General features: G+C 30.5%; 65 protein-coding genes, 1 other RNA gene, 1 riboswitch and 1 other annotated feature (2 of these 68 cut by a window edge). Of the genes, 61 read left to right on the top strand and 5 right to left on the bottom strand.

Annotated features, from left to right (window positions below; translation table 11 throughout):
• From V6137_RS01530 to V6137_RS01370, 33 genes are all read left to right on the top strand, one after another.
• Positions 1-145 carry the 3' end of a hypothetical protein gene (locus V6137_RS01530; protein ID WP_425446110.1) on the top strand. Its footprint begins 326 nt before the window's first position, so 145 of the gene's 471 nt are visible here — the last part of the coding sequence; the start codon falls outside the window, past its left edge; the stop codon is at positions 143-145.
• 83 nt (positions 146-228) lie between these two features.
• Positions 229-507, top strand: a complete 279-nt coding sequence (gene yqfC, locus V6137_RS01525; protein WP_425446109.1) for a sporulation protein YqfC — start codon at positions 229-231, stop codon at positions 505-507.
• Positions 508-519: 12 nt separating this feature from the next.
• Positions 520-1,704 carry a sporulation protein YqfD gene (gene yqfD, locus V6137_RS01520; protein ID WP_425446108.1) on the top strand — a complete coding sequence of 395 codons (1,185 nt, stop codon included), beginning with the start codon at positions 520-522 and terminating at the stop codon, positions 1,702-1,704.
• A 17-nt stretch (positions 1,705-1,721) separates the two neighbouring features.
• Positions 1,722-2,720: a PhoH family protein gene (locus V6137_RS01515; protein ID WP_425446107.1), complete on the top strand. Its 999-nt coding sequence runs from the start codon at positions 1,722-1,724 to the stop codon at positions 2,718-2,720.
• 20 nt (positions 2,721-2,740) lie between these two features.
• On the top strand, positions 2,741-4,837 hold the full coding sequence (locus V6137_RS01510) for an HD family phosphohydrolase (protein WP_425446106.1): 2,097 nt from the start codon (positions 2,741-2,743) through the stop codon (positions 4,835-4,837).
• Entirely contained in the window at positions 4,838-5,293 is a 456-nt protein-coding gene (gene ybeY, locus V6137_RS01505) for an rRNA maturation RNase YbeY (RefSeq protein WP_425446105.1), read from the top strand.
• A gap of 2 nt (positions 5,294-5,295) precedes the next feature.
• Complete coding sequence (locus tag V6137_RS01500; protein ID WP_425446104.1) at positions 5,296-5,787, top strand: diacylglycerol kinase; 492 nt, start codon at positions 5,296-5,298, stop codon at positions 5,785-5,787.
• An 85-nt stretch (positions 5,788-5,872) separates the two neighbouring features.
• Positions 5,873-7,141, top strand: a complete 1,269-nt coding sequence (locus V6137_RS01495) for a hemolysin family protein (protein WP_425446103.1) — start codon at positions 5,873-5,875, stop codon at positions 7,139-7,141.
• A 48-nt stretch (positions 7,142-7,189) separates the two neighbouring features.
• The gene (locus V6137_RS01490) at positions 7,190-8,308 is read left to right on the top strand and encodes a DUF3048 domain-containing protein (RefSeq protein WP_425446102.1); all 1,119 of its coding nucleotides are present in this window, start codon (positions 7,190-7,192) and stop codon (positions 8,306-8,308) included.
• Positions 8,309-8,324: 16 nt separating this feature from the next.
• Positions 8,325-8,723 carry a cytidine deaminase gene (locus V6137_RS01485; RefSeq protein WP_425446101.1) on the top strand — a complete coding sequence of 133 codons (399 nt, stop codon included), beginning with the start codon at positions 8,325-8,327 and terminating at the stop codon, positions 8,721-8,723.
• A 31-nt stretch (positions 8,724-8,754) separates the two neighbouring features.
• Positions 8,755-9,642, top strand: a complete 888-nt coding sequence (era, locus tag V6137_RS01480; protein WP_425446100.1) for a GTPase Era — start codon at positions 8,755-8,757, stop codon at positions 9,640-9,642.
• A 113-nt stretch (positions 9,643-9,755) separates the two neighbouring features.
• Positions 9,756-9,899, top strand: a complete 144-nt coding sequence (locus V6137_RS01475) for a YqzL family protein (RefSeq protein ID WP_425446099.1) — start codon at positions 9,756-9,758, stop codon at positions 9,897-9,899.
• An 18-nt stretch (positions 9,900-9,917) separates the two neighbouring features.
• Positions 9,918-10,667, top strand: a complete 750-nt coding sequence (recO, locus tag V6137_RS01470) for a DNA repair protein RecO (protein WP_425446098.1) — start codon at positions 9,918-9,920, stop codon at positions 10,665-10,667.
• Positions 10,668-10,681: 14 nt separating this feature from the next.
• Complete coding sequence (locus V6137_RS01465; RefSeq protein ID WP_425446097.1) at positions 10,682-11,155, top strand: DUF4342 domain-containing protein; 474 nt, start codon at positions 10,682-10,684, stop codon at positions 11,153-11,155.
• Between the two features lie 204 nt (positions 11,156-11,359).
• Positions 11,360-11,522 (top strand) — a binding site (T-box leader).
• 53 nt (positions 11,523-11,575) lie between these two features.
• On the top strand, positions 11,576-12,967 hold the full coding sequence (locus tag V6137_RS01460) for a glycine--tRNA ligase (RefSeq protein WP_425446096.1): 1,392 nt from the start codon (positions 11,576-11,578) through the stop codon (positions 12,965-12,967).
• A gap of 152 nt (positions 12,968-13,119) precedes the next feature.
• On the top strand, positions 13,120-13,758 hold the full coding sequence (ccpN, locus tag V6137_RS01455) for a transcriptional regulator CcpN (RefSeq protein ID WP_425446095.1): 639 nt from the start codon (positions 13,120-13,122) through the stop codon (positions 13,756-13,758).
• A 15-nt stretch (positions 13,759-13,773) separates the two neighbouring features.
• Positions 13,774-14,595: a pyruvate, water dikinase regulatory protein gene (locus V6137_RS01450; protein ID WP_425446094.1), complete on the top strand. Its 822-nt coding sequence runs from the start codon at positions 13,774-13,776 to the stop codon at positions 14,593-14,595.
• Between the two features lie 248 nt (positions 14,596-14,843).
• Positions 14,844-15,860 carry a deoxyguanosinetriphosphate triphosphohydrolase gene (locus tag V6137_RS01445; protein ID WP_425446093.1) on the top strand — a complete coding sequence of 339 codons (1,017 nt, stop codon included), beginning with the start codon at positions 14,844-14,846 and terminating at the stop codon, positions 15,858-15,860.
• A gap of 237 nt (positions 15,861-16,097) precedes the next feature.
• A complete protein-coding gene (locus V6137_RS01440; protein ID WP_425446092.1) occupies positions 16,098-16,538 on the top strand; it encodes a YaiI/YqxD family protein in 441 nt (146 codons plus the stop codon).
• Between the two features lie 45 nt (positions 16,539-16,583).
• Complete coding sequence (gene dnaG, locus V6137_RS01435; RefSeq protein ID WP_425446091.1) at positions 16,584-18,410, top strand: DNA primase; 1,827 nt, start codon at positions 16,584-16,586, stop codon at positions 18,408-18,410.
• A 24-nt stretch (positions 18,411-18,434) separates the two neighbouring features.
• Positions 18,435-19,535 (top strand): RNA polymerase sigma factor RpoD, encoded by a 1,101-nt coding sequence (rpoD, locus tag V6137_RS01430; RefSeq protein WP_425446090.1) that lies wholly within the window; start codon positions 18,435-18,437, stop codon positions 19,533-19,535.
• A 91-nt stretch (positions 19,536-19,626) separates the two neighbouring features.
• Entirely contained in the window at positions 19,627-20,340 is a 714-nt protein-coding gene (locus V6137_RS01425) for an HAD family hydrolase (RefSeq protein ID WP_425446089.1), read from the top strand.
• 19 nt (positions 20,341-20,359) lie between these two features.
• Positions 20,360-21,049 carry a tRNA (adenine(22)-N(1))-methyltransferase gene (locus V6137_RS01420; RefSeq protein ID WP_425446088.1) on the top strand — a complete coding sequence of 230 codons (690 nt, stop codon included), beginning with the start codon at positions 20,360-20,362 and terminating at the stop codon, positions 21,047-21,049.
• Positions 21,046-22,146 (top strand): Nif3-like dinuclear metal center hexameric protein, encoded by a 1,101-nt coding sequence (locus V6137_RS01415; protein WP_425446087.1) that lies wholly within the window; start codon positions 21,046-21,048, stop codon positions 22,144-22,146. The genes V6137_RS01420 and V6137_RS01415 overlap by 4 nt, the downstream gene beginning before the upstream one ends.
• A 54-nt stretch (positions 22,147-22,200) precedes the next feature.
• Positions 22,201-22,920: a zinc ribbon domain-containing protein gene (locus V6137_RS01410; protein WP_425446086.1), complete on the top strand. Its 720-nt coding sequence runs from the start codon at positions 22,201-22,203 to the stop codon at positions 22,918-22,920.
• 78 nt (positions 22,921-22,998) lie between these two features.
• Positions 22,999-23,338, top strand: an RNA gene (rnpB, locus tag V6137_RS01405) — RNase P RNA component class A.
• 269 nt (positions 23,339-23,607) lie between these two features.
• Complete coding sequence (locus V6137_RS01400; protein WP_425446085.1) at positions 23,608-23,817, top strand: hypothetical protein; 210 nt, start codon at positions 23,608-23,610, stop codon at positions 23,815-23,817.
• 275 nt (positions 23,818-24,092) lie between these two features.
• A riboswitch (cyclic di-GMP riboswitch) is annotated at positions 24,093-24,177 on the top strand.
• Between the two features lie 78 nt (positions 24,178-24,255).
• Positions 24,256-25,461: a diguanylate cyclase gene (locus V6137_RS01395; RefSeq protein ID WP_425446084.1), complete on the top strand. Its 1,206-nt coding sequence runs from the start codon at positions 24,256-24,258 to the stop codon at positions 25,459-25,461.
• 213 nt (positions 25,462-25,674) lie between these two features.
• Entirely contained in the window at positions 25,675-26,856 is a 1,182-nt protein-coding gene (locus V6137_RS01390; RefSeq protein WP_425446083.1) for a transglutaminase domain-containing protein, read from the top strand.
• A 9-nt stretch (positions 26,857-26,865) separates the two neighbouring features.
• Positions 26,866-27,045 carry a hypothetical protein gene (locus V6137_RS01385; protein ID WP_425446082.1) on the top strand — a complete coding sequence of 60 codons (180 nt, stop codon included), beginning with the start codon at positions 26,866-26,868 and terminating at the stop codon, positions 27,043-27,045.
• Positions 27,046-27,127: 82 nt separating this feature from the next.
• Entirely contained in the window at positions 27,128-27,976 is an 849-nt protein-coding gene (locus V6137_RS01380) for a bifunctional 5,10-methylenetetrahydrofolate dehydrogenase/5,10-methenyltetrahydrofolate cyclohydrolase (RefSeq protein WP_425446081.1), read from the top strand.
• 138 nt (positions 27,977-28,114) lie between these two features.
• Positions 28,115-28,600, top strand: a complete 486-nt coding sequence (locus tag V6137_RS01375) for a DNA-deoxyinosine glycosylase (RefSeq protein WP_425446080.1) — start codon at positions 28,115-28,117, stop codon at positions 28,598-28,600.
• 56 nt (positions 28,601-28,656) lie between these two features.
• Positions 28,657-29,541, top strand: coding sequence for an acetamidase/formamidase family protein (locus V6137_RS01370; RefSeq protein WP_425446079.1), 885 nt, complete (start codon positions 28,657-28,659; stop codon positions 29,539-29,541).
• A 199-nt stretch (positions 29,542-29,740) separates the two neighbouring features.
• Here V6137_RS01370 and V6137_RS01365 read toward each other — a convergent pair whose 3' ends face one another.
• A complete protein-coding gene (locus tag V6137_RS01365) occupies positions 29,741-30,643 on the bottom strand; it encodes a phosphoglycerate dehydrogenase (protein ID WP_425446078.1) in 903 nt (300 codons plus the stop codon).
• A gap of 524 nt (positions 30,644-31,167) precedes the next feature.
• Between V6137_RS01365 and spoIIAA the strand changes: the two genes are divergently transcribed.
• The 12 genes from spoIIAA (at position 31,168) to V6137_RS01305 (ending at position 38,097) form a co-directional block, all read left to right on the top strand.
• Positions 31,168-31,503, top strand: coding sequence for an anti-sigma F factor antagonist (spoIIAA, locus tag V6137_RS01360; protein WP_425446077.1), 336 nt, complete (start codon positions 31,168-31,170; stop codon positions 31,501-31,503).
• A gap of 14 nt (positions 31,504-31,517) precedes the next feature.
• Positions 31,518-31,955, top strand: a complete 438-nt coding sequence (spoIIAB, locus tag V6137_RS01355) for an anti-sigma F factor (protein ID WP_425446076.1) — start codon at positions 31,518-31,520, stop codon at positions 31,953-31,955.
• Positions 31,956-31,960: 5 nt separating this feature from the next.
• A complete protein-coding gene (sigF, locus tag V6137_RS01350) occupies positions 31,961-32,725 on the top strand; it encodes an RNA polymerase sporulation sigma factor SigF (protein ID WP_425446075.1) in 765 nt (254 codons plus the stop codon).
• Between the two features lie 88 nt (positions 32,726-32,813).
• A complete protein-coding gene (locus V6137_RS01345) occupies positions 32,814-32,990 on the top strand; it encodes a hypothetical protein (RefSeq protein ID WP_425446074.1) in 177 nt (58 codons plus the stop codon).
• Positions 32,968-33,600 (top strand): stage V sporulation protein AA, encoded by a 633-nt coding sequence (locus tag V6137_RS01340; protein ID WP_425446073.1) that lies wholly within the window; start codon positions 32,968-32,970, stop codon positions 33,598-33,600. The genes V6137_RS01345 and V6137_RS01340 overlap by 23 nt, the downstream gene beginning before the upstream one ends.
• Positions 33,601-33,614: 14 nt before the next feature.
• A complete protein-coding gene (locus V6137_RS01335) occupies positions 33,615-34,025 on the top strand; it encodes a stage V sporulation protein AB (protein ID WP_425446072.1) in 411 nt (136 codons plus the stop codon).
• Positions 34,026-34,055: 30 nt separating this feature from the next.
• Positions 34,056-34,199 carry a hypothetical protein gene (locus tag V6137_RS01330; protein WP_425446071.1) on the top strand — a complete coding sequence of 48 codons (144 nt, stop codon included), beginning with the start codon at positions 34,056-34,058 and terminating at the stop codon, positions 34,197-34,199.
• 16 nt (positions 34,200-34,215) lie between these two features.
• The gene (gene spoVAC, locus V6137_RS01325; protein WP_425446070.1) at positions 34,216-34,659 is read left to right on the top strand and encodes a stage V sporulation protein AC; all 444 of its coding nucleotides are present in this window, start codon (positions 34,216-34,218) and stop codon (positions 34,657-34,659) included.
• An 11-nt stretch (positions 34,660-34,670) separates the two neighbouring features.
• Positions 34,671-35,690 carry a stage V sporulation protein AD gene (gene spoVAD, locus V6137_RS01320; RefSeq protein ID WP_425446069.1) on the top strand — a complete coding sequence of 340 codons (1,020 nt, stop codon included), beginning with the start codon at positions 34,671-34,673 and terminating at the stop codon, positions 35,688-35,690.
• Positions 35,691-35,700: 10 nt separating this feature from the next.
• The gene (spoVAE, locus tag V6137_RS01315; protein ID WP_425446068.1) at positions 35,701-36,057 is read left to right on the top strand and encodes a stage V sporulation protein AE; all 357 of its coding nucleotides are present in this window, start codon (positions 35,701-35,703) and stop codon (positions 36,055-36,057) included.
• 11 nt (positions 36,058-36,068) lie between these two features.
• Positions 36,069-36,635 (top strand): stage V sporulation protein SpoVABEA, encoded by a 567-nt coding sequence (spoVAEA, locus tag V6137_RS01310; protein ID WP_425446067.1) that lies wholly within the window; start codon positions 36,069-36,071, stop codon positions 36,633-36,635.
• On the top strand, positions 36,625-38,097 hold the full coding sequence (locus V6137_RS01305; RefSeq protein ID WP_425446066.1) for a spore germination protein: 1,473 nt from the start codon (positions 36,625-36,627) through the stop codon (positions 38,095-38,097). Before spoVAEA ends, V6137_RS01305 begins: the two co-directional genes overlap by 11 nt.
• A 127-nt stretch (positions 38,098-38,224) precedes the next feature.
• On the opposite strand, the gene V6137_RS01300 is transcribed toward V6137_RS01305, so the two are convergent.
• Positions 38,225-41,290, bottom strand: a complete 3,066-nt coding sequence (locus V6137_RS01300) for a penicillin-binding protein 1A (protein ID WP_425446065.1) — start codon at positions 41,288-41,290, stop codon at positions 38,225-38,227.
• A 290-nt stretch (positions 41,291-41,580) separates the two neighbouring features.
• Between V6137_RS01300 and V6137_RS01295 the strand changes: the two genes are divergently transcribed.
• From V6137_RS01295 to V6137_RS01255, 9 genes are all read left to right on the top strand, one after another.
• Positions 41,581-41,871 (top strand): hypothetical protein, encoded by a 291-nt coding sequence (locus V6137_RS01295; RefSeq protein WP_425446064.1) that lies wholly within the window; start codon positions 41,581-41,583, stop codon positions 41,869-41,871.
• Positions 41,872-42,561: 690 nt separating this feature from the next.
• Positions 42,562-43,671: a M1 family aminopeptidase gene (locus V6137_RS01290; RefSeq protein WP_425446063.1), complete on the top strand. Its 1,110-nt coding sequence runs from the start codon at positions 42,562-42,564 to the stop codon at positions 43,669-43,671.
• 88 nt (positions 43,672-43,759) lie between these two features.
• On the top strand, positions 43,760-44,215 hold the full coding sequence (locus V6137_RS01285; protein ID WP_425446062.1) for an NUDIX domain-containing protein: 456 nt from the start codon (positions 43,760-43,762) through the stop codon (positions 44,213-44,215).
• 472 nt (positions 44,216-44,687) lie between these two features.
• Positions 44,688-46,475: a sensor histidine kinase gene (locus V6137_RS01280; RefSeq protein WP_425446061.1), complete on the top strand. Its 1,788-nt coding sequence runs from the start codon at positions 44,688-44,690 to the stop codon at positions 46,473-46,475.
• Positions 46,476-46,550: 75 nt separating this feature from the next.
• Complete coding sequence (locus V6137_RS01275) at positions 46,551-47,063, top strand: hypothetical protein (protein WP_425446060.1); 513 nt, start codon at positions 46,551-46,553, stop codon at positions 47,061-47,063.
• 400 nt (positions 47,064-47,463) lie between these two features.
• Complete coding sequence (locus tag V6137_RS01270) at positions 47,464-48,813, top strand: peptidoglycan DD-metalloendopeptidase family protein (protein WP_425446059.1); 1,350 nt, start codon at positions 47,464-47,466, stop codon at positions 48,811-48,813.
• Positions 48,814-48,891: 78 nt separating this feature from the next.
• Positions 48,892-49,551 (top strand): sporulation protein YunB, encoded by a 660-nt coding sequence (gene yunB / locus V6137_RS01265; RefSeq protein ID WP_425446058.1) that lies wholly within the window; start codon positions 48,892-48,894, stop codon positions 49,549-49,551.
• A gap of 66 nt (positions 49,552-49,617) precedes the next feature.
• Positions 49,618-50,901: a GTPase HflX gene (hflX, locus tag V6137_RS01260; protein WP_425446057.1), complete on the top strand. Its 1,284-nt coding sequence runs from the start codon at positions 49,618-49,620 to the stop codon at positions 50,899-50,901.
• Between the two features lie 13 nt (positions 50,902-50,914).
• Positions 50,915-51,574, top strand: coding sequence for a HEAT repeat domain-containing protein (locus tag V6137_RS01255; protein ID WP_425446056.1), 660 nt, complete (start codon positions 50,915-50,917; stop codon positions 51,572-51,574).
• Here V6137_RS01255 and V6137_RS01250 read toward each other — a convergent pair.
• Complete coding sequence (locus V6137_RS01250) at positions 51,571-52,029, bottom strand: DUF3189 family protein (protein ID WP_425446055.1); 459 nt, start codon at positions 52,027-52,029, stop codon at positions 51,571-51,573. The two genes, V6137_RS01255 and V6137_RS01250, sit on opposite strands and share 4 nt — an antisense overlap.
• Positions 52,030-52,237: 208 nt before the next feature.
• On the opposite strand from V6137_RS01250, the gene V6137_RS01245 reads away from it, so the two are divergent.
• From V6137_RS01245 to V6137_RS01230, 4 genes are all read left to right on the top strand, one after another.
• Positions 52,238-52,675 carry an NUDIX hydrolase gene (locus V6137_RS01245; RefSeq protein WP_425446054.1) on the top strand — a complete coding sequence of 146 codons (438 nt, stop codon included), beginning with the start codon at positions 52,238-52,240 and terminating at the stop codon, positions 52,673-52,675.
• A 401-nt stretch (positions 52,676-53,076) separates the two neighbouring features.
• Complete coding sequence (locus V6137_RS01240) at positions 53,077-53,724, top strand: YigZ family protein (protein WP_425446053.1); 648 nt, start codon at positions 53,077-53,079, stop codon at positions 53,722-53,724.
• Positions 53,725-53,867: 143 nt separating this feature from the next.
• Positions 53,868-54,104: a hypothetical protein gene (locus tag V6137_RS01235; protein WP_425446052.1), complete on the top strand. Its 237-nt coding sequence runs from the start codon at positions 53,868-53,870 to the stop codon at positions 54,102-54,104.
• 97 nt (positions 54,105-54,201) lie between these two features.
• Positions 54,202-54,600, top strand: a complete 399-nt coding sequence (locus V6137_RS01230; RefSeq protein ID WP_425446051.1) for a CoA-binding protein — start codon at positions 54,202-54,204, stop codon at positions 54,598-54,600.
• Positions 54,601-54,854: 254 nt separating this feature from the next.
• On the opposite strand, the gene V6137_RS01225 is transcribed toward V6137_RS01230, so the two are convergent.
• Together V6137_RS01225 and V6137_RS01220 are read right to left on the bottom strand one after the other, a co-directional pair.
• Positions 54,855-55,220, bottom strand: a complete 366-nt coding sequence (locus V6137_RS01225; RefSeq protein ID WP_425446050.1) for a sulfite exporter TauE/SafE family protein — start codon at positions 55,218-55,220, stop codon at positions 54,855-54,857.
• Positions 55,217-55,582, bottom strand: coding sequence for a sulfite exporter TauE/SafE family protein (locus V6137_RS01220; protein WP_425446049.1), 366 nt, complete (start codon positions 55,580-55,582; stop codon positions 55,217-55,219). Before V6137_RS01220 ends, V6137_RS01225 begins: the two co-directional genes overlap by 4 nt.
• A gap of 182 nt (positions 55,583-55,764) precedes the next feature.
• On the opposite strand from V6137_RS01220, the gene cysK reads away from it, so the two are divergent.
• The 3 genes from cysK to V6137_RS01205 form a co-directional block, all read left to right on the top strand.
• Positions 55,765-56,682, top strand: a complete 918-nt coding sequence (gene cysK / locus V6137_RS01215) for a cysteine synthase A (RefSeq protein WP_425446048.1) — start codon at positions 55,765-55,767, stop codon at positions 56,680-56,682.
• Positions 56,683-56,744: 62 nt separating this feature from the next.
• Entirely contained in the window at positions 56,745-57,464 is a 720-nt protein-coding gene (nadE, locus tag V6137_RS01210; protein ID WP_425446047.1) for an NAD(+) synthase, read from the top strand.
• Positions 57,465-57,642: 178 nt separating this feature from the next.
• Positions 57,643-57,671 carry the beginning of a YebC/PmpR family DNA-binding transcriptional regulator gene (locus V6137_RS01205; protein WP_425446046.1) on the top strand. Its footprint extends 715 nt past the window's final position, so the window shows 29 of its 744 coding nt (coding positions 1-29); it begins with the start codon at positions 57,643-57,645; the stop codon falls past the right edge of the window.

Genomic DNA, 57,671 nt, shown 5'->3' with positions numbered 1-57,671 from the left:
AGAACCAAATGAAGAGATAGTAGATATAATTAAAATTGGTGAAATAAATAATAACAGAGTTAATTATAAATTTGATAAGGATGACTTAATAAAAGGAATAGTGATGTCAGAAATTTTATCTAAACCTAAATCTTTAAGAAAATAGCATGGGAATTAATTCCCATGCTATTTTTATGTAATAGATAAATAAGTAAAAGCATAAAGTTTATATATAAAGGAGGGCTTTATGTGAGAAAAGGAATGGATGAAATAAAATCTAGTCTTTCGGAAATTTTCGATCTTCCCAAAGATATTGTTCTTGATTTACCAAGAATAACTATGTTGGGAAACCTACAAATATATATAGAGAATCATAAAGGAATTATAGAATATAATAAGCAACGAATACGTATAAACACTAATAATGGAGTTCTCAGAATAACAGGAAAAGATATGTTTATAAGGACTATTGTGACCGAGGAAGTAATAATTGTAGGGGAAATAGAAAATATTGAATTTACGGTTTAGGTGGTGAGGTAGTTGTTAATTATAAGAATATGGAATTATTTAAGGGGATATGTTATTATAAATGTGGAAGGACTCACTTTAGAAAAATTTATAAATCTATCTATATCAAAGGGAATATATTTATGGGATATAGTAAGGATTAATTATACTACAATAGAAGCTAAGGTGGGAATAAAAGAGTTTAAAAAGCTTAGAAGTGTAATGAAGAAAGTTAATTGTAAAGTCAACATAAAAGGAAAAAAGGGATATCCCTTTTTTTTACACAAATTAAAACTTAGAAAAATGTTGGCCTTTGGGGCATTGATAGCCATAGGTCTTATATTTTTTTTGACATCCTTTATTTGGTCTGTGGAAATTGAAGGTAATAAAAATGTTAGTAAAAATAAGATAATTGAATATTTAGAAAGTATAAATATAAAGTCAGGAATATCAAAACATAATATTGATACCAGTGAAGTTAAAAAGAAGTTGCTTACCGATATGGATAAATTTATATTTGCCAAAGTAGATATTAAGGGAACTAAGCTTATAATAGAAGTAAAGGAAAAGTCTAAACAACCAACAGCCTTTAGTGAAGGTGAGCCTTGTAATATTATATCAGATAGAAAGGCCGTTATAGAAAAGGTCATAGCAAGAAAAGGAAAAGCTGTAGTAGAAAAGGGTGATATTGTAAGGGAAGGTGAAATTTTAATAACCGGTGTTATTGAAAATGAGAAATTAGAAAACCCCCTTTTTGTACACGCAGAGGGAGATATTTTTGCCAAGACATGGTATAATGAAATAGTAAAAGAGCCCATAGTTAAAACTATAAAGGAAGAAACTGGAGAAAAATATGTAACTAAAGAAATAAAATTCGGTGATAAAAGATTGCAACTATCAGATGGAGAAATCCCCTTTGATAATTATATTGAAGAGATTGATAGTAAAAAGGTAGTAAGTTGGAAGGATTTTAGTTTACCAGTAGAGATTATCAAACATATCTATAAAGAGGTAAATGTGAAAAAAATCACCCAAAATGTAAATGCCTTAAAGAAAAGAGCCACTGTAAAAGGGGTTAATACAATTATGAATAGGCTAAATAAAAATAGTAAAGTCATCGGGAAAGATGTTACATTTTCTATAGAAAATAATATTTTAATAACTAATGTAAAGGTGGAAGTTATAGAAAAAATCGGGAAAAAGGCTAAAATACAATAAAGTAGGGAGGAATAAAATTGAATAGAGAAACTAAAGAGAGAAAGATAAAAATAGAAGGTAAAGATTATACAAGTGAACTGTTTGGGAACTATGATGAAAATATGAAAATTATTGAAAATAATTTCAATGTAAATATTGTATCTAGAGAAAGTGAAATAAGAATAATAGGAGAAGAGCCTGCAATTGATATTGTAGAGAAACTTATATATAAACTTATAGATATGATTGATAATCAAGGAAGTCTTACGAAGCAACAGGTAAGGTATGCTATAGAGCTGTTACATGAAGGTCAGCAGGATAAGATTAAACATTTATTAAATGATGTTATATGTGTAACAGCCTCAGGTAAAACAATAAAACCTAAAACACTGGGACAAAAATCCTATATAGATGCAATGAAAGAAAATGATGTGGTATTTGGTATTGGTCCTGCCGGAACTGGTAAAACATATTTAGCCATGGCAATGGCAGTTGCTGCTTTTAAAAATAAACAAGTGGACAGAATCATATTAACAAGACCGGCAGTGGAAGCTGGAGAGAGTTTAGGCTTTCTACCGGGAGATTTACAAGATAAAGTAGATCCATATCTTAGACCCCTATATGATGCTTTATTTGATATATTAGGTGCTGAAACCTATGGCAAATATATGGAAAGGGGATTAATCGAAATAGCTCCCCTTGCTTATATGAGAGGGCGAACATTAAACTCTGCATTTGTTATATTAGATGAAGCCCAAAATACAACAGCAGAACAGATGAAGATGTTTTTAACTAGATTAGGATTTGGTTCAAAGGCAATAATAACAGGAGATATAACTCAAATAGATTTACCCAGGGGTAAAGGGTCAGGTCTTAAAAAGGTAACAAAGATACTTAAAAATGTTAAAGGCATTGACTTTTCTTACTTGGGGAAAAAGGATGTTGTTAGACATAGATTAGTTCAAAAAATAATAGAAGCATATGAGGACTATGAAAAGAAAAATGAAGATAAGAAAAATGGAAAGAAGAAAAAATAAAGATACATGGAGGGAGATCCATGAGTTCTTCAAAGAAAAAAAAGGTGGACAAGGTGAAAAATAACTTTATAATAAGCTTTTTTAAGAAAACTATTGTTAAGCAAATAATATTAGCAGTTTTATTTACAAGTATATTGTTTTTTATTTTAATTAATGATATAACTCCTGAGAAAATATTAGTAGAACTTGGAGAGTTGGCACCTAGGGATATAGTTGCAACTAAACAAATAATAGATGATGAAGAAACGGAAAGATTAAAGCAAGAAGCTATGAATAGTATAGAACCCAGGCATAAAGTAGATCTTTCCATACAAGTAAAAATGAAAAATCAAGTTAATAGTTTTTTTAAGTTATTAGAAGGGTTAAATAATAATGAAGATAAGAAGTTAAAGGAGAAGCTTAGAATATTATCCTCTGATTCCAGTATAAAATTATCTGAAAATCAGTATATAGACTTTTTAAAATTAGACAAAGAAACTTTATCAATGCTACAAAGTAACATAAATGATATAATATATCAAATTATGAGTACAGGAATAAAGGCAGAGGAATTGGAATATGAAAAGGAAAAAGTTGAGAAAATTTTTAGTAAATTAGATAGTTTAGACAAAAAAGAAATGGAGTTAGGTAGCACAATAGTTAATACTTTATTAAGACCTAATAGGTTCTTAGATGTTTTAAATACTCAACAATTAAAGCAACAAGCTGCAGAAAGGATTAATCCTATAGTAATAGAGAAGGGACAGACTATAGTAAGGAAAGGTGAAAAAATAGATCAAAGGGCTATAAGGCTTATTAAGAAAACCGGATTGTATAAAGAAAATGAAGGTATTGAATATAAGGTTATAATAGGAACTTTACTAATAGTGATTATGCTAGAATGTTTAATTATAGCTTATTTATACTTCTTTGAAAAGCAAGTCTTAAATGGAAAAAAGTTATTTATACTGGCTATTATTATACTATCGGTTGTGGCCATATCTAAGGGGATTTATGGGATATCGGTTTATCTAGTACCACTATCGGCTGCTACAATGCTTATATCGATAATAATTGACCCTAAACTGGCTATATTAGTTAACTTTATATTGGCTATAATAATAGGCTTTATTACCGGTAATGATATTAATATTATAATTATGATGCTAGTAGGTGGAACTGTTGGAGCATTGGGAGTAATCAAGACCCAACAGAGATATAATATATTTATAACTGGATTGATCGTAAGTTTAACCCATGTGATTACTATAGTTTCCTTCGGACTCATTAGGGACTTTGATTTTCAATATATATTAAGTAAGAGTTTATATGGTATATTAAATGGTATATTTAGTTCGATTTTGGCAGTGGGTTCGTTGCCACTATGGGAGAGTTTATTTGGGATAGTAACTCCCCTTAAATTATTAGAGTTATCAAATCCTAATCACCCATTGTTGAAAAAACTATTATTAGAAACCCCAGGAACCTATCACCATAGTATAGTTGTTGGAAACTTAAGTGAAGCTGCTGCAGATGCAGTTGAAGCTAACTCTTTGGTAGCCAGAATCGGATCCTATTATCATGATATTGGGAAACTTAAGAGACCTTATTTTTTTAAAGAAAATCAGCTAAATAAAGAGAATCCCCATGATAAGATAAATCCAAGTCTAAGTACATTAATAATAACTAATCACGTAAAGGATGGGGTGGAATATGCCAAACAGTATAAACTACCATTGGTTATAAGGGATATTATACAACAGCATCATGGAGAGACCCTTGTAGCATATTTCTATCATAAGGCCTTAAATGGTGAAAATAGTGAACTGGTCCAAGAGGAAAGTTTCAGATATGAAGGACCAAAGCCCCAGACTAAAGAGGCGGCCATAATAATGCTAGCAGATTCAGTTGAAGCAGCTACAAGATCCATGCAGGATCCTACAAAGGGAAAGATCGAAGGGTTGGTCAGGAAAATTATTAAGGGTAAATTAGATGATGGTCAACTAGATGAATGTGGTCTTACATTAAAAGAGCTAAATATAATAGCAAATTCCTTTTTAAATGTTTTATTTGGTATATTCCATGAAAGAATAGAATATCCAACCTTAGACTTAAAAGAATTGAAGGGAGCCAAATAGATGGATGTTATAATAGATAATAGACAGGATAAAATAATAATAGATCAAGATATTATAGATACTATTAATTTAGTAATCAAAGAATGTTTAAAGTTTGAGGATAAGGGCTTTAATTATGAGATAAGTGTATCTATTGTTAACGATGAGGAAATAAAAGAATTAAATAATCAATATAGGGACAAAAATAGTGCCACAGATGTTTTATCATTTCCCATGGAAGATGATAATAGTTTAGATGGCATAATCCCTTTGCTGGGAGATATCGTTATATCAGCTGAAAAGGCATTAGAGCAATCGGAGGAATATAACCATAGTTTTAAGAGAGAAATAGCATACCTGACTGCCCACAGTATGTTTCATTTAATGGGTTATGATCACATTGAAAAAGAAGATAAAAAGGTTATGAGGGAAAAGGAAAAGGAAATAATGAAATTACTTAAAATATTTAAAAGTTGAAAATGAGAGATGATTTTAGTATGAAAATACGAAGAACCCTTAATAGCATAAAATATGCTATTAAGGGAATATCATATGGGATAAAAAATCAAAGAAATATGCAGATACATTTTTTTATGGGGAGTCTTACTTTGTTAATAAGCCCCTTTTTTAATCTTTCTAAATTAGAAATACTAATATTAGTTTTCACCATATGTATTGTAATGATGGCAGAGATGATAAATACTGCCATTGAAAAAACTGTAGACATGATTACAAAGGAGTATCACCCATTAGCAAAAATATCTAAAGACTTGGCAGCAGGAGCGGTATTGATTACAGCCATTAATGCAATTGTAGTAGGGTATTTTTTATTTATAAAAAATATAATATTAAATTATAAAACTATAATAATAAATATGAAGAATTCTCTAGCATATCTAGGTGTCATTATAATAGTATTAGTAAGCATAATAATATTTTTTATAAAAAATAATAATAATGATCTATTATGATTTGATTTATTGGTATTTTTGAGGGTAATATTAAAGATACTTATTATCATACAATCATTTATCGTAAACCAATGGAGGGATCTTAATGTCTCAGATTGAGATATATTTACGAGGTGGAGTAGTATTAGTTTTATTGATACTATCGGCAGTATTTTCCAGTTCTGAAACTGCATTAACTGCAATAACTCCAGCCAAAATAAGAAGACTTAAGGAACATGATGAAAAAAATGCAAAATTATTAAAAAAAATAAAAAAGAAAACAAATACTATTTTAGCAACTATACTTATTGGAAATAACCTTGTGAATATAGCAGCAACAGCAATATTAACAGAGTTAACAGCCGAGGTTTTTAGTGGAAAATGGTCTGTATTAATTGCAACTATGACTATGACTATATTGATATTAATTTTTGGAGAAATAACTCCAAAAACCTTTGCTGCTCAAAACCCAGAGTCTATAGCCGTTAAAGTATCTAGAATGTTAGTTGTATTATCTAAAATATTGAAACCAGTATTAATAATATTAAATAAAATAACTTCGATAATTATAAAAATATTGGGAGGAAGTGTAGATAATAACGGAGCATTTGTTACTGAGGAAGAGATAAAGTCAATGGTAAATGCAGGGGAGGAAGAAGGGGTTGTAAAGCATAAAGAAAGGGAAATGATAGAAGGCATTTTTCAAATAGATGATATATATGTTACAGATGTTATGGTTCCAAGGATAGATATAATATCAATATCAGTGGAGGATAATATAGAAGAAGCTTTAAATATAATAATAAAGTATGGATTTTCAAGAATACCTGTATATAAAGATACTATTGATAATATAGTAGGAATATTATATGCAAAGGATATATTACCCTTTCTAGGTTCTGATAAAAAAAGTATAAATGATAAAAGTATAATTAATTTAATGAGAAATGCCTTTTACATTCCTGAAACTAAGAAAGTAAGTAATCTACTAAGGGAATTGCAACAACAAAAAATACATATGGCTATAGTGTTGGATGAGTATGGAGGTACAGAGGGATTAGTTACAATAGAAGACATTTTAGAGGAAATAGTAGGGGACATATTAGATGAATATGATAATGAGATTAACTTAGTAGAGAAAATAGAAGAAAATATATATTCAGTTAGAGCAGAGGTTTCACTAGAGGAAATCAATGAGTTATTTGGCTCTGATCTACCAGAGGATGATTTTGATTCCTTAGGGGGCTTTATTTTTAGCAGTTTAGGAAGGGTACCTATCCAAGGGGATAGTATCGAATATGGTAATATTGATTTTATAGTTACTAAGATAAGTAATAGAAGGGTTAGACAAATACAAATAGAAATCAAATCCTAAATATTTAAAATAATTCATAGCAATTTATAACTAAAGGGGGAAAAACACTTGGATAAAAAAGGTATAATATTTTTCGTAGGAATTTTAGTTATTGTACTTATATTGGTTGGGTGTGGTAAAGAAGATGTGGCCACCGATGAGAGACAAAATGTTAAGGAAACTGAAAAGAAAGAGAAAAAAGTAGAAGAAGATAAAAATGAAAAAGAGGAAAAAATAGATAATAGTAAGAAAGAGAAAGAAGAAAATAATGATAAAGATGTTAAAATAGGTATACCTTCTCCATTAAGTGGCTTATATGCTAAAGAAGAAAAGGTAAACAGAAGGCCTGTGGCTGTCATGATAGACAATCATCCTAGGGCAAGATGGCAAGCTGGAATAAGTCAAGCAGAGATAGTATATGAATTTCCAGTTGAGGGTACATATACTAGATATATGGCAATATTTTTAATAAATGATCCCAGTCATATAGGACCCATAAGGAGCTCTAGACCTTACTTTGTTTCATCTCTATTAGAGTATGATCCAGTATACGTTAGGGTTGGAGGAAGTGAAGCAGCCAAAAGAGATGTAAGAAATTTAAATGTAGCAGATATAGATGGATTGTCAAGTTCTAAGGCAGTGTTTAAAAGATATTATAAGACCAATAAAAAAGCCCCAAATAATATGTATTCGACTATGGATATAATTAGAAAAACTCAGAAGGAACGGGGGTATAAACTAACAGGCGATTATAAAGGATTCAAATTTTATGATAAAGATACAGATATTGTAGGAAATAGTGCAAAAGATGTGGTGATAAGGTATAATAAAGATAACACTACTGAATATAAATATGATAACAAAGAAAAAATATATAAAAGATATAAAGATGGTAAGCTCCATATAGATGAGTTAGATAATAAAACATTAAAGGTTAAAAATATTTTAATTCAAAAAGCTAAGACAACTGTTATTGATAGTGAGGGTAGGCTAGCTATAGATATAATCGGGTCAGGAAAGGGTAAGTATATAACCAATGGAAGTATAGTGGATATAACTTGGAAGAAGAAAACAAGAAGAAGTAAAACAATCTATTATGATAAAGAAGGAACTGAACTAAAATTAAATCCCGGTATTACTTGGATACAGGTATTACCAAACAATGGACAAATAGAAATAAAAAAATAGAAGGAGAGATATTACATTGAATCATAAGATATTAATAGAGAAAGCTTTAGAAGCTAAGAAAAATGCATATGTTCCCTATTCAGAATTTCATGTAGGGGCTGCATTATTAACTAAAGATGGAGAGATATATACAGGTTGTAACATTGAATCTGCTTCCTACACACCAACTATATGTGCCGAGAGAACAGCAATATCTAAGGCTATTTCAGAGGGGAAGAGGGAGTTTGAAGCAATAGCTGTAGTTGGAGATTCAGAGTTTACATATCCCTGTGGAGTATGTAGACAGGTTATAAGGGAATTTGGAAAAGATATTAAAGTAATAGTTGCAAGCTCGGTAGATGACTATAAAGAGTATACATTAGAAGAACTATTGCCAAACAGTTTTGGACCAGAGGATTTAGAAAATAATAAATAGATGTATAAGACAAAGGATAAGAGGTGTATATATGGATTTTAAATCAGGATTTGTAACAATAATAGGAAGACCTAATGTAGGGAAATCAACACTATTAAATAATATTATAGGGGAAAAAATTGCAATAATATCTGATAAACCCCAAACCACAAGGAATAAAATTCAATGTGTTTATACTGAAGATGATTTTCAGATAGTTTTCTTAGATACTCCTGGACTACATAAACCTAAAAATAAACTGGGAGATTATATGGTTAGGGTGGCTAATAACACATTAAATGACGTAGATGTTGTACTTTGGCTGGTGGATGAAAGTACAAAAATGGGACCGGGAGATAAATATATATTAGAACAACTAAAGGAGATAAAAACACCAAAGATATTAGTAATAAATAAAATTGATAAAATAAGTGGTGAGGATGTAGAGGGGATTATATCAAATTATAAAGATTATGATTTTTTTGATCATATAGTTCCTATTTCAGCTTTAAACAATAAAGGTGTAAATAAACTAATTGACTATATTAAAGGAATGCTACCCGTTGGACCTAAATATTTTCCCGATGATATGATAACAGATCAACCTGAGAGACTTATAATAGGAGAGATAATAAGAGAAAAGGCTCTACACTATCTTGAACAAGAAGTTCCCCATGGAATAGCAGTGGGAATAGATTTAATAAGGCAAAGAGAAGGTCAAGATATTGTAGATATAAATGCAACAATCTATTGTGAAAGGGACTCCCATAAGGGTATAATAATAGGTAAGAAGGGAAGAAAACTAAAGGGAATAGGTAAAAGTTCTAGAATAGATATTGAGAGATTATTAGGAAGTAAAGTATATCTAGAGCTATGGGTTAAAGTAAATAAAAACTGGAGAGATAAGGAAAAAATTCTAAAGAACTTTGGTTATAGATAGATATTTTTTGCACTTTTGTTCTTTTTAACTTAAATAACACAAATTGTATAGTATTAAATTTTCATTTGGTAATAGACTAAATAATACAGAAATCCTATAGGAGGGATTTGATTATGAAGAATAAAATGTGGAAAATTTTCAAGTCTACAGGTAATATTGAAGCCTATATGTACTATACCAATAGTTCTTATAAAGTTAAAGAACAACAAATAAAATCTGGAGAAAGTAACAAAGAAAAAATAATCCAAGGGCTCTGATAATATAGAGGTGAATAAATGCTTTTAAATACAAAGGGGATTGTCTTAAAACAGACTAAATTTAAAGAATCTGATAAAATACTTACAATATTTACAGAAACAGAAGGTAAAATTACTGCTATAGCAAAGGGTGCTAGAAGAAATAAAAGTCCACTGATATCTAGTACGCAGCCCTTTTGCTATAGTGACTTTATATTATATAAGGGAAAAAGCATGTATCATGTTAATAGTGGAGACGTAAAAACATCATTTTATAGTATGAGGGAAGATTTGCATAGATTTGCATATGCTACATATATGGTAGAGTTAATAAACAGTAGTATAAACTACGAAGAAGAGAGTAAAAAAATATTTAGCTTGCTTTTGAAATCATTATTTGTATGTTCATCATTAAATAATGATTTTTTAAAATTTATTTTAGCATTTCAATTAAAACTTGTAAGCTTCATTGGCTATAAGCCTAGTTTAAATCATTGTATAAATTGTAATAGTAAAGAGTTAGAAGGAAATATTAAGTTTAGCATTAGTCAAGGGGGAGTTTTATGTTCTAAATGTAGCTCAAATGATAGATATGCTAAAAAAGTTAATGTAATAACATTAAATGCTATGAATAAGTTGTTATATACTAGGTTAGATGAATTAGATAAGGTTAATGTTCCTAAAAATTTACTACTGATGGTTGAGGCAGTTTTGAATGATTATATGTTAAACCATCTAGAGAAAAAGTACTTTAAGTCTCTAGAGTTTATAAAATCTATTGAAATATAAATGGAGGTGTTTTTGTGGAAATAACATTAGAGAAAATAGACCAAATAAGGGAAAGAACAGGTGTAAGTTATAAGGAAGCTAAAGAAGTATTAGAAAGGCATAATGGGGATGTATTGGAAGCATTAATTGAACTAGAAGCTAGTCATAAAAGCTTTGGACAAAACATCAGTAGCAAAGGGGATGTTGTACTACAAAAGATAAAGGAAATGATAAAGAAAGGGAATGTAACTAAGATATTAGTTAAAAAAGATGGAGATATAATTATGAATATACCTGTAACGGCAGGAGCATTGGGAACTATACTAGCTCCGCCTCTAGCAGCATTTGGACTAACAGCAGCTTTGGTATCTAGGTCTACTATTGAAATAGTAAAAGAAGATGGAGAGATAGTGAATGTAAATGATATGGCAGAAAGAACAATGGATAAAATGAAAAATACAGTTAAAAAAGAAGATAAAGATGATACAAACGAAGATGACAACATGTAGAAAACATATTGACATATTGATTTTCTTTTGCTAAATTATTAGATATAGTAAGTAGATTGGCTTATAGAATAATTCCTAATCCATACATCGGAGGACTCCTAATATATGGATTAGGAGATTTTCAGTCTATGTTGTTGAGGGATTCATAATCTATGTTGTTGGGGGATTCATAATCCCCCAACTTAAAATCTAAAGTAACTTAATACATATGCAATGACGGAGAATAGTAGTAATTTTCTTTTTAGCGAATTGGGGACGGTGGAAGCCCGATAATATATTACGAAGGCGCTTCAGAGCATATTATGAGAGTGGATACCTATGGGTGTCAAATAGGGTGGAACCGCGGAAGTAACCTTTCGTCCCTATGAAGGGATAAGGGTTCTTTTTTTATTTGGAAAAAATAAATAAGGAGGAATGAAAATGGGAACTAAAACTACTATGGATAAAATAGTTTCATTAGCAAAGGAAAGGGGGATTATATTTGCCGGCTCAGATATATATGGAGGCTTAGCAAACACATGGGATTATGGTCCAGTTGGAGTGGAGTTAAAAAATAATGTAAAAAACGCATGGTGGAAAAAGTTTGTGCAAGAATCTCCATATAATGTAGGACTAGATAGTTCAATCTTAATGAATCCAGAGGTTTGGGTTGCATCGGGACATATAGGGGGGTTTAATGACCCACTAATGGATTGTAAAGAGTGTAAGGCTAGATTTAGAGCTGACACTCTAATAGAGGACTATATGAAGAATAATGGTGAAGAAGATCCAAATGTAGATAGTTGGGAAAATACTAAAATGGAAGAATACATAGATGAACATGATATAAATTGTCCTGAATGTGGAAAGAAAAACTTTACTGATATAAGACAATTTAATTTGATGTTTAAGACATATCAGGGGGTTACAGAGGATAGTCAATCTGAGATATATTTAAGACCTGAAACGGCCCAAGGGATATTTGTCAATTTTAGAAGTGTCCAAAGAGCTGCTAGAAAAAAGGTTCCATTTGGAATCGGACAAATAGGTAAGTCCTTTAGAAATGAAATAACACCGGGAAACTTCACATTTAGAACTAGAGAATTTGAACAGATGGAGTTAGAATTTTTCTGTAAACCAGGAGAGGATATGGAGTGGTATGAATATTGGCAAAAATTCTGTAAAAACTGGTTGTTAAATTTAGGAATGACAGAGGAAAATATTAGGTTTAGAGAGCATGATAAAGAGGAACTTTCCCATTATAGTACTGCAACATCGGATATTGAATATGAATTTCCATTTGGATGGGGAGAACTATGGGGTATTGCAAATAGAACCGACTTTGACTTAAGAAGTCATCAAGATCATTCATCTAAAAAAATGGAATATACGGATCCTGTTACTAATGAAAAATATATACCATATTGTATAGAGCCGGCCCTTGGAGCAGATAGGGTAACTCTAGCGTTTTTAGTTGATGCATATACTGAAGAAAAACTTGATGATGGAAAGGAAAGAACTGTACTAAAACTTCATCCAGCCCTTTCACCATTTAAAGCGGCAGTATTCCCATTAACTAAAAAATTGAGGGAACCTGCACAGGAATTATATGCTAAATTGGTTAAAAAGTTCTCTATAGATTATGATGAGTCGGGAAGCATAGGTAAAAGATATAGAAGGCATGATGAAATAGGAACACCATATTGTATAACATTTGATTATGACTCCTTAGAGGATAACAGTGTTACTGTGAGGGATAGAGATACTATGGAGCAGACAAGAGTTAAAATAGAAGATTTAGAAGATTATATTGCTAAGAAAATAGAATTTTAATATAACGGGCAATAATATTGCCCGTTTTTCTAGATTTATAATATAAATTCTGATAAAATGATTTTATGATATATTTTGTCAGAATAATATAAAATTAATACTATAGTTATAAGATAAACTTTTTATGACATAAATAACCTCCATGTAAGGGAGTGATTAATATACAATTAAGTGATAGACAAGAAAAAATAATAGAGATAGTAAAGGAAAAAGAACCTGTAACCAGCGAAGAGATAGCTAAAAGATTAAAGCTTACCAGAGCCACGTTAAGGCCAGATTTGGCAATTTTAACAATGGCGGGGATACTAGATGCGAGACCTAAAGTTGGTTATTTTTATTCTGGAAAAAATATGTTTAATGTAATTTATGATCAAATTAATGATATAAAGGTTTCTAAGGTTAAATCGGTGCCTGTGATTGTAAACGAAGAAACCACGGTTTATGATGCTATAGTTACAATGTTTTTAGAAGACGTAGGTACTATATTTGTGGTATCCGATGGATTATTATCTGGGGTAATATCCAGAAAAGACTTTTTAAAAAGTGCCATAGGAGGTATAGATATAAACAAAGTACCAGTAGGTATCATAATGACTAGAATGCCCAATATAGTTATGGCAAGTCCTGAAGAGAGTATATTAGATGCGGCTGTAAAAATAATGGATCATGAAGTTGATAGTCTACCCATTGTTGAAGAAGTAGATAATGGAAAAGAGGTAGGATATAAAGTAATAGGACGAATTTCTAAAACTAATATTACTAGAATTTTCGTTGACTTAGGAAAAGAATAGGTATGGAGGGATTTTATGAAAAAACCGACGATTGTATATGTTCTCTCTGACTCCATAGGTGAAACAGGAGAGCAAGTTGCTAAAGCTGTTATAAGTCAATTTAATTCAGGAAAATATGAAACAAGAAGATTTCCATATATAACTGATGAGGAACAGGTACTTGAAATATTAGAAGAGGCGAAAAATGAGAGATGTATTATTGTCTTTACTATAGTAGTTGAAAAACTTAGAAATTTTTTATCGGAAAAGTCTAAAGAATATGGAATAAAAGCGGTGGATATAATGGCTCCGATAATTGAAGCTATGGAAGACACCATAGGCTTAGAACCGAAAAGGGAACCAGGGCTTATAAGGAAGTTAGATGAAAAGTATTTTAGTAAGGTTGAAGCTATAGAATTTGCTGTCAAATATGATGATGGTAAGGATACTAGAGGTATAACAAAGGCTGATATAGTATTAGTGGGAATATCTAGAACTTCAAAGACTCCTTTAAGTATGTATTTAGCCCATAAAAATATAAAGGTAGCAAATGTACCATTGGTTCCTGAAGTTCCACCACCAGATGAACTTTTCGAAATAGACTCAAAAAAGATTATTGGTCTAACGGCTAATGCTAATAAAATAAATGAGATAAGACAGGAAAGGCTAAAGGCATTGGGACTTAGTGATAGTGCTAACTATGCAAGCATGAATAGAATAACAGATGAAATAGAGTATGCAGAAAAACTTATGAATAAACTAGGCTGTCCCGTTATTAATGTCTCATATAAAGCTGTTGAAGAAACAGCAGGAATTATACTAGATATAATTAAAGAAAACGATATGTTAAAGAAGTAGTCTTCAGAGGCTACTTCTTTTTACTCCTTACTCTCTGTACCTTGCACCCTGCACTGAACAAAAAACACCGACGGTGTCTTTGTTCTACATTTGATAAATGTTTAAAAAAATTAATATTTATAGAGTATATTTGAGGAATAAAATGAAGGATTTTAAATATATTTGTTGTATATATATAATAAAATATTTTTTTTTGGGTACAATCAATTATAACATTCTAATTTTATAATAGTTTAGGGGAATCTTATATGAATATAAGAATTAAATCTGAAAAAATAGAAGAAAAGACTTTATCACCCTATGCCATGCTAAGTAAAAACTCGAAGGGAAGGGAAAAGGAAGAGGAAAAATGTTCTATTAGAACAATCTTTCAGCGAGATAGGGATAGGGTTTTACATTCAAAAGCTTTTAGGAGACTTAAACATAAGACCCAAGTTTTCATTGCTCCAGAAGGAGATCATTATAGAACACGACTTACCCACACATTAGAGGTGGCACAAATATCCCGAACCATAGCTAAATCTATGGGATTAAATGAGGATTTAACTGAGGCCATATCTCTAGCCCATGACTTAGGCCACACCCCCTTTGGCCATATAGGAGAAAAGGTTCTAAATGAAATTCATACGGGAGGATTTAAACATAATGAACAAAGTTTAAGAATAGTAGATTTTTTAGAGGCAAAAAAAGATAAAAGGGGACTAAATTTGACATATGAAGTTAGAGATGGTATCTTAAAACATACTGGCAAAAAAGAACCTATAACCTTAGAGGGAAAAATAGTTAAAATAGCAGATAGGATCGCTTATATTAACCATGATATTGATGATTCAATAAGGGCAGGTATAATTACAGAAAAAGATTTACCTAATGGATGTTTAGAAGTCTTAGGTAATAGTCATGGAAGTAGAATAAATAATATGATAATAGATATTATAGAGTCAAGTATGGGTAAGAATACAATTACCATGAGTGATAAAATAAAAGAAAGTACTAGGGAGCTTAGAAACTTTATGTTTCAGCAGGTGTATCTATCTAACAAAGCTAAAAAAGAAGAAGGAAAGGCTAGATATATAATAGAGAAATTATATGGATTTTATATGAAAAACTTCAATAAAGTGCCTATGAAATATAGGAAAAATTATGATATAAAAAGTTCTTCAAAGGAAGATATAATATGTGATTATATAGCTGGAATGACCGATAGATACGTAATAAACTTATTTTATAACTTATTTATACCATCTCCATGGGATAAATATTAAAAAATAAGAAGGAAAAAAATATCTTATGTCGAATAGTGTTAAATGGACATTTTATAATAGTAAAAAACTTCTGAATGATTTTTCTTTTATATTTAATTATCAGTAAAGAAGTAATATATATATATGTGAGTATATAATTTATTTTTAAACTTTATATTGACATATCTATAGATTATTAAATAAAAGTATAACAAAGGGATGTAAAAATAACTTGAACATAGAAAATGGAATGATTATATGAAGATTATTGTGGATGGAGATGCATGTCCTGTTAAGGATATTATACTACAGATTTCCAAAGAATATAGTATAAGTACTGTATTTATTGTTAGTATAAATCACATACTAAGTGCTAATGATGGTATTGAAATAAAATATTGTGATAATTATAGCCAATCTGTTGACATAGAAATAGTTAATACAGTTTCTAAGGGAGATATTGTTGTGACTAATGATTATGGTCTTGCGTCTTTAGTAATCAGCAAAAACTGTTACTGTATATCACCAAAGGGGAATATATTTAATAAAGATAATATTGATAATTACTTACTTAGAAGACATATAAGTATGATTGAAAGAAAAAAAGGAACTAAAACAAAGGGACCAAAAAAACGAAATAAACAAGATGATATAAGATTTAAAGAAGGATTAATTAAATTAATAGAGAAGATAAATTAGTATAAAAGATATTGGGTAATTATTATATTTTTAAAGGTGGTATATATGCCAGGATATTATTCAGATGAAATAATTCAAGAAGTAAAGGAAGGAAATGATGTAGTTGATGTAATATCAGAATACCTTCAGTTAAAAAGGACAGGCTCGAATTTCAAAGGTTTATGTCCTTTTCATAACGAAAAAACTCCTTCTTTCGTTGTCTCACCTTCAAAACAAATTTTTCATTGTTTTGGGTGTGGTGAAAGTGGTAATGTGATAAATTTTATCATGAAATATCAAAATGTGAGTTTTCCAGAAGCATTAGAACTTCTGGCAGATAGAGTAGGTATACAGCTACAACAATCTGATCAAAAAGAATATAATCGAAAAAGAAAGAAAAAAGATAAATTATTGGAAATAAACAGAGAAACAGCGAGATATTTCTACAGAAATTTGTCTAATAATGATTTGGGGCACAAATATTTGTTGAATAGAGGAATAAATAATGATACTATAAAGACATTTGGATTAGGATATGCAAAAAATAGTTGGGAAGACCTATTGAAATATTTATTGCATAAAGGATTTACGCAAAAAGATATAGAAGAGTCAGGTCTTATTATTAAGCGGAAAAAGATGGAAGGCTATTATGATCGATTTAGAAATAGAGTTATGTTTCCTATTATAGATGTAAAAGGAAATGTTATTGGTTTTGGGGGTAGAGTTATAGATGATGGTCAGCCAAAATACTTAAATTCACCGGAAACTCCAGTGTTTTCGAAGGGATATAATTTATATGGTTTAAATATAGCAAAAAAATATGCTAGAAACGATAAAATAATTCTAGTTGAAGGCTATATGGATGTAATTTCTCTATATAAATTTGGGATAAAAAACTGCGTTGCATCCCTTGGAACTGCTCTTACAAAGGATCAAGTTAAATTACTAAAACGATACAGTGATAAATTCTATATATGTTATGATAATGACAATGCAGGGATTAATGCCGCAAATAAAGCTATAGATGTTTTTAAAAAGCAAGGACTAGAATCCCATGTGGTTATCTTACCTGAAAAGGGAGATCCCGATGAATATATCGGTAAGCATGGAAAAGAAGCCTTCTATAAAGTACTAGATAATCCATATAATTATATAGATTTTAAAATATATATGTATAAGAAAAAATATGATATTTCTGATTTAGATAATAGGATACATTTTACAAGGGAGATATCTAAGATGCTAAAAAATATAAATAGTCCAATTGAAAGAGATGCTTATGTATCAAGGATATCAGAAGATACCAATATATCAGAGGAAGCAATAAGAAAAGAGATGTCTAATAAAAATTCTAGCAGACCAACAACTTCAAAGGACAAGTATATAAAATATAATAATAGAAACAATAATAAAGACAGTATAAAACCAGTATCATATTCTTTAGAGCCAGGACATTTAATAGCAGAAAAAAAATTATTAAAATTACTTATAGATGACAAGAATATATATAATAGGGTAAAAGATAACTTTAAGCCCGAAAGCTTTTTTAATGATTTATATAGAAAGATTGCCACTAATGTATATGATATGTATGAAAAAGGTTTAGAAGTAAATAGTGACGAATTATTAGATTGTTTTAATGATGATAAAGACATCAATACTATAAAAAAATTAATAGAAGAAGACATTCAAATTAGTAATTCAGAAAAAATAAAGGCAGTCAAAGATTTTATAAATAAGATTAATTATTATAAATTAAAAATCAAAAGACAGAAAATAAAGGATCAAATCCGAAATATAGAAACAAATGATAACAAAGGAGATGTTGGAAAATTCGAGAAATTATGCATGGAACTAATAAAAATAGACAAAGAATTAAAACTTCATCAATAACCTTTTTGAAGGGAGGGGATCAAAATGAGTAATAAGAAAAAGACAGAGGCTAATATTAAAGCAGTAAAAAAATTAATTGAAAAAGGAAAAAAACAGGGTATGCTGTCATATAAGGAAATCATGGATGCCCTTGAAGATATTGATTTAAGCTCAGATGAAATTGATGATATATATCAAAGATTAGAAGATATGGGAATTGAAATAGTAGGAGATAAAGATGACGTAAAAAATTCAGAAGATGATGAAGAAGAAGAAATTGATATATCTAAGGAGGATTTATCTGTACCTAAAGGTATAAGTGTAGATGATCCTGTCAGAATGTATTTAAAGGAAATAGGGAAAGTACCTCTATTAACCAGTGATGAAGAAAAATACCTTGCAGAAAAGATGGAACAAGGTAGTGAAGAGGCAGCAAGAAGACTTGCAGAAGCCAATTTAAGACTGGTTGTAAGTATTGCGAAACGATATGTAGGTAGAGGCATGTTGTTTTTAGATTTAATACAAGAGGGAAACTTAGGTCTGATCAAAGCAGTAGAGAAGTTTGATTATAAAAAGGGATATAAGTTTAGTACTTATGCCACTTGGTGGATACGTCAGGCTATAACAAGGGCTATAGCGGATCAAGCTAGAACCATAAGAATACCTGTTCATATGGTTGAAACAATTAATAAATTAATAAGGGTTTCAAGACAATTGCTACAAGAGTTGGGAAGAGATCCTCAACCGGAAGAAATAGCAAAAGAAATGAATCTGGACGTTGAGAAAGTAAGGGAAATTCTTAAAATAGCTCAAGAACCTGTATCCCTTGAGACTCCTATAGGGGAAGAAGAGGATAGTCATTTAGGAGACTTTATAGAAGATCTTCAGGCTCAGGCGCCGGCAGAGGCTGCCACATTTACTTTACTTAAAGAACAATTGGTTGATGTATTAGATACTTTAACACCTAGGGAACAAAAGGTTCTGAGATTAAGATTTGGGCTAGATGATGGTAGAGCTAGGACTTTAGAAGAGGTTGGTAAAGAGTTTGATGTTACTAGGGAAAGAATTAGACAAATAGAAGCCAAGGCATTAAGAAAGTTAAGGCATCCAAGTAGAAGTAAAAAATTAAAAGACTTTTTAGAATAAATTTGTATTTATCAAAAATAAAGATTCGCTATAGCGAATCTTTATTTTTGATATTAATATATTAATTAAATATTATGGAAGAGGGGATTTAATGGACACAATATTATTTGATTTAGATGGCACACTTTTACCCTTAGATATGGAAGAGTTCACAAAAGCATATTTTAAAGAATTAAGTATAAAATTGTCATCTTATATAGAGCCTGAAAAATTATCTAAACAAGTCTGGTCATCAACAGATTATATGATAAAAAACTTAGATGATAAAAAGACAAATATGGAGGCTTTTTTTGAGGACTTTGATGAAAGAATTGAACATGATGTAAAGGAACTGAAACCGGTTTTTGATGAATTTTATAAATTAGATTTTACAAAGCTAAAGGATGTGGTATATCCTAATAAGATAGTTAAAGAAATAGTTAATATATTAAAGAATAAAGGTTATGATATGGTCATTGCCACAAATCCTCTATTTCCAAGGGATGCTATTTATCACAGGATAGAGTGGGCTGGACTTGATAGAAATGATTTTACTTTAATAACTACATACGAAAATATGCACTATTGTAAGCCCAATCTAGAATACTATAAAGAAATATTATATAAAATAAAAAAAGATTCTAAAGACATTATGATGATAGGTAATGATATGCAAGAGGATATGGTGGCATCAAAGCTTGGTATAAAAACATATCTTGTAGAAGACTATATGATTGATAGAGGAAATATATCCTACAGTCCTAACCATAAAGGATCATTACAAGATTTAAAGATATTAATGGAAGACTTACCAAGTATTAAATAAAGTGCAAAGGAGAAAAGAGATGAAGTTATCACCTCGCCTACAAAGTATTGCAGACTTCGTAAATAGAGATTCAGTTGTTGCAGATATAGGAACAGATCATGGTTATATACCAGCTTATTTAGTTGAAAATGGCATATGTAGTAAAATCATAGCATCGGATATAAATAGGGGTCCCCTTAACAATGCCCAAGACTATATAAACAAAAAGAAATTAACTAGCAACATAGAAACTAGACTGGGAAATGGTTTAGATATTTTAAAACCCAATGAGGTGGATACGGTAATAATAGCTGGAATGGGTGGAATATTAATAGAAGAGATACTTAAAAATGCCCCCAATATAACTAATAATATAGAAACCTTCATATTACAACCTATGGTTGCTTCATATGATTTAAGAAAATATTTATATGCAAATAACTTTATTATAGAAGATGAAGTTCTTTGCAAAGAAGGGGATAAAATATATGAGATAATATATTCAAAAAGGGGTAAGGAACTAATAGAGGATGATATATATTTCGAAATAGGAAGAAAACTTATAGAAAAGAAAGATAAACATTTAAAAGAGTTCCTTAAAAAAAAGATTAAAAAAAATAATAATATATTAAATAAATTAAAAAATAAAAACTCTGATAAATCTATTAAAAGATATAAACAAGTTACAAATATTAATGAAAAAATAAAGGCGGTGTATAGTAGTCTATGAGATGTAAAGATTTAATAAATATAATGGACAACTTGGCTCCTAAATATTTGATAGAAGAATGGGATAATTGTGGATTTGAGATTGGAAGTAAAGAAAAAGATATTAGTAATGTCCTTATAACCCTTGATATAAGGCATGAGGTTGTTCAATATGCCATTGATAATAATATAGATATGATTATATCCCACCATCCCTTATTTTTTAATTCTATAAAGAATATATCTAAAGATAGTATAAAAGGAAATATGATATATGATATAATAAATAATGACATAGTTATATTTAGTGCCCATACTAATTTAGATAATGCATATAGAGGGATTAATTATGTCTTGGGGAATTTATTTAACCTGAAGGAACCACAGGTAATAAATCCGGTATATAAAGAAAAATTATATAAAATAGTAGTTTTTGTACCAAAGACCCATAGTAACCATGTAAGAAATGCAATGTCCAGTGAAGGGGCAGGTCACATAGGTAATTATAGTCATTGCACATATAATACTGAAGGTATAGGTACTTTTATGCCAAGGGAAGGTACTAATCCTTATATAGGGGAAAAAGACAAATTAGAAGAAGTGGAAGAGGTTAAAATTGAGACTATAGTAGAAAAGGACAAACTAAATAAAACAATAGAAGCTATGATTCAATCCCACCCCTACGAAGAAGTGGCCTATGATGTATATAAATTAGAAAATGAAAATATAATTCATGGAACAGGAAGGGTCGGTGATATTGATAGTATATCCCTTAGAGATTTATGTGAAATAGTAAAAGATAAACTAGGATGTAAAAGTATTAGGGTTTATGGAGATTTAGAAAGAAAGGTAAAAAGATTAGCAGTAAGTGGAGGTAGTGGCTCAGGTTTTATTAAGTCAGCTTCTTCAAAGGAAGCAGATGTTTACATTACATCAGAGATAGACTATCATGATGGTCAACTAGCCAAAGACCTAGGATTAGCTATAATTGATGCTAATCATTATGATACTGAAAAAGTAGTTCTTAATCATGTAAAAGAATATTTGTTGGCAAAAACCAACAATGAATTAAATGTTCTCGTATTTGATAAAAATGTAGATGAATTTATTGTTATATAATGCTACTACTTTATTATATTTATTAACTTTTTAAACCTTTAGGGGGGTTAGATGATGGATCAACTTCAAATGCTATGGAAGATCCAAAAGTACGACCAATATATAGAACAATCTGAACAGCAAGTAATTCAATTGGAGTCAGACGAAGAAACCGAAAATTTAGAACTAAAAATAAGACAAACCGAATATGATTTAACAAATATAAAAACCCAATTGGAATTGAATAATGTAAAAATCCAAAGATATAATAAGAAGTTGGAGCAACTTAACTATAATAATGAGGAGATAGAGAAAAGGTTATATAGTGGAAATATTACAGATTTAGATCAATTGACCCATATGAATAAAGAAAATAAAGATAAAAAAGAAGAAATCAAAAAAATAGAAACTGAATTATTGGAGATAATGGAAACATTGGATGATTTGAAAGAGAGTGTTATTAATAAAGAAAAAGAGTATAAAGAGCTTAAATATTTATTGGAAAATACTAAGAAGAAAAATAGCCAAGAGGGTACTGAAATAAAATCAGATATTGTTAGCTATAAAGAAAAAAGAGAGAAACTTCTTAATAATCTTGATGAAACCCTCAAGAAAAAATATATTAAATTATCAAAAAATAAAGGAAAAGCTGTGGCTGAAGTAATTGATAATAGATGCACCGGTTGTCATATGGGGATACCCCTATCTATACTTTCAAAATTAAAGAAGACTAACAAAGTAAACTACTGTGACAATTGTGGAAGGATATTATATTATAATAAAAAAGAAGAATAAAGGTATATGAATAAATTACCATTTGACTAAAGTTATTATATTTGTTATACTATATTTCGTTGACAAAAAAAATAAATTCAAGTAAGTCAGATGATCACATGCTTTATGCATGAGGAAAGTCCGAGCTCCACAGGGCATGATGCTGGGTAATACCCAGTGGGGGCAACCCTAAGGATAGTGCAACAGAAATAAACCGCCTATTATATAGGTAAGGATGGAAAGGTGAGGTAAGAGCTCACCAGAGGCTAGGCGACTAGTCTGCTATGTAAACCCCATCTGGAGCAAGACCAAGTAGGGACTTAGAAAAGGTGGCTGCCCGTCACCATCCCGTAGGTAGGTCGCTAGAGGCTACTGGCAACAGTAGGCGTAGATAGATGATTGTCAGATACAGAACTCGGCTTATAGACTTGCTTGATTTAATTGTGAAAAACACTACCCCATGAGGTAGTGTTTTTTTTAAAAAAATTATACCCCCATAGTAGAGATGTCAATTAAGATAGTAGGTTTTTCGTGAGATACTTAGATAAATATTATTTTCTATGATGTAAAAATAAAAATTAAAAAAATGTTTTATCTTAGTTTTATAGGGTAAGGGTAATATATAGGGCTTATATGTTGAAATAATAAATAAAACAATTATTAAATAAAGTAAGTTCTATATAATTTAAGGAGGTATCTTTGTAAAATATGAATATTCAAAAAATCAGAGACACTAAGTTTGAAGTAACCGAAGACATCCCAGCTGTGATGGAGATAGGAGCTGAAAAGGGGGATGTATTGACTGTGGACAATCATGGAGGAGTAGCAGTTAGCACGTGGACATTGTTGAAAAATGGTAAAAAAGTTTGCAACTTAGCCACTAAATATGGAAGAAATAACTGCAAGATTATTGAATAAAATAAATTTAAATATAATATTGTTTTTAAGTAAAATCGTAAAAAGCATCACCGTGTAGGTGGTGTTTTTTTAGTGCTTTATAGCGGCTGATTAATCTATAGATAGTACAGATGGAGCATATTAGACAGTAGGTGAAGTAATACATGAAAAAATAGCAGAGGAGTTTTGATAAAATTAAAATGGAAAATATCTGTAAAAAGTTTTACTAAAAAAGAGGATTTTATAGTTTTATGTAAAATATAATAATATGGGACTAAAGTCTTATATTAAAAATAAAATGCTAAAGGCAAACCCATTGAAAGGTGGGGGCGCAAAGCCATGTATCTAAGGGAAATATCCTATGATTGACAGGTTGCCATAATAGAAAAAATTATTTAATGATTTTATGGCACTCTTTTAAAGAGTGTTTTTATTTTACAACTAGAAAGGATGCTTATGGTGACAATAAGGGGTAAAATACAGGAAAAATTATCTAAAGAAGTATTTATACAAGTTGATTTAAAGGGTGAAATAGTGGATATTTCAGAAAATTGTTATAGAATACTAGGATGTAAGGGAGAAGAAATAATAGGGAAGAATATTGAAGAAGTTTTTGATAATAAGGATTTAAGGGAGACATCAAATACTGGAGGATTTGTAGAGAGGGACTTAATCATAAAAAACAAGGAAAACAACAATACATATATGAGGGTAACGAAAAAAGTAATAAAAGAAAATGATAATGAAACAATCTATTTATCTATGATGGATGTAACAGAATATAAGAAAGATTATAACAAATTTAAAAGGCTAATGGGGATACTAGAAAGGGCAAATGATATTATATCTTGCGTTAATGTGGAAGGAGATTATAAGTTTGATTATGTTAGTCCATCGGTATATGATAACTTAGGTATAACTGCAGATGAATGTAAAGAAAATCCTATGATACCTTTAGAAATAGTTCATCCTGATAATTATGAAGAACACCTTAAAAAATACACTGGAAAGATAGACTATAATCAACATTTCCATACTAGATTTAGACATAAAAATGGGAAATATTTATGGTTTGAAGAATATATAACACCGGTTTATAATAATGAGGGGAAATTAATCTATATAGAAAGCATAGCTAGAAATATTCAGGCTAGAAAAGAATTAGAGGAGAGATTAATACATTTAAGTTACCATGATAGCTTGACTGGTATATATAATAGAACATATTTTGATAAGATAAGAGAAGAGTTAGATAAAAGTAAAGATAAACCTGTTGCTTTGATAATTTGTGACTTAGATAATTTAAAAATTATTAATGACAAAAAAGGACATGAAGAAGGGGATAAATTAATTAAGAATGCTTCAGATATACTCAAGTCTAATTTAAACGATGATATATTGCTAGCAAGAATCGGTGGCGATGAATTTGCAGTTATATTAGAAGATATCGATTGTGAATCAGTAAAAAAAATAGTCGAAAACATAAAGAAAACTATAAAGAATTATAATAAAATAAATACCAAATTACCCATAGGAATGTCCATTGGATATCATTATAATAAACACTCTGTAGGTTATATGAGTGAAATTTTTAAAAGGGCAGATAGGTATATGTATAGAGATAAATATATAAATAAATCTAGGAGAAGTTATTCTTATCATTAATATAACTATATTATTAAAAGGTAACCTTCGAATTAATTTGAAGCTACTTGCATTTAGATGTAGATAATGAACTTGGATGATGTAGAGGGGGAATTCATTCCCTGGTATAATATAAAATAAACGGCCTCTAGGCCGTTTATTTGACATTAAAAATGGTAAATAATAATATATATAGTAAGATAAAAAGTCGTAGCATTAATAATTTATAAAGGTGTGATTAAAATAAAAAATAATAAGATAATACCTAAGCCAATTGCCTTTTTAATAATACTAGGAGTTATATTTGTTGGGCTTCTTTCATCTGGTATAATAACCATGTCCTTTTTGTACGAAGTTAAAAGTGATAATATAGCCTATACTTCTAAGATAAGAGAAAATGACAACAGTTATAATGTTAGTGAAGATATAACAGAAGATGGATTTAAAAATATTAATAATAATTCTAGAGACGAAGACAATATTTATGAAAAGATAGACGAAAGTCTATTGTCTGGAAAAAAGAAAGTTGATTTGTCAAAGTTTGTTGGAAGAAATGATAGTGATAAAGTTTTTGATATAATAAAAAATGTGGTCTATGAAAATCCCTATATACTTTACTATGATAGTGGCAGATACTTTAGTAATGGAGTACTAAAACCATATTATAAGTATAATGAAGCTATTATTCTAAATCATCAAAAGAAATTAAGGGATAAGGTGAAAGAGATAAAAGAAAATATCATAGATGGAGATATGTCTGATTATGATAAAATTAAAGTGATACATGATTATATAATAAATAATAGTAAATATGATAGTGAAAATTATAAAAATAATAGAGATAATCCAGAGATGTATACTGCCTATGGAGTGTTGGTACAAGGTAAAGGAGTATGTGAAGGCTATACAAAGGCAATGAAATTACTATTAAATGAAGTAGGTATTGAAAGTATAATTGTTACTGGTAGGGGAAAAAATCAAAGCCATGCTTGGAATCTAATAAAGATAGATGGAGACTACTATCACTCAGATTTAACTTGGGATGATCCAGTTATGGATGATAATAGTGATGTACTTAGGTATGACTATTTTAACGTGACGGATGAGGAAATGGCAAAGGAACATAGCTGGAACAAAGAAAAATATCCATCGGCTATTAAAAATAGGTATAATTATTATAACCATAATGGATTGATAATAAAAAATTATAATGAATTCTACAGGATGTTAAAGGATACAATGGTCAGTGGAAAAAAATATTTAGATATTAAAATAAAAGATTATAATGAAAATATATATAACATTACAGATACTATAAATAAAATAACTAGAGAATCTGGCAACTTTGGACTAAAGGGTTATAACTATAGAGTTAATGACAAAATAGGAATAATGACTATAAATTTTACTAAGTAGGGTGTTTTTATGACAAAAATAAGGATAAATTGTTTCAAATGTAAATACTTTTTTATAACATGGGAAAAAGCTAAACCTAGGGGCTGTGGATACTTTGGTTTTAAATCAAAAATGTTACCATCTTCTGTAGTTTTAAAAAGTTCTGGTAATCCTTGTAAAGCATTTACTAGAAAAGAAAATGAAAATTAATATTAGTTTACATATTTGATATGAAATTATAAAATATGCTAAAATATTTATATATACATAGTTGAAAATAGGAGGAATTTGTATGGAACATATATTAAAAGGTAAGGCAGTTGCTAAGGAAATAAAAGAAAATATAAAAACTAGGGCTTCAAAACTAAAAGAAGAGGGTAAAAGTCCTAAATTAGCAATAGTTCGTATGGGAGAAAGACAAGATGACATTGCCTATGAAAGGGGAATTCTTAAAAATTGTAGTTCAGTGGGGATAGAAGGAGAAGTGTTTAAGACTGATAGAGATGCCTCGATGGATGAATTTGTTGATTTAATAAAAAGAATAAATAATGATAGTAACATCCATGGAATTCTTATATTTAGACCACTACCAGACCAAATTGATGAAGAAGTAATTAAAAATATTATAAATCCAGAGAAGGATATAGATTGTATGAATCCTGTTAATTTAGAAAAGGTATTTGAAGGAGACATGAAGGGGTTTGTACCATGTACTCCTAGGGCAGTAATAGAAATCTTAAAGCATTATGGTGCTACCTTAGAAGGGGCGAACGTTTCTATCATTAATAAAAGTTTGGTGGTTGGAAAACCTTTAGCCATGATGTTTTTAGAAGAAAGGTCTACAGTGACTATTTGCCACTCTAGAACCAAAGAGTTACAAGAGAAAACTAAAGCATCAGATATAGTGGTCACAGCAACTGGTAGAGCAAAGATGTTTACTGAAAACTATTTCGGTAATAATAATATAGTATTAGACGTTGGAATAAATGTTGATGAAAATGGTAAAATGTGTGGAGATGTTGATTATGACAATGTAGAAAACAAAGTGAAAGCTATAACTCCAGTACCAGGAGGAGTAGGAAGTGTAACTACATCTATATTATTAAGACATGTGGTTATGGCCTGCGAAAATATGAAGTAAGAACAAAGGCGCCTTTGGCGCTTCTTTGTTCTGTGCAGAGTTCAAAGGGCAGAGAACAGGGATTTGATGAGCCATAGATATATGTATATCTGCACTTCGAACTTCGCACTTTACACATAGTAAAGAAAGGAGCCAAAAATGCTTGAATCTTTTAAACCGATAGTGGATGAAAACAGTAAGATACTAGTACTAGGTTCTATGCCGGGAGAAGAATCTCTAAGGCAAAATCAGTACTATGCATTTAAAAGAAATCAATTTTGGGACATAATATATAAAGTGTTTGATAGTGAAAAATCAGACGAATACGAGGAAAAGGTAAAGTTTTTAAGGGAAAATAAGATTGCATTGTGGGATGTAATATATAAATGCAATAGAGAGGGGAGTCTAGATTCTAATATAAAAGACGAGATACCCAATGATATCTTTAACTTATTAAATAAATATCCCAATATAAACTATATATTATTTAACGGAGGTAAAGCAGAGAAGTCTTTTAAAAAGCACTTTGGATTTAAATTGCCTTATAATATAGAGTTTTATAGGATGCCATCTACAAGCCCTGCATATACAATAAAGCTAAAAGAAAAATTAAAGGATTGGATGATAATTAAAACATTACTTTAGTGAAATAAAGGATTTCACTAAAGTAATGTTTAATTATATATATGGGAGGGATTAAAATGGAATATAAAGTATCTAAAGAACACAATATATATTTTATGGACAGTAAAAATAAACCTGTTTTGACTGTACCTAATAACAGTACTATAGTATTTGAAACCTTTGATTGTTTTCAAGAACAAATAACCGATGAAGGGCAAAGTATTGAAAAATTATGTTGGGAAACAACAAACCCTGCAACAGGACCGGTATATATTGAAGAAGCAGAAAAAGGAGATACATTAAAAGTTGATATTTTAAAAATAGATGTAAAGGATAAAGGGGTTATGGCTGCTATTCCAGGTGCAGGACTCCTTGGAAGTGAAATTAAGGAATCACAGGTAAAGATAGTCCCTATAAAAGATAAAAAGGCAATATTTAATGATAAAATCCATATACCTATAGCTCCTATGATAGGAGTTATAGGTGTGGCCCCATTAGATGAACAGATATCATGTGGAGCACCGGATTATCATGGAGGGAATATGGACTCTACTATCATAAGAGAAGGGGCTACTGTCTATTTCCCAGTAAATACTAAAGGTGCCCTATTAGCCATGGGAGATCTACATGCTTGTATGGGAGATGGTGAAATAATGGTGACGGGAGTAGAAATATCAGGTACTGTAAAAGTAAAGGTAGAAGTGTTAAAAGATAAAAAAATAAAGAATCCTATGGTTGAAGATAATAAATATATATATACTATTGGGTCAGACGAAGATTTAAAGGAAGCTGTAAACATTGCTACCAAAGATATGCATAAGTTAGTTATGGATAAGCTTAATATGCCTTTTAATGAAGCAGGAATGCTATTAAGTGCCGTTGGGGATGTGGAAGTATGTCAAGTAGTTGATCCTAAACTTACAGTAAGATTTAAGATTCCAAAGGATATAATAGAATCATAATAATAAGCTGGGGGATTACGAATCCCCAGCAACAGAATAGGCAGGAGGATTACGAATCCCCAGCAACAGAATAGGCAGGAGGATTATTAATCCCCAGCAATTAAATAAGCTGGGGGTTACAGGTCCCAAGCAAGTTGTCGGGGGATTCGTAATCCCCCGACTAATTACTTCCTAAATAATCTAGATACTATAAATCTTTTTAATATCCTTTTTCTAAGTTAATAACATTTTTTAATTTGTCATTATTTAAAAATCTTTTCATATTTTCATATATAGTATCATATCTTCTTTCATTTCTCATTTCTGATATCCAAGAATTGTGACATGTTATTATAACATTTTCGAAATCCCACAAAGGATTATTTTCATCTAAAGGTTCATTTTCAAAAACATCTAAAGCGGCACCCTTTATATCATTATTTTTAAGGGCAGTTATGATGTCCTTTTCCTTTATTATACTGCCTCTAGATACATTTATCAGATAAGCTTCTTTTTTCATAAGTTTTAAAAATTTCTTATCAACCATATGATGGGTGGACTGGGTATAAGGAATTGTTAAAACTACAACATCGCACTTAGGAATAACTTCATTGATATTATCTAGACTATAGCATTTACCAAAATATTCAACATCTCTTCCTGTAGTATTAACACCTAAAGTATTAACATCAAAGCCTTGGAGTCTTTTAGCAGACTCTGAAGCTATAGTACCAGTACCTATAAACCCAATTGTTTTACCATATAGCTCCAATAAAGAGGTATCCATATGCCACTTTTTATTTAATTGATTGATATACATTTCTCTACTATTTTTAAACAATTCTAGGGTTTTCATAACAACCCATTCTCCCATAGGGATGCTATAGCCACCTTTATTGTTAGTTAAAGTAATGTTATTTTTTATTAGATGTTCCATTGGGACTTGGTCTATACCAACACTTGATAATTGAATCCACTTAAGTTTACCAAGTTTGGATATGTCTAAAGTATCAAAAGGATTATAACAAACTAGAACATCAACATCTTTTATATCCTCACTAAATGTCAAATATTTCTCTTTTTTTAAAATAATATCATAACCTAAATTTTTTATCTTTTTCATTTTTTCTTCACCATAGTTATATGTAAATAATGCCTTAATAATATATCACTCCTTTATTAGTTAATTTTAGATTTTAATAAATTTCTAAAGTCTATCTAGTTGTAGCATATTTCTAACTCCATTTAGTTATGTGGTATTTCCAACTCCATTTAGTTGTGTGGTATTTCCAACTCCATTTAGTTGTGTGGTATTTCCAACTCCATTTAGTTATGGGATATTTTAAACCCCATTTAGTTGTGGGGTATTTTAAACCCCGTTTAGTTATAGGCTATTTTTAGCCCCATTTAGTGTAGGGTATTTTTAGCCTAATTTAGTTGTTGGGGGATTCGTAATCCCCCAACTTATACAGCTATTATATAGTTTCCCTTTAGTTTTACATTATAACATAAAATAAATAAAAACATTACATAGCAAATAATTACTAAACATAACAAAACAAGACAATATTCATTGAAGGGAATATATATGTATATAGAGAAATAGTTTGTATAACTGCTTTATTTAAAATAAGAGGGGGGATATTTGTGAAATTAAACTTTAGAATATCAGATGAAATTTTAGTTGTTAGCTTTAATGGAGAATTAGATCACCATACTGCTAAAGATGCCAGGGAAGAGATTGATGATGTTTATAATATGAAGAGATTAAAGCATATTGTTTTAGACCTAAAGGGTTTAAACTTTATGGACAGTTCTGGCATTGGCCTTATAATGGGAAGATATAAAAATGTAAATATCAATGGCGGTAAGGTAGTTTTAATAAATGTTAGTGATAGGGTAAAGAAAATATTAAAAATGTCTGGCATTTTAAAAATTGTACAAGTCTATAAAGATGAGTTTGAAGCACTTGATAATTTATAAGGGAGTGATATTAAATGTTTAAGAATAATATGAGATTACAAATTCCAAGTAAATCTCAAAATGAATCATTTGCTAGAATTGTAGTTGCATCCTTTGCATCCCAATTAGATCCAACCATTGAAGAACTGGCAGATGTTAAAACTGCAGTTTCAGAAGCTGTTACCAATGCTATAATACACGGTTATGGGAATGATCTAGGGACTATAACTATTGAATGTAGTATAGAGGGAAATAAACTTGAAATAATTATAGAAGATAATGGAAGAGGAATTAAAGATGTAAATAAGGCAATGGAACCATTATATACCTCAAGTCCAGAGTTAGAAAGATCAGGTATGGGATTTACGGTTATGGAGACTTTTATGGATAGATTAGAGGTATATTCTGACCAAGAAAATGGAACGAAGATAAAAATGATAAAAGAATTTAATAGTGTTACCTCTAAGGAGTAGATGATATGAAAAGTAACTCTTTACCTAAGGTATCTGATAAATTATTAAGTCACGAAGAAACTATGGAATTAATAGAAAAGGCTCAAACTGGGGATAATGAAGCCCAAGCAAGGATAGTAAATCATAATTTAGGGCTAGTCAAAAGTGTTTTAAATAGATTTAAAAATAGGGGTTATGAGACGGAGGATCTATTTCAACTGGGCTCAATAGGACTTATAAAGGCTATACAAAAGTTTGACCCTAAATTTCAAGTAAAGTTTTCTACATATGCAGTACCTATGATTATTGGAGAAATAAAAAGGTTTCTAAGGGATGATGGAATAATAAAGGTAAGTAGATCCCTTAAACAAACTGCAAGTAAAGTTAAAATGGCTAAGGAAAGGTTAACTAAAGAATATGGTAGAGAACCTACTATACAAGAAATTTCAGAGGATATTAAGGTGGACAAGGAAGATATCATAATGGCCCTTGATTCAAATCATCACCCTGATTATTTATATGATGTTATTCATCAGAATGATGGTTCTCCTATTCACTTGATAGATAAGCTAGAAGACGAAGGGGAAAGTGATATCAAGATTCTAGATAGAATAGCATTAAAACAGGGACTTAGTAAATTAAAACCTAGGGATAGACAGATTATAATTATGCGTTATTTCAAAGATAAGACCCAGACTGAAATAGCTAAAATGTTAGGAATATCTCAAGTTCAAGTTTCCCGTATAGAGAAGAGGGTATTAAAAAATATGAAAAAAATGCTTAATAAATAAAAGAAGGCATATTTATATGTCTTCTTTTTTTGAATTAAATTTTCTTTATAGTAAATAATAAGATTACAACGAAATATGGAGTGATGTTATGAAATTTAAATTAGGTAGATTATTATTGATTAGCATTTTGGTGGTTTCTTTTTTTTCAGTAGGTTGGTATATATACTCTAGTAACAAATCAAATAATGAAGTACCTAAAAAAGCTAAATTGGTAGAAAATTTATTAGATGTAAATAAAAATATTGGGGTGGTGCTGTATAAATAAAAAACAAATATTTATACAATTTGAACCTAAGATCAAAGTAAAGCCTGGGGAAGAAATTAGATTAATGAATATAGCATCGGTATTTTGCAAAGATAAAGAGATAAAAGATAGGGTATTAGATATATTTGTAATTAAAGCTTCTGATAAAGCAAAGAGTCAGGTAATATCTAGTATAACTATAATAGAAAAAATATACAAAATATATGACAACGTAGATATTATTATCTATGGTGGTCCAGAAATTTTAATAGATATACAAGTGGAAAAGGATTCAGGGAAGTTGCTACAGATTATAAAAGTAATTGTGGTATGTTTAATATTATCTTTAGGTTCAGCAATAGCCATTATTAACTTTCATGTGGATGTGGGAATGGAAGACTCATTAAAGTCTATTTATACGTTGGTAACTGGTGATAAAGTAAAAAGACCTTCTATATTAATGGTTCCTTATTCTTTAGGTATAGGAATAGGTATGGCCATTTTTTTTAACAACATATTTAAGAAAAAATGGAAAAAAGAGCCTAGTCCCCTTGAAGTGGAAATGCGTCTTTATGAAAAAAATATGGATGAATATATATTAGATGAGACAAAACATAATAAGAGAAAATAAAGTGGTGATCATAGTTGGACACATTAATATTAATTTTAGTAGGATTTTCAGGAGGAGTAGTAACAGGTAGTGCGGTGGGAGCATTTATAACTCTTTTAGATATTGTTCCCAGATTGGCACAGATATCTAAAAGTACTACCCTTATAAGATTTTATGAAAAATTATTAACAGTAACTACTACATTAACAAGTATTTTGATTTTTTTTCAATTTAAATTCAATTTAAATGACATAATATTAATTCCCATTGGCACTTTTATAGGAATATTTGTGGGCCTTTTAGCTGCAGCATTAGCAGAGGTTATAAATGTCATACCCATATTAGCAAGACGACTTAGAATAAGACAGTACGTATTTTACGTTTTTATATCTATGGCGCTGGGTAAAGTAGTAGGCTCATTAATCCATTGGTTTATTTTAGACTAGAGATATGAAACAGGGTGGTGTTTAATTAACATGGAATATAAAAAAGAATTTTCAAATTACTTATTAGGAGATGAAATCCAGAAAGATAAGAGTAGATATATTGATAGAAAGTATGATTTTGGTAACGAAATTACAACACCAATAAAAAACAAAAAAATAGGGAATATTAGATAAGGAAGGGTGAAAATATTTGAAAAATATAAATCAAAAAGATTATCAAAGCTATGTAGATAAAAAAATTCCTAAGCCTAACTATTTCAAAAATTGTATAAAGGCTTTTGTGGTGGGAGGCCTAATATGTATAATAGGCCAAATAATAACAAACACATTGAAAAATTATGGCTTAAGCCCAAAAAACGTAGCAGCAGCTACGGCAATAATATTAGTTTTTTTAGGAGCATTATTTACTGGTCTAGGACTTTATGATAAATTAGGCAAATTTGCTGGAGCAGGTTCAATAGTTCCCATAACAGGTTTTGCTAATTCAATAGTTTCACCAGCTATGGAATATAAAAGGGAAGGTTATGTTTTAGGGATAGCTGCAAAAATGTTTACCATAGCTGGGCCTGTTTTAGTATATGGATTTGGAACATCGGTGTTTATAGGGATAATTTATCTATTATTTAAAGCATAGGGGGAATAAAGTTGGCTCAAAAGAAAATAGGTGAACAGACAGTTAAGTTTGATAATCCGCCATCTATTATAGGAACAGCAACGATTGTGGGACCAAAGGAGGGGGAGGGACCCCTTAAGGACTATTTTGATTTAGTTTTACAGGATGACTTATGGGGAGAAGAGTCATGGGAAAAGTGTGAAACAAAGCTACAACAAGAAGCTATAAAAATGGCATTAAAGAATGCCCAATTAATAGAGAGTAAGGTGGAGTATTTATTTGCTGGGGATCTATTAAACCAAATAACAGCTTCATCATATTCTGCTAGACAATTTGATATCCCATTTTTCGGATTATATGGAGCATGTTCTACAATGAGTGAATCACTGAGTTTAGGAGCTATGATATTAGACGGAGGATATGCAGAAAATGTAGTATGTGCCACTTCAAGCCATTTTAGCACGGCAGAGAGACAATATAGGTTTCCATTGGAACATGGCAATCAAAGACCTTTAACTTCCCAATGGACTGTTACAGGTGCTGGGGCATCAGTTTTATCTTCCTATGGTATGGGTCCCTATATAACCCATGTAACCACAGGAAAAGTGATAGATCCCGGTATAAAAGATGCCAATAATATGGGACCTGCCATGGCCCCAGCGGCTGCAGATGTAATAGTAGCCCATTTTAACGATACAGGCTTCACACCAGAGGACTATGATTTAATTATAACTGGAGATTTAGCTAGTATAGGGAAGTCAATAGCTGAGGAATTAATAGCTAAAGAGGGATATGATATATCTAATATTTTTTCTGACTGTGGGATAGAAATATTCGACCCTAAAAAACAAGATACCCATGCGGGAGGAAGCGGATGTGGATGTTCAGCAGTGGTTTTTAATGGCTATATTTTTAAGAATTTAAAAAAACAAAGTTTAAAAAGAGTACTTTTGGTATCAACAGGAGCTTTACTCTCTCCAACCAGTGTACAACAAGGAGAATCAATACCTGGGATAGCCCATGCTGTATCTATTAGTACTATAAAAGAATAGGAGGTCAAATATGGACTATTTAAAAGCCTTTGTTGTAGGAGGGACTATTTGTGTAATAGGACAATTACTTATGGATATTACTAAACTTACTCCAGCCCATATATTAGTTTTATTTGTAACCTCTGGTGCAATATTAACAGCATTGGGAATATATGAACCTGTAGTAAATTTTGGAGGGGCAGGGGCAACGGTTCCTTTACCTGGGTTTGGATATTCACTGGCAAAAGGGGTAATAGAAGCAGTTAGCAAGGATGGTATAATTGGTGCATTTACAGGAGGAATACAGGCTACGGCAGGAGGTGTGGCAGCTGCCACTGTATTTGGATATATAATGGCAATAATTTTTGATCCAAAAACTAAGAAGTAAAGGAAGATTTTATGAAGAGAAAAATTATTTTAGTAACAGATGGTGATAATGTGGCTAGAAAAGCAGTGGAAATAGCCACAAAAAATGTTGGAGGCAGATGCATTTCTAAATCGGCAGGAAATCCAACACCTATTACTGGAGACAAAATAGTAAATTTAATAAAGGTAGCTAAATATGATCCAGTAGTTATAATGGTGGATGATATAGGTGACCCAGGAAAGGGAAAAGGTGAGAGGGCATTGGAGCTAATAATAAATGACCCAGATATGGAAGTATTGGGGGTCATAGCCGTTGCTTCTAACACCGAAGGAGTAGAAGGAATAAAAGTTGACTTTTCCATAGATAATAGGGGAAAAGTAATAAATAAAGCAGTAAATAAGGTGGGAAAAGAAACCAATGATGATATATTATATGGGGACACTGTAGATGCCCTTAATGATTTTGATTTACCGATTGTAGTTGGTATAGGAGACCCAGGGAAAATGAAAGGTAGGGATGATTGTCATAAGGGAGCACCTATACTAACTAAAGCTCTTAAAGAACTACTTAGCAGGAGTGAAAAATTAAATGAAAAATAAAAAGGACTTTAATGAAACAGTAGATAATTTAGCCAATAAATTAGGTGTAGGTAAGAGCTTTGACATAATAAGAAGAAATATAAACATCGGAGGAAAAATGGCTACCTTTTTTTATATAGATGGTTTCATTAAGGACGATATGATGTTGTGGATAATGGCAATATTGCAAAAAAGCAACAGAGAAGAAATAGTGCCTGATACATTAAAAAAATTAGTTGAAGGAAAAATCCCCTATGTGGAATGTGACACCACAGATGATATAAATGAAGCTGAATACCTAATACTCTCTGGAGCTGCAGCATTATTTATGGAAGGCCTAGACGATATAATAGTCATTGATGCAAGAACATATCCTGCAAGGGGACCAGAGGAACCAGACTTAGAGAAAGCCACTAGGGGACCAAAGGATGGTTTTGTAGAAACAATAGTATTTAATACAGCCCTTATTAGAAGAAGAATTAGGGATCCTAATTTAAGATTTGAAATAGCTAAAGTTGGGAAAAGATCTCAAAGTGATGTGGTCATTGGTTATATAGGGGATATAACCAATCCTGACTTAGTAAAAAGCGCTAAAAAGAAATTAGAACAGATTGATAAGGATTCGTTGGTAATGGGAGTTAAAAGTTTGGAAGAATTTATTTTAGGAAGAAATTGGAATCCGTTTCCCCAAGCTAAATTTACCGAAAGACCTGACGTTACAGCGGCCCATCTATTGGAAGGCCACATTGTGGTTATGGTTGATACTACACCTAGTGTTATGATACTGCCTGCTACAATATTTCACTTTACTCAACATGCTGAAGATTATTATCAAAATCCTGCAGTTGGAACCTATTTAAGATGGGTAAGATTTTTTGCTATAACATTATCCTATATATTACCACCATTATGGCTTTTATTGGCAACTAATCAGCAAGTTTTACCGGAATGGTTAAATTTTATAGGGCCTAAAAAAACAGGAGAAATAACCTTATTGGTTCAACTAATATTATTGGAAATAGGTATAGATATGTTGAGAATGGCATCTATCCATACTCCATCGGCATTGACAACATCTTTAGGTATAATTGGAGCATTATTATTAAGTGAATTTGCCATAAAGGTGGGATGGTTTATACCTGAAACAGTATTATATGGAGCAATAGCAGGGCTAGGTATGTTTGCAACTCCCAGTATGGAGTTTGCCTTGGCATTAAGACTTTTTAGACTAATACTATTAATATTAACAGGTTTATTTAATTTTTATGGATTTGGCATAGGGGTATTAATATTATTGGTAACATTGTTAAGAACGAAAACTTTTGGTGGGATAAACTACTTATGGCCATTAATTCCATTTAATAAAAAAGCTCTTTCTAGCATAATAATGAGAAAACCAATACCAGAGGTTAGAATGAGACCGGATGTTTTAAGGGTTATAGATAAGGATTCATCACCACCAGATGATAAAACAGAAGAATAGTAAAAGGGTCACATAATGTGACCCTTTTACTAGTGTGACCCTTTTACTAGTGTGACCCTTGTGTGTTGTGACCCTTGTGTCATTGTGACCCTTGTGTTGTTGGGGGATTCGTAATCCCCCAACTTATTTACTCATTATCGCTATTATCTTCTTTATCATCACTATTATCTTCTGGTATATTGATTGTATTGTCATTGTCATTATCATTCGTATCATTATTATCCTTTTCTTCATCATCATCGCCAAATAACCACTTTTTAAACCAACCATCATCATCATCATCATCTGTAGTGTTTTCTTCAGTATGTTCATCACATTCTTCAGTTGGCACAGTATATTGATAATCCTTAGGAACTATTCCATTATGGTCTTCAGGATTATAAGCTGGTTCTCTTTTGATAAATACTTTTTCTTCAACTAAATCTTCAGGACAATATTCGGTTGCCAATTTGTTTGTACTTGTATCAACTTTAACCTTTACATGGGTAGTGCAATATTCAGTTGGTTCAGTACCTTTAACAAATAATTCCCTTCTAGCTCTACTACCTCTAGGGTCCTCTTTACAATATTTTGTAACAAGTTTACCAGAATCTTTACAAACCCATTGAGTAACTAGATTGTTTGGCATCTCAAAGTCCTTTGGTTCTAGACCCTTGTGGACCTCTTTCATGATCTCGGCCCAGAACATGGTAGCTATACTACTGGTACTTCCTTCATGTAGCTTGATTTCAGCAATATCATGACCAATCCAAACACCGGCAGAGTAATAGGGAGTATATCCCGCAAACCATACATCTGTTTGTTCTTGAGTAGTACCAGTCTTACCTGCAGCAGGGATCTTATTGTTATATGCACCATCAAATAGATATCTATCAAAGATAGCTCTTTTACCCAAGCCATCGGTCACAACTGATTCTAATATATCATTCATAATATATGCAACATCTGCAGTAACTACTCTATTTTTGAAAGGTGAGTTTTCTAGTATAACTTCTCCACTTGCATTTAATACTTTGGTATAAACTATAGGTTCAGTATATACTCCTTTATTGGCAATGGCACCATATGCTGCGCTCATTTCAAGGGGACTAATACCTTGAGACATACCACCTAGTGCTAAAGCGGCCAAGGTCTCATCGTTTCTACTTTTATTTTCATCTCTAGTAACAAGACTGTCATCTAAACCTAGGCCTTTAAGGGTATCTATAGATGTCCCTATACCTATTTTTTCAAGCATTTTAACTGCAGTGACATTACTAGATTGTTCGACAGCTTCTCTAAGAGGAGTTAATCCCCTATAACCACTATACCAGTTTTTAGGCCAAAGCTTTCCTGTATCAGGATTATAAAATGGAGTATCATCAATTACTGAGGCAGCAGTAAATCCATTATTTAATGCCGGTAGATAAACACCTAATGGTTTCATCGCTGAACCAGGCTGTCTTTTAGAATTAGTGGCTCTATTTAAGATTCTACTACCTTCAAAGTTTCTTCCTCCAACCATAGCTCTAATCTTACCGGTTCTATAATCTAATATGGTTACAGCAGATTGAGGTTGGATAACACCGTCTTCTACCATAAAGTATTTATTACTGATTAATAGGTTTCCGTTATTATCAGTTTTACTAAAGTCATTGTTTTTATCTAAAAAGCTCTTTTTAATTATAATAGTACCTTTACCACCACTAACATCCTTGGTATCATAGGATGCTTTATCAATTAATAAAGGTCTAACCTGATGGGTTAAAATATTTTTATTTTGGTTTTTAGTATAATAATCATCTATATCTAAGCCACTTTTATAAATTGATATTTTATTGTTATTTATGATTAGATTTCCATTATTATCAAAATTATATGTGCCTTTTTCAATAATTAAATTAGAAGTGTTATCTATTAAACTATTTTTTGAACGATATAGAATTCGCCCATGGTCACTGACTATATTGCCATTTCTAATATTTTTTGAATTTACCAATAATGGGTCATTATTTTTTATACGACTATACTTTCTCATTATAGTGTCAAAATTTTTATAGACTCCTTCGACTCTATGTTGTAGGTCTATATCCATCGTAGTATATATCCTTAAACCACCGCTTAACAAAAGAGCCTCCGCTTGCCTTTCGGAATAACCAGCTTTTTCCATTAAGTCCTCTTCTACTTTATCTTTAACATAATCGGCAAAATAAGAGGATATTCCCTCGAGTCTTTTTTCGTCGGGCTTAATAGAAGACCAAACATCTTCACTTTTTGCTAAATCATATTCTTCTTTACTTATTTTTTGTAGCTCTAACATCTTATTTAATATAGTCTTTTGACGCTTAAGAATGGTTTGCTTATATTTTTCATTTAACCAAATAGCATATTTTTGTCCACCTTTATAAATGTGACCGACAACATCTACTACTTCTTCATTAACATTTTGAGGTAAGTCTGTTTTATATAATGCATATCTAACTGGATTTTTCGTTAAGCCGGCGATTAAAGCAGCTTGGGCAATAGTTAGGTCTTCGATATCTTTTGAAAAATAAATTTTTGATGCTGCTTGAACTCCATAAGCACCTTGTCCCATATATATTGTATTAAGATAACCCTCTAATATCTGCTCTTTAGTTAAAACCCTTTCCATTTTGATAGCTAGATAGGCTTCTTTAATTTTTCTTTTAACATCATTTAAAAGGTTTTGTTTATCAACTTGATCTTTTAAGTACTTATTTTTAACAAGCTGTTGGGTAATAGTACTAGCACCCTGTACTGGAGCTCCAGCTTTAATGTCTGCCCAAAGTGCTCCCAATATACGTTTAGGGTCAATACCCATATGCTCCTCAAATCTTTCATCTTCTATAGAAACAAAGGCATCCTCTACATAATCAGGAATTTCATCAAGATGAACGATTGTTCTAAACTCTCTAGTTTGTATTTTTTCAATTACATTTCCCTTTTCATCTAAAATAAGGGAATGTTCATTTAGTGTCGATAGTATGTCAGTAGGGTCCACATCAGGGGCACTTCTAGCTATTGCTAAAACAAGCCCTGCTACAGCTCCAGCACTTATAAAACAAATCATAATAAAAATAATTAATATTAGTCTAAATATACTTAATTTTTTCTTATTGCCTTTATCATTATCTTTCTTTTTCTTCTCCTTGGATTTATTTCGTCTAGATTTTGTTTCATTTTCTTGGTCCATATTTATACCTCCTTAATAATAAGGGACACATAATATCAATATACCAAAGTTTATTATATCATATAACAAAAATATAAGAAATAAAAGTCCAGTATTTTTATAACTTTAAAATAAAAATAGAATAAAATGCTATATAAACCTATAATATACATTATTTATATTATGGTCAGATATATAATAAATATAATGGTATAATAAAATAAATCGTGTAATTTGTATATATTATGTATAAATAGATGGTTAAATTAATGATATACTTATGTAGAACATAATATTTAGGAGGTTTTTCTATGGAAGATATTATATCAAAAGAAGAAATGCAGAAAGAAAAGGAAGTAATACTAAAGGTGTTTAAAAATTTCGAAGGAGAGTTTAAGGATTTACTTGCAAAGAAAACATTTAATATAAAACAGTTCAATGACATTGCTGATAAAGCAATTGAAAAAGTTTCATTAACAGCTAGACAAAAAGAAGTTGTAGATGGGTTTTTGACAGTATACTTTGGAGCATTTGTACAGTATGGAAATATTGATTATGCTACAGATATGGTTTTTAAATCTCTAGGATTTGAAAATAAATAGGTTTTATCTTGTGGAGGGGTCAGGTGCAAATCTGATTCTCTTTTTTTGAAAAAATGTAAGGTTGGGATAAATACCAAAAATAAGTGGAAAATCTCTATATGTAGGTCTTGAATATATCTAGGACGATTTTAAGACTATATAGTATAATAATAAAATTTGGTTGCTGGAGGATTCGTAATCCCCCAGCTTATTGAAAAACACAGTTTTTGCCATAATAGGTCTTTTAAAAGAAGACCCAAGGGATTCAATATATTGAATCCCTGCATATATGATATGGTCTCACCTCCTTTGTCATCTAAACTGAACAAAGAAGGGGCAAAGTCGCCTTTGTTCAACCAAAATAGTTTTGACACATATGGGAATATTAAGTAAAATTGTATTTAATAAAAAAATTTATTTTAAAGCTATTTACTAGGGGGGATTATTATCAAAGAAGTTAAATTACCTAAAATAAAATCATATATATTAGATTTTTATATCCAACCAGCAAAGGGGAGTTTTAAATCCAAAGGTATAATAAATCTAAAAAATCAAAATACCATAAGTGAAGAAATACCACTATTACTTTATTATGGTCTCAAAGTCAATTATATAAAGGATAAAAATAACCGTGATATTAATTTTACTCAAAAAATTAAATCATTTCCTAGTTGTAGAGACTATAGAGTTAACTATATTAAAATAAATCTATTGAAACCTTTAAAAGGGGACGAAGAACTAAAATTGTACATAGAATATGAGGGAAAACTTAAAGGTTATACCCATGTTATGCAATATGTTAAAGATAATATAAACACTGAATTCTCTGTGCTTAGAAATGACTGCCTGGCATATCCTATCATTGCATGTCCCAATGAAAAGTCTTTAGGAAAAAGTTACTATAATTCTTTTAAGTATAAAATAAATGTTGATGTACCTAAAGAGTATACTGTTGGATGTGGTGGAGTATTAAAAGGAATAAAAAATGAAAATGAAAGAAAGATTTATTTATATGAAAGTAACAAAGAAACCGATAGATTTGATATTTGTATTTCAGAATATTCCATGGTAAAAGATGAAGATATTAACTTAACCATATTCGCTTTTCCAAAGGATAAAAGGTCAGCTAAAGAATTAGTTAAGTTTGAAGTTAAAAGAGTTTATGACTATTATAAAGAAGTCTTTGGTAATTACAGTAATAATGATTATTTCACCATAATTGAAACCAAAGAGGGTTATGGCTCCCAGGCAGGGGATAATTATATCGTAATGGAGGAACATGGATTTAATGAAGAAAGTAACTTTACCCATTTATATCATGAGATAGGTCATATTTGGAATGCTAATGTAAAGTTGTATAGTGAACAACGGAGTAGATTCTTTGACGAAGCATTTGCCAGTTATTATGAAATACTAGCTATTAAAGAATTTTTTGGCCGTAAAAAATCAAATGAAAAGATGGAACAATATAGAGAGACTTTTATAAATAATATAAATCAAGATTATAAAAATTTTAGCACCCCTATTTGTGAATATGGAAAATATGAGATGGGCTATAACTCATATTCTAAGGGACCTTGGGTGTTATATGTTTTACATAATATAGTGGGAGATAAGAAGTTTTTTCAGATTATAAAAAAATTTTTATATGAGAATAAAGGAAGAAAAGTTACATTTAAAGATTTTGAGAAAACCTGCGAAAGAGTTTCGGGAATAAAATTAAAAAATTTTTTTAATCAGTGGATATATGGTGTAGAATCATCTAGGTATTTATATAATAACTTAAGTGTTGATGATATGGTTGAAAAGGCCTATGAATAGATGTAATAATTGCAACTTTAGAGTTTATATTAAAGGGAAAGTATGATGAAATTGCTTAATTTCAAATAAAAGTAAAATAGGAGGTAATATGAAGAGAAAGGCAATGGGTGTAATCTTTAGATATAATAGATTAAAAGAACCTCAGTTATTAGTTTTATCCTTTAAAGATATAAAATATCCCTATTATAGATTACCTGGGGGAGGTGTTGAAAAAGGGGAGACATCTTTGCAAGGATGTTTAAGAGAAATAAAAGAAGAAACAGGAATAACTAATCTAACTTTTATACGTAGTGTTGGAAAAGTAAAGTATTATAAACCATATATTGAATCTGATGTAATAAGAGAAGACTTTTTATTTTATTGCAAAGAGGATTTGCCAGATAGGTGGGAATATATAGTGCAGGGTGAAGATAAAGATAAAGGAGAAATTTTTGTATATTCATGGATTGATTCAGATAGCTATAATAAAATTGCCCCAGAGTTAAAAACACATATTTCTAAAGTAGATATACCGGAACTATTTACTTCTAACAAAGGGAACTAAAGCATATTAAATAACTAATAATAAGAAGATTAACAATGAAGAAGTTTATTTTACTGATAATAATATTTATAATCATGTCATCAAGTGGAAGGGGGGGTTATAAACCACAATTTTTTTAGAACTAATATTAGATTAATTAGATATAAACAAACTTGTAATACGTAAATTTACTTATTATAAAAATATTAATAAAAATTTAATGACAATATATATTATTGGCAATGGTTGGAACCATTGCTTTTTTGTATGTGTTTAATATGGGAAGAAACTATAGAAAATTTGATATCACTTAACATATTTGACAAACATCAGGATATAAAATTAAAGGGTAATAAAGGAAAAATTAAAAGTAGATAGAATATATAAACTAGTATGTAATAATTATTATATTATTCATATATTAGCATTAAATTGAATTAATAATAAAAATTTATATGACTAATATCATAACTTTAAGGGGGAAATATTCAAAATGACTTATAATTTGGTAAATTCAAAAGAACTGTTAAAAGAAATTAAAACACTAGAGGATGAAAATAAAAACCTGAAGTCTGAATTAAAAAAACTGAAAGGGGCCAAGAGTATTAACTATAAAAAGAACCAAGCCTTAGAATCTAACTGCGGATATAGTAAAGATAAAAAAATGGTTATTAACTTTTTTGAAAATAATAAATCTATAATGCTATTGATTGATCCGAATACAGGTATTATAAACTACGCAAATCAATCAGCTTGCTATTTTTATGGATATGAAAAAGATGAATTTACAGGGATGAACATTTCACAAATAAATATAGAGTCTAATGGTTTTGTCAATGAAAGTATGAACAATGCATTGGTAAAAAAGAAAAATAGGTTTCATTTTAAACATAAACTTTATGATGGAGTTATAAAAGATGTTGAAGTAACCAGTGGTCCTATTACCATAGACAATAGAAAATATTTATTTTCTATTGTCTATGACATAACTGAAAAAAATAAAAATATAATGTACCTTAAAAAAGCACATCGGGAGTTAAAGCAGGAAAAGAAAACACTTAAATCTATATTAGAAGGGATAGAAGATGGGGTACTAGTATTAGATAACAATAGCAAGGTTATTTATAAAAACAAAGCATTTAACAATATATGGAAATCATCATTTCAATTATTAAATGAAAAAGATGGATGGGTATTGGCAAGGGAGTTAAAAAAACAATTAGCAGAACCCAATAACTTTGAAGATAAAATAAAAGATATAATTAAAAGTACAGCCAGCCAAGTTGATTATTTATTGTTTAAAGATGGAAAAATGGTAGAGCGACATTTCTATCCATTGATAGTTGAGGGCAAAGATAAAGGAATGATTTGGTGCTTTAAAGATTTAACTGAGAAAGAAAAGAGGAAGGCCTTAGAAGAGAAAGTAAAAATAAAGGATAGACAATTAGAAGAGAAAGCCAAGTATGATCAAATAAAAACCCAGTTATTTTCTAATATTTCCCATGAATTAAAAACGCCGTTAAATATCATACTTGGAGGGGTTCAACTATTGTCAAATGTCTATGAAAGCTCTAAAGATGATAATTATAGTGAAACTCTTCAAAGAAATTTAAAGGTTATGAAACAGAACTGTTATAGATTATTACGATTGATAAATAATATTGTGGATGTAACTCGCTTTGACTCAGGGTTTCTGAAGTTAAATTTAAATAATCATAATATTATTCATGTGATTGAAAGTATAGTTCTATCTATTGCAGATTTTTCTAAAGTAAAGGGAATAGAATTAATATTTGATACAGAAATAGAGGAAAAAATAATTGCATGTGATCCTGAAAAAATAGAAAGAATTATTTTAAATCTATTGTCTAATGCCATTAAGTTCACAAAAAAAGGGGGAAGTATATATGTTAATATATATGATAAAGGAGATAATGTGGTAATTTCAGTAAGGGATACAGGAATAGGAATACCTAAAGGTAAGATAAATGGTATATTTGAAAGATTTAAACAAGTTAATTCCAATATAAGTAGAGAAAATGAAGGAAGTGGCATAGGTTTATCTTTAGTACAGACCTTGGTAGAGGCCCATAAGGGTAAAATATCAGTTGAAAGTGAAGAAGGGGTTGGAACCGAGTTTACTATAGAACTTCCAGTTAATGTAATAAAAAAAGAGAAAATCATTAGAAGAAAACAGTTAATACCAAGAAAAGGTAATGTGGAAAACATACACATTGAATTTTCAGATATATATTCAGTAGACTTGCCAATTGAGAGCTAAAAATAACTTATATTTTTTTAAGATATATTTACAATAGTAAAACTAATACTTAAGGATGAGAGGAGAAGTAAACTTATGAAGAAGTTATCTAAAAGAATGTATATATTAATAATAACAATTACAATCACATTGGGGATTTCGATAGGATTGAACATTTATAGAATACCAATTGAAATAAATAAAACCTTTAATAAAGCTACTATTATGGAGCCTAGCAAAGATAAAATCATAAAAAATACTACAATTAAAATTAATGCTAAACTTCATAGGGGAATAATAAGGGGCTCTATATTAGACTTTGATATACATTTAATTCAAAAGCTTGAAGGAACCATACTTATAGACGGCAAAGAATATAACTTTCATGCTTTAACAGGACCTTCAGAAACTAAGCGGATGCTAGGTGGGGTATACAGAGATAATGGGATGGGTTCTGATGATTTTATGTTAGGAATATATGATTTAGAATCAATTTTACTTGTGGGAACAGGGAAGGAATGGCAAGGTAGACATATTGTCGCTCCATCACAAAGGGCTAAAGATTATAAAAATATATTGAAAAAAATAATTAGAAATGACAAGCTATAAGTAATAGTGATTTGGAGAGGAATCTATTCTTTGATATAAAGATATATTTTCCATTTAGGTCCTGAATATATTCAGGACCATTTTAAATCTCTAATAGTATATTAGAGCCTACAACACCATATACCAAATGTTTACCCATAATATAGAATAATAAAGTCCATATAATTTATCCCGTGTACCCCAAATGAAGAAAGAAGCACTAAAAGGGGAGTATTTTTGTTTTGTTCATAATTTGTTAATATTCTTTTGATAGAATCAATAAGGACATTTTAAAAAGATTTACCTAATTTGATTATTACTTAATCTTTAATGATTAACATGGTATTTGACATATGTTCATATTTGGATTTTTAATGTAACTTTGCTATAATGACAAAGGAATTTAATAGGAGGGTCTAAAATGAAGTCTTTAAATATAGAAAATAGAAAGGGATTACTTGTATTAGGGATTGTAGTATTGTTAACAATAATAACAGTGACCACCGGATACATATCCAGTAGATGTTATGCAGTGAAAATAGGTGATAAGTTAATAGGAAATGTTAAAGAAAAAGAAGATGTTGTAAATATATTAAAGGATATTAAATCAGAATATGAAGATAAATACAATAAGGAAGTTAAAATTCTTGAAAATATTACCTTTGAGAAAACCTCAAAATTTAAAGGCAACGGGTTAGATAAAGATGATATTAAATCTAAGATAAAGAATAATATTACCGTAAAAGTAGAAGGATACTCATTAAAAGTAGATGGACAAGACTTAGCTATATTAGATAATAAAATGTCAGCTAATAAAATTTTAGAAGATTTAAAGGCTAAATACTTAGAAGGAGTGAAAAGTGATAAAATCAAAGAAGTAAGCTTTTTTCAGGATATTAATATAACTAAAAAGTTTGTAGATTTTAGTGAGATAATAGAGACTGAAAAGGCCTATAATCTTATATCAATAGGAAAAGATGAAATAAAAAAATACGTAGTACAGGAAGGGGATACGATCTCTCAACTATCTGTAAGATATGATATAAGTTTAAAAGATATTAAAAAAGCTAATCCAGAAATTGATTTAGATAAGCTTCAGATTGGACAAACATTAAAACTTACAATTCCAAAGCCTTTAATAAGTGTAAAAGTAATAGAAGAAACAGAATATAAAGAACAGATTCCCTATGAGGTTAGATATGAAGAAACTGATTCTATGTATCAAGGGGATTCTAAGATAAAAAAGCAGGGAGAAAAAGGAGAGAAGATAGTAGAAGCCGAGATTATTTGGAAAGATGGAGTAGAAATAAATAAGGACTTGATAAATGAACAAATCATAAAAGAACCTACAGAACAAATTGTGTTAAAGGGTACTAAAAGAAGACCTAAAACCATGGCATATGGTTCCTTTCGGAATCCAAGTAGAGGAAGTCTTACCTCAAGATATGGACCAAGGTGGGGAAGCAATCATAATGGCATAGATATAGGGATGAGTACAGGTACACCGGTTAAAGCAACCGATGGTGGCAAGGTTATATTTGCCGGTTGGAATAATAGTTATGGTTATCTTGTAAAAATTGACCATGAAAATGGATATGTTACATACTATGCCCACAATAGCAAGTTAAAAGTAAAAAAAGGGGATAGGGTATATAGAGGACAGGTAATATCGCTATCGGGAGCTACTGGAAATGTAACAGGACCCCACCTCCACTTTGAGGTTAGGAAAAATGGACAACCGATAGATCCATTGAAATTTCTTAAATATTAATAATTTAGTTTTGAAGTTAAATAATTTTAAAATAACATCATAACCCCCTTCTGCATATAATGTAGAAGGGGTGTTTTTTTGAGAAACAGAAAATCAAAGAAAAAAGGATTTTTCATTGCAATTGTATTAATCCTTGTCTTTTCTATATATGGATTTATAATAGTTGAAAAAAATATAAAGCCTACCATATTGGCGATGTCTGAGGCAAAGGCTAGAATGATAGCTACTCAAGCCATAAATGAGGCAGTTCAAACTAAGATACAAGATGATATAAAGTATAAAGACTTAATATTTGTTAGAACCGATAATCGAGGTAAGGTTACTATGATGCAAGCCAATACAGTTCTTATGAATAGCATAGCATCGGATGTTGCCCTAGAGGTACAGGATCAAATGAGACAAATAGCTACTAATAGTATAAGAGTGCCCCTCGGTAGTGTATTAAATAGTCAAATACTAGCCAAGTATGGTCCTAAAATAAAGGTTGAGATAGTACCCCAAGGTACTGTGACGGTGGACTTTAGTACTGAGTTTCAAAATGCTGGTATAAATCAGACAATACATAAAGTTTATCTAGTTATAAACTCAAAGGTAAGAATTATTGTTCCATTAACTTCAAATACTGTTGAAGTCTCCTCTACTGTACCTATTGCTGAAACAGTAATAGTTGGAGATGTACCTGAAAGCTATATATTCGTACCTGAAGAGGAATTTTGGAATGCTGTGCCAACAGATTAATGTTAAGTTGATGATTTTTTGATATACTATATAATAGAGAGTATATAAATACAAGAGGGTGATACTATGAGAGAAGAAATGGACAACAAAAAAGAAAGGGTATTATTAGTAGGTGTAAGCTTAAATGATAAAAAGGGAATTGATATCGATAGCTCCATGGATGAACTAAAGGAATTAACCTTTGCTGCTGAAGCAGAGCCTATAGAGGGAATAGTCCAAAATAGGCATAAAATAGATTCAGCCTATTATATAGGAAAGGGAAAGGCTCAAGAAATACATAATTATTGTGAAGAGCTAGATATAGATACTGTGGTGTTTAATGATGAGTTATCGGGAGCTCAAATAAGGAATCTAGAAGAAATAATAGGTAGAAATGTTATAGATAGAACCAATCTTATATTGGATATTTTCGCTAGAAGGGCTACATCAAAGGAAGGTAAACTACAGGTGGAATTAGCCCAGTTGAAGTATCGTTTACCAAGATTGATCGGGTTAGGAACTCAACTTTCCCGTACTGGAGCAGGTATAGGAACCAGGGGACCGGGAGAGAAAAAGTTAGAGATAGATAGAAGACATATACTATCAAGGATTACAGAGATAAAAAGGCAACTAAAGGAAATAGGAAATGTCAGAGAAATAAAGAGAAAGAAGAGAATGGATTCAGGGCTACCTATAGTTGCATTGGTAGGTTATACAAATGCAGGTAAGTCCACATTATTAAACAATATTATAAAAAGAAGTGAAGAGTATAATCTAGACAAGGAAGTATATTCAGAAAATATGCTATTTGCTACACTAGATACAACCTTAAGAAAGAGTACTTTACCAAATGGTCAACATTTTCTAATAACTGATACAGTAGGTTTTGTTAGTAAACTACCTACCCATTTAATAGAAGCATTTAAGGGTACATTAGAAGAAGTAAATTATGCTGATTTATTGGTTCATGTTGTTGATATAACAAATGAAGATTTAGATATCCAGATAAAAACAACACTAGATGTTCTTAAAAAATTAGATGTTCTTGAAAAGCCAATAATAACGGTATTTAATAAAATTGACAAAAACAATAGTGAAAATGTAGACTACGATATAAATGGGCCTAAAGTTTTTATATCGGCATATGATGGAACTAATATTGATAGATTGATGACAGAAATAGAGGAAAATCTACCTCAAAAGTATTATAAAGTTAATCTTTTGATTCCCTATAATAAAGGAAATATTTCATCATATATTTTTGATAAGACAAAGGTGGAAAAAAAGGAATATACAGAAGAAGGAGCAATAATAACAACAGTTTTAGACTCAATAGACTATGATAGATATAAGGAATATATTATAGACTAAAAGGGTGATACCAGTGAAGAAAAATGAACTTAGGTGGAATAATATACAAAACATTGATGATCCCTTTATATCCTATATGCTATATCTAGAGGGAAAAACCACAAAAGCTATATCAATAATCAGAGGTATAAGTAAAAAAGAAGTGGAAAATCATATAATAAAAAGTAAAATGTATTTTAATAATAGTAAAAAAACTGATAAAAATAATGATTTATTAGTAAAACTATTAAGTCTAGATAAACATAAAAGATTATTATATTTAAAAAGATTAGATAAAGAAACAAAAAATAGACTTTGTGAGGATATATATAAGAGATATATTAAGTTTAAAAATTTAGAAGATAAAATGATACTTATATGGTTAATTGGAGAGCTTAAAGATAAAAAATTACTCCCTCTACTTAGGATGGAGTTAAGAAATAGACAAGTAAATATAAGAAGGCTAGCTTGTTCTGCCCTAGGAAAAATAAAGGATGATAGTACTAGAGAATGGCTAGAGAATATGATACTAGATGATAATCCCCAGGTAAGGCAATATGCTATTAAGGCTTTATCCCATATTGGGGATGATAAAACTATTGAAAAGCTTAAAGGTATATTGTCTAAAGACAAGGAAAAAGAGTATGTTAAAAAAGCAGCAATAGAGACCATAGATAAAATAAAAGCTATTTAATTCTTTATTTTATCTATGGTCTTATTAACTATATTTAAGATATTGTTATAGGTTTTTATAGTTCCCTTTGTAACAATGGGTCTGCCAAAGGATACAAGATGAAGTCTCCTTGAACTAAATCCCCCTAGTTTCATTAAAAAATTAACAGAGGGCATTGTGTTTACAAGAAGGAGATCATCAAGATTACCCCCTGATAGTTCCCAGGAATCTTTAATAGCTGGTAAAACCAGTTGGGGTACAAACTGTCTAGATAATGTGAAAATCTTATTTCCTTTATTATCCACACCTCTGAAAAGAATCTTTCCTTGGTCTTCTTTGGTCAATGTATCGAAGAAAGGTATAGCAGTTATTTCATCAGCAGTTGGTATTTTATTAGTGGGTAATAATTTTAAATGTATTGCTGCAGCAATAGCAGAAGAATGGGTACCACCAACACAATGATAAATTACGTACATTAAATCACCTCAAAACACTTTATTATTATTTATTTTTCCTCATTTAAACCAAGATATGTATAACCTATAAAAATAAAAAATATATGAAAATTTTGTGAATTGAAACTATAATATTTAGTATAATTGGGTATAATTATAAATATAATAATAAAAAGAAACATTACAGTAAGTTATAAACTTTCCTAAACTTAAAAGGAGGCGTATTCCATTGATACTTAGGCATTGTGCTGGTGGTGTAGTATTTAAAGAAGATAAAGTATTTGTACTTAAAAATGAAAAAGGTGAATGGGTATTACCCAAAGGAAAAATTCGTAATGGTTTCCTGTCTACTGAAACAGCTCTTTTTAGAGTAAAAGAAGAGACTGGACTGGAGCATGTAGATATTATTTCTACAGCCGGGGAAACTTGTTACGAATTTTATTCGTTTACAAGACAAAAACAGGTTTTTAACCAAATAGTATGGTATTTAATGGAGACAGCTGATAGCCACTTTGAAATAAACAAAAGACAGGGATTTACAGATGGTGGTTTTTATAATATAGAAGATGCGATTAATATGATCACATATAATCAAGACAAATCTTTAGTACATTTATCATATAAAAAATATAAAAAATTATCGGAGCAAGAAGTAGTATTAGTCTAAAGGATAGCTTAGCTATCCTTTTTTCTTACGTCATTTAGGTCTTAAATATATTCAGAACAATTTTAAAGCCATTTGGTATAGAATAACAATAAAATTTAGCTGCTGGGGACTTATAACTCCTATGTTGCTGGGAACTTATAACTCCTATGTTGCTGGAAACTTGTAATTTATGTGTTGCTGGGAACTTGTAACTTATGTGTTGCTGGGGGATTCGTAATCCCACAGCTTATCAAAAAAATACAGCTTTTGGCATGGTAGATTTTCTACAAGAAGCCTTACAGCTATAAAGATATTATATTTATACACTGTATTTATACTTTAGCCTCTTTTGCTTTACATGATATAATAATGTATATTAATATAGGGCTATAAAAGGATAGAAAAGTTCAAAGGAGGGAATTATGAAAAATAGATATAAAACAATACATAAGTTTGGGTCAGATGAAGTTATTATAAATAAGTCGAGATTTATTGGGTATGCAAAGCCTATTTCCAGTGAGGATGAGGCTATAGAGTTTATTGAAAAGATAAATACTAAACATAAAGATGCCACCCACAATGTTTATGCCTATGCTTTTGGAGAAAATAGTAATATTCAGAGATATAGTGATGATGGAGAACCCAGTGGTACCGCAGGTATTCCTGTTTTAGAAGTAATAAAAAAGGAGGATTTAAGAAATGTTGTTGTGGTGGTAACCAGGTATTTTGGAGGTATAAAGTTAGGGGCAGGTGGATTAGTTAGGGCTTATACTAAAGTAGCTAAAATAGGTATAGAAGCAGGTACTTTAGTTGAAAAGGTGTTATATAGAAGGATAAAGGCTAGAATGGACTATACACTATATGGTAAGGTTGAAAATGACTTATTAAGTGAAGGTTATATAATAGATGAAACCATATATGATGATGCTGTAAATATAGTTGTTCTATGTGATTTTGAAAGGGAAGAAGACCTTAGAAATCTGTTGGTTAATATAACTAGTGCAAATGTGGATATTCAAGATATAGGGGAAGAATATTTTTCAGAATTAAATGGAAATGTGCTTAAATAAAGCTGTGTCTTCAGGCACAGCCTTATTATTTAGAATAATACATGCTATAGAGTTAATAGAATATATTAAATAGCTATATTTAAATATAATGTTCAGAATAATCTGAAAGGGTGGTTTTATTAACTAAAATGGGGTGAAGTTTTATGGAATATTTTAAAGTAGTGATTTCTTGTGGTCATTTGGGAAATACTAAAGAAGTAACGGTAACTAGATATTTTACCGCTAGAGATATTATAGATGCTTTTGAAAATGGAAATAGAATGCCTAGGGCAAAAAGAAAACATAATCATAGTGCTGTTTTATTGGTAAAGCCTGTTACAGAGAAGGAATATACTGTTGGGAAATATATAGAGAAACAGAATAGATATTTATACAGCTAAAGCTATTATAAAAATAATTACATATTTGAAAAGAATAAATTAAAAAAAAGAGGGTATAAATTAATTAAGACGACGATAAGATAAAGGAGTGTTTTATTTGGATATAATAGATAAAAATATTAAAAAAATGCTAGATAAGAAGACTTGGGCTGTTATAGGTGCAACAACCAATAAGGATAAATTTGGATATAAAATATGGAAAAAGCTAAAGGATCATAACTATGATGTATATCCAATTAACCCTAAATATGACCATATAGATGGAGAAAAATGTTTTGATAATCTAGATGATTTACCGATTAAGCCAGAAGTAGTAAATCTAGTTGTACCTCCAAAGGTAAGTATGAAATCTATAGATATGGCAAATGCCCTAGGAATAAAGTACCTATGGTTCCAACCGGGAGCGGCCGATGAAAGGGTAATAGAAAAGGCAGAAGGTCTAGGGTTGAATATTGTGTTTGGTGACTGTGTTTTAGTTGCTTTAGATGAAAAATAGGGGCTATTGATATAGATAGCCTAAAGCATAGACAAAGGAAGCAAAAATGTCCGCCGGTCCTCGGATTTGGAAAATATAGAGAAACGGTCGAAAATAGAATTCCAAACTGGCTCCGCTCAAACAGTGGAATTCAACCGATTTTCTCCCTTATTCTATATTTTCACAAATCCTGGGGAATGGCTCCCATTTTTGCTTCCTTTGTCTAAAGGCGGTTTATTAACATGTTTTAGTTAATTTTGTCTGCCCTGTACAGATTACCCTTCTTTGTTCCTTTCTGGATTATAGAAAAATTCATATAGTCCCATTAATAATAAAAATACTCCAAATATCTTTCTAAGTGTATCAGATGATATGGTGATAGCTATTTTGGAACCAATATATGCACCAATAAGTCCAGTTATTATTAAGGGAATAGCTATTTTAAAACATAGGTTTTTCTTTAGAAAATGGGTTATGAGGGCTACTATGGCAATGGGAATAAAGACTATAAGATTTATTCCCTGGGCTTGATGTTGATTGAGATTTGCAAAAAATATTAGACTGGGTATTAAAATTGTACCTCCCCCTATGCCCATACCGCTTATAATTCCCGATAAAAAACCAATAATGAATAATTTCACTTTATCACCAACCTTATTGCTGCAATAATCATAAATATTCCAAATATTTTTCTAAGTATTTTACTTGGAATTTTATTTAAAAATTTGGCCCCCAATATGCTTCCTATAATTCCCCCGGATGTAATCATAAGGGCAATACTTAAATCAATAATGTCACTTCTTAAATATATAATTGTACTGACTATGGATAGGGGCAATATTATGGAAATTGCAGTAGCATGGGCTTTGTATTGTTCCAAGGATAAGATAAATACAAGGGCAGGAACTATTATAGTACCTCCTCCTGATCCAAAGAGTCCATTAATTATACCTGTAACTAAACCAATTAATAAAAGCTTAATATGTGTTTTTTTGATATTCATATATTCTCCTTAAGAATAAAAAATTTAAAGATATAAGATAATATATAATATTGCGTGTAGCTATATAATAATTACTTTTTCCAAAAAAAATAAAGTTATACACTTGACATTTTTGTGCAAAAAAAATATAATACACTTAAAATCCGATAAGAATACAAGGGAATAAAAAGAGGAGTGATTTTATGACAGTAGTAAATAATATAACAAAATTAGTTGGCAATACCCCTATGGTTAAATTAAATAGAGTTGTAGAAGAAAATAGTGCAGAGGTTTATGTAAAACTTGAATATTTTAACCCAGGTAGTAGTGTAAAGGACAGAATAGCATTAAATATGATAGAAATGGCAGAAGAAGATGGCTTGCTAAAGGAAGGTCATACTATAGTTGAACCTACAAGCGGAAATACAGGTATAGGTCTAGCTATGGTTGGAGCAGCTAAAGGATATAAAGTAATATTGGTCATGCCTGATACTATGAGTATGGAAAGAAGAAATTTACTTAAAGCCTACGGGGCAGAGCTAGTATTAACTCCAGGGGAAAAGGGAATGAAAGGTGCCATAAATAAAGCAGCAGAATTAGTAGAAGAAAATGATGGTTACTTTATGCCTCAACAATTTGAAAATAAATATAATCCAGAGATGCATATGAAAACCACAGCTATAGAAATAATGGATCAGATGAATAAGGATTTTGATATGTTTGTTGCTGGAGTTGGAACTGGAGGGACAATAACAGGGGTTACTAAGGTTATAAAAAAAGATATGCCAAATATAAAATCAGTGGCAGTTGAGCCTATTAATTCACCGGTTCTTTCTGGAGGGAATCCAGGTCCCCATAAAATTCAAGGAATCGGGGCAGGTTTTGTTCCTAAGGTATTAGATACTGATATCATTGATATAATAGAAAAAGTAGAAGGAGAAGAGTCAATCAAGATGGTAAAAAGGTTATCTAGAGAAGAGGGACTTCTTTTAGGGATATCTTCAGGAGCAGCTATAGTTGCAGCACTTAAGCAAGCTAAAAAACTAGGTAAAGGTCACAAAGTAGTAGTTATAGCACCGGATAATGGAGAAAGGTATTTAAGCACAGGAATTTTTGAATAGTAATTGCCTATATTGTCCATATATGCTATCATGATACATGAATACTAAGTGGAGGTATGACTATGGACGATATAAAAAAAACAACGGAAGATCTTATAAAATGGCTAAAAGAAAAGGTAAAGGAAGCAGGATGTAAAGGATTAGTTTTTGGATTGAGTGGTGGAATAGACTCTGCTGTAGTTGCAGGCTTGGCCAAAAAAGCCTTTAGTGATGAAGCTTTAGGAGTTATAATGCCCTGTCATAGCAATCCTGTAGATGAAGAACATGGCATACTTGTAGCAAATGCATTAGGCTTAAAAACAGAAAAGACCGACTTATCAGGAGTATTTGATAAGTTGATTGAAGAAGTTGATGATAATGGAGATAATAAACTTGCCATATCAAATATAAAGCCTAGACTTAGAATGACCACATTATATTATTATGCACAGAAGAACAATTATTTGGTTGCAGGAACCAGTAATAAGTCAGAATTAACAATAGGATATTTTACTAAGCATGGAGACAGTGGTATTGATATATTACCAATAGCAGACTTTGTAAAAGAAGAGGTAAGGGAGCTGGCTAGATATTTGGATATCCCCGATATTATAATCAACAAACCACCATCTGCCGGTTTATGGGAAGACCAAACCGATGAAGATGAAATGGGTTTTAGTTATAAAGAGTTAGATGGATATATTAGGACTGGAAAAGCAACAGAAGAAGTAAAGAAAAGAATCGAAAAAATGAATAAAATAAGTGAACATAAACGTAGAATCGCTATAATGTTTAAGAAATGAGAGTAAAGATATCTTTACTCTCATTTTAGTTTACTAAAATCTGTAACGTCGAATTCATTCGACGGTTCCATTTGTTGTTGGGGGATTCGTAATCCCCCAACTAAATAAAGAAAAATTGAATAAAGATAGTCTTTGTGATAGAATTATAATGCTAATTATGTTAAGGAGGTAGTAGATTATGGCAGGACATTCAAAATGGGCTAATAT

This window comes from Dethiothermospora halolimnae (assembly GCF_037577855.1).
Lineage (GTDB): Bacteria > Bacillota > Clostridia > Tissierellales > VENL01 > Dethiothermospora > Dethiothermospora halolimnae.
Note: the sequence above shows the minus strand (reverse complement) of the source record. Positions and strands in the feature narration are given on the sequence as shown.

Bases quoted from the DNA above. Each gene is read 5' to 3' on its own strand.
- V6137_RS01460 (WP_425446096.1), top strand. From the start codon at position 11,576: ATGGGAACTAAAACTACTATGGATAAAATAGTTTCATTAGCAAAGGAA.
- V6137_RS01365 (WP_425446078.1), bottom strand. From the start codon at position 30,643: ATGAAAAAGATAAAAAATTTAGGTTATGATATTATTTTAAAAAAAGAG.
- spoVAE (WP_425446068.1), top strand. From the start codon at position 35,701: ATGGACTATTTAAAAGCCTTTGTTGTAGGAGGGACTATTTGTGTAATA.
- V6137_RS01415 (WP_425446087.1), top strand. From the start codon at position 21,046: ATGAGATGTAAAGATTTAATAAATATAATGGACAACTTGGCTCCTAAA.
- V6137_RS01450 (WP_425446094.1), top strand. From the start codon at position 13,774: ATGAAAAAACCGACGATTGTATATGTTCTCTCTGACTCCATAGGTGAA.
- era (WP_425446100.1), top strand. From the start codon at position 8,755: ATGGATTTTAAATCAGGATTTGTAACAATAATAGGAAGACCTAATGTA.
- V6137_RS01345 (WP_425446074.1), top strand. From the start codon at position 32,814: ATGAAATTTAAATTAGGTAGATTATTATTGATTAGCATTTTGGTGGTT.
- V6137_RS01495 (WP_425446103.1), top strand. From the start codon at position 5,873: ATGTCTCAGATTGAGATATATTTACGAGGTGGAGTAGTATTAGTTTTA.
- sigF (WP_425446075.1), top strand. From the start codon at position 31,961: ATGAAAAGTAACTCTTTACCTAAGGTATCTGATAAATTATTAAGTCAC.
- V6137_RS01275 (WP_425446060.1), top strand. From the start codon at position 46,551: ATGAAGAAGTTATCTAAAAGAATGTATATATTAATAATAACAATTACA.
- dnaG (WP_425446091.1), top strand. From the start codon at position 16,584: ATGCCAGGATATTATTCAGATGAAATAATTCAAGAAGTAAAGGAAGGA.
- V6137_RS01385 (WP_425446082.1), top strand. From the start codon at position 26,866: ATGACAAAAATAAGGATAAATTGTTTCAAATGTAAATACTTTTTTATA.
- V6137_RS01270 (WP_425446059.1), top strand. From the start codon at position 47,464: ATGAAGTCTTTAAATATAGAAAATAGAAAGGGATTACTTGTATTAGGG.
- V6137_RS01305 (WP_425446066.1), top strand. From the start codon at position 36,625: ATGAAAAATAAAAAGGACTTTAATGAAACAGTAGATAATTTAGCCAAT.
- V6137_RS01220 (WP_425446049.1), bottom strand. From the start codon at position 55,582: ATGAATATCAAAAAAACACATATTAAGCTTTTATTAATTGGTTTAGTT.
- V6137_RS01370 (WP_425446079.1), top strand. From the start codon at position 28,657: ATGGAATATAAAGTATCTAAAGAACACAATATATATTTTATGGACAGT.
- V6137_RS01295 (WP_425446064.1), top strand. From the start codon at position 41,581: ATGGAAGATATTATATCAAAAGAAGAAATGCAGAAAGAAAAGGAAGTA.
- nadE (WP_425446047.1), top strand. From the start codon at position 56,745: ATGGACGATATAAAAAAAACAACGGAAGATCTTATAAAATGGCTAAAA.
- V6137_RS01410 (WP_425446086.1), top strand. From the start codon at position 22,201: ATGGATCAACTTCAAATGCTATGGAAGATCCAAAAGTACGACCAATAT.
- V6137_RS01380 (WP_425446081.1), top strand. From the start codon at position 27,128: ATGGAACATATATTAAAAGGTAAGGCAGTTGCTAAGGAAATAAAAGAA.
- V6137_RS01420 (WP_425446088.1), top strand. From the start codon at position 20,360: ATGAAGTTATCACCTCGCCTACAAAGTATTGCAGACTTCGTAAATAGA.
- V6137_RS01500 (WP_425446104.1), top strand. From the start codon at position 5,296: ATGAGAGATGATTTTAGTATGAAAATACGAAGAACCCTTAATAGCATA.
- V6137_RS01510 (WP_425446106.1), top strand. From the start codon at position 2,741: ATGAGTTCTTCAAAGAAAAAAAAGGTGGACAAGGTGAAAAATAACTTT.
- recO (WP_425446098.1), top strand. From the start codon at position 9,918: ATGCTTTTAAATACAAAGGGGATTGTCTTAAAACAGACTAAATTTAAA.
- V6137_RS01285 (WP_425446062.1), top strand. From the start codon at position 43,760: ATGAAGAGAAAGGCAATGGGTGTAATCTTTAGATATAATAGATTAAAA.
- V6137_RS01235 (WP_425446052.1), top strand. From the start codon at position 53,868: ATGGAATATTTTAAAGTAGTGATTTCTTGTGGTCATTTGGGAAATACT.
- cysK (WP_425446048.1), top strand. From the start codon at position 55,765: ATGACAGTAGTAAATAATATAACAAAATTAGTTGGCAATACCCCTATG.
- hflX (WP_425446057.1), top strand. From the start codon at position 49,618: ATGAGAGAAGAAATGGACAACAAAAAAGAAAGGGTATTATTAGTAGGT.
- V6137_RS01475 (WP_425446099.1), top strand. From the start codon at position 9,756: ATGAAGAATAAAATGTGGAAAATTTTCAAGTCTACAGGTAATATTGAA.
- V6137_RS01240 (WP_425446053.1), top strand. From the start codon at position 53,077: ATGAAAAATAGATATAAAACAATACATAAGTTTGGGTCAGATGAAGTT.
- V6137_RS01280 (WP_425446061.1), top strand. From the start codon at position 44,688: ATGACTTATAATTTGGTAAATTCAAAAGAACTGTTAAAAGAAATTAAA.
- V6137_RS01250 (WP_425446055.1), bottom strand. From the start codon at position 52,029: ATGTACGTAATTTATCATTGTGTTGGTGGTACCCATTCTTCTGCTATT.
- spoIIAB (WP_425446076.1), top strand. From the start codon at position 31,518: ATGTTTAAGAATAATATGAGATTACAAATTCCAAGTAAATCTCAAAAT.
- rpoD (WP_425446090.1), top strand. From the start codon at position 18,435: ATGAGTAATAAGAAAAAGACAGAGGCTAATATTAAAGCAGTAAAAAAA.
- V6137_RS01375 (WP_425446080.1), top strand. From the start codon at position 28,115: ATGCTTGAATCTTTTAAACCGATAGTGGATGAAAACAGTAAGATACTA.
- V6137_RS01300 (WP_425446065.1), bottom strand. From the start codon at position 41,290: ATGGACCAAGAAAATGAAACAAAATCTAGACGAAATAAATCCAAGGAG.
- V6137_RS01440 (WP_425446092.1), top strand. From the start codon at position 16,098: ATGAAGATTATTGTGGATGGAGATGCATGTCCTGTTAAGGATATTATA.
- V6137_RS01330 (WP_425446071.1), top strand. From the start codon at position 34,056: ATGGAATATAAAAAAGAATTTTCAAATTACTTATTAGGAGATGAAATC.
- V6137_RS01400 (WP_425446085.1), top strand. From the start codon at position 23,608: ATGAATATTCAAAAAATCAGAGACACTAAGTTTGAAGTAACCGAAGAC.
- V6137_RS01445 (WP_425446093.1), top strand. From the start codon at position 14,844: ATGAATATAAGAATTAAATCTGAAAAAATAGAAGAAAAGACTTTATCA.
- V6137_RS01425 (WP_425446089.1), top strand. From the start codon at position 19,627: ATGGACACAATATTATTTGATTTAGATGGCACACTTTTACCCTTAGAT.
- ybeY (WP_425446105.1), top strand. From the start codon at position 4,838: ATGGATGTTATAATAGATAATAGACAGGATAAAATAATAATAGATCAA.
- spoVAEA (WP_425446067.1), top strand. From the start codon at position 36,069: ATGAAGAGAAAAATTATTTTAGTAACAGATGGTGATAATGTGGCTAGA.